Annotated in this window: 33 protein-coding genes; 15 read left to right on the plus strand and 18 right to left on the minus strand. The window is 56.7% G+C overall.

Translation table 11 applies throughout. From position 1 onward, the window contains the following. The 4 genes from FHS18_RS31575 to FHS18_RS31590 form a co-directional block, all read right to left on the minus strand. Positions 1-2,389: cell division protein ZapA (locus FHS18_RS31575; RefSeq protein ID WP_183604384.1), on the minus strand; the 2,389-nt coding region annotated here is incomplete at its 3' end. Between the two features lie 414 nt (positions 2,390-2,803). Beyond that, a complete protein-coding gene (pheT, locus tag FHS18_RS31580; protein ID WP_183604385.1) occupies positions 2,804-5,245 on the minus strand; it encodes a phenylalanine--tRNA ligase subunit beta in 2,442 nt (813 codons plus the stop codon). Positions 5,246-5,270: 25 nt separating this feature from the next. Further along, positions 5,271-6,302 carry a phenylalanine--tRNA ligase subunit alpha gene (pheS, locus tag FHS18_RS31585; protein WP_183604386.1) on the minus strand — a complete coding sequence of 344 codons (1,032 nt, stop codon included), beginning with the start codon at positions 6,300-6,302 and terminating at the stop codon, positions 5,271-5,273. Between the two features lie 400 nt (positions 6,303-6,702). Then, the gene (locus FHS18_RS31590) at positions 6,703-7,008 is read right to left on the minus strand and encodes a hypothetical protein (RefSeq protein WP_183604387.1); all 306 of its coding nucleotides are present in this window, start codon (positions 7,006-7,008) and stop codon (positions 6,703-6,705) included. Between the two features lie 329 nt (positions 7,009-7,337). On the opposite strand from FHS18_RS31590, the gene FHS18_RS31595 reads away from it, so the two are divergent. Together FHS18_RS31595 and FHS18_RS31600 are read left to right on the plus strand one after the other, a co-directional pair. Then, complete coding sequence (locus FHS18_RS31595; RefSeq protein WP_183604388.1) at positions 7,338-8,207, plus strand: hypothetical protein; 870 nt, start codon at positions 7,338-7,340, stop codon at positions 8,205-8,207. Between the two features lie 379 nt (positions 8,208-8,586). Further along, positions 8,587-10,599: a copper amine oxidase gene (locus FHS18_RS31600; RefSeq protein WP_183604389.1), complete on the plus strand. Its 2,013-nt coding sequence runs from the start codon at positions 8,587-8,589 to the stop codon at positions 10,597-10,599. A gap of 112 nt (positions 10,600-10,711) precedes the next feature. On the opposite strand, the gene FHS18_RS31605 is transcribed toward FHS18_RS31600, so the two are convergent. From FHS18_RS31605 to FHS18_RS31640, 8 genes are all read right to left on the minus strand, one after another. Continuing rightward, positions 10,712-12,871 (minus strand): sensor histidine kinase, encoded by a 2,160-nt coding sequence (locus FHS18_RS31605; protein WP_183604390.1) that lies wholly within the window; start codon positions 12,869-12,871, stop codon positions 10,712-10,714. After that, positions 12,864-13,601 carry a response regulator transcription factor gene (locus tag FHS18_RS31610; RefSeq protein ID WP_183604391.1) on the minus strand — a complete coding sequence of 246 codons (738 nt, stop codon included), beginning with the start codon at positions 13,599-13,601 and terminating at the stop codon, positions 12,864-12,866. The genes FHS18_RS31605 and FHS18_RS31610 overlap by 8 nt, the downstream gene beginning before the upstream one ends. 278 nt (positions 13,602-13,879) lie before the next feature. Further along, on the minus strand, positions 13,880-15,109 hold the full coding sequence (locus FHS18_RS31615) for an extracellular solute-binding protein (protein ID WP_183604392.1): 1,230 nt from the start codon (positions 15,107-15,109) through the stop codon (positions 13,880-13,882). Continuing rightward, on the minus strand, positions 15,106-16,437 hold the full coding sequence (locus tag FHS18_RS31620; RefSeq protein WP_183604393.1) for a diguanylate cyclase: 1,332 nt from the start codon (positions 16,435-16,437) through the stop codon (positions 15,106-15,108). The genes FHS18_RS31615 and FHS18_RS31620 overlap by 4 nt, the downstream gene beginning before the upstream one ends. 249 nt (positions 16,438-16,686) lie before the next feature. Next, complete coding sequence (locus tag FHS18_RS31625) at positions 16,687-17,340, minus strand: YcnI family copper-binding membrane protein (protein WP_246428025.1); 654 nt, start codon at positions 17,338-17,340, stop codon at positions 16,687-16,689. 114 nt (positions 17,341-17,454) lie between these two features. Continuing rightward, positions 17,455-18,231, minus strand: coding sequence for a response regulator (locus FHS18_RS31630; protein ID WP_183604394.1), 777 nt, complete (start codon positions 18,229-18,231; stop codon positions 17,455-17,457). Between the two features lies 1 nt (position 18,232). Further along, the gene (locus FHS18_RS31635) at positions 18,233-19,108 is read right to left on the minus strand and encodes a sensor histidine kinase (protein ID WP_183604395.1); all 876 of its coding nucleotides are present in this window, start codon (positions 19,106-19,108) and stop codon (positions 18,233-18,235) included. Positions 19,109-19,142: 34 nt separating this feature from the next. Further along, a complete protein-coding gene (locus FHS18_RS31640) occupies positions 19,143-20,723 on the minus strand; it encodes a copper resistance CopC/CopD family protein (RefSeq protein ID WP_246428026.1) in 1,581 nt (526 codons plus the stop codon). A gap of 246 nt (positions 20,724-20,969) precedes the next feature. On the opposite strand from FHS18_RS31640, the gene FHS18_RS31645 reads away from it, so the two are divergent. Then, a complete protein-coding gene (locus FHS18_RS31645) occupies positions 20,970-21,968 on the plus strand; it encodes a DUF3895 domain-containing protein (RefSeq protein WP_183604396.1) in 999 nt (332 codons plus the stop codon). Here FHS18_RS31645 and FHS18_RS31650 read toward each other — a convergent pair. Then, positions 21,950-22,747, minus strand: a complete 798-nt coding sequence (locus tag FHS18_RS31650) for an SDR family NAD(P)-dependent oxidoreductase (RefSeq protein ID WP_343060767.1) — start codon at positions 22,745-22,747, stop codon at positions 21,950-21,952. The two genes, FHS18_RS31645 and FHS18_RS31650, sit on opposite strands and share 19 nt — an antisense overlap. Positions 22,748-22,949: 202 nt before the next feature. Between FHS18_RS31650 and FHS18_RS31655 the strand changes: the two genes are divergently transcribed. Further along, the gene (locus tag FHS18_RS31655) at positions 22,950-24,212 is read left to right on the plus strand and encodes a hypothetical protein (RefSeq protein ID WP_246428030.1); all 1,263 of its coding nucleotides are present in this window, start codon (positions 22,950-22,952) and stop codon (positions 24,210-24,212) included. A gap of 188 nt (positions 24,213-24,400) precedes the next feature. Here FHS18_RS31655 and FHS18_RS31660 read toward each other — a convergent pair whose 3' ends face one another. Continuing rightward, positions 24,401-24,679, minus strand: a complete 279-nt coding sequence (locus tag FHS18_RS31660) for a hypothetical protein (protein WP_183604398.1) — start codon at positions 24,677-24,679, stop codon at positions 24,401-24,403. A 245-nt stretch (positions 24,680-24,924) separates the two neighbouring features. On the opposite strand from FHS18_RS31660, the gene FHS18_RS31665 reads away from it, so the two are divergent. The 5 genes from FHS18_RS31665 to FHS18_RS31685 all read left to right on the plus strand — a co-directional run bounded on the left by FHS18_RS31665 (position 24,925) and on the right by FHS18_RS31685 (position 30,490). Next, positions 24,925-25,947 carry an LLM class flavin-dependent oxidoreductase gene (locus tag FHS18_RS31665; RefSeq protein ID WP_183604399.1) on the plus strand — a complete coding sequence of 341 codons (1,023 nt, stop codon included), beginning with the start codon at positions 24,925-24,927 and terminating at the stop codon, positions 25,945-25,947. Between the two features lie 123 nt (positions 25,948-26,070). Further along, the gene (locus FHS18_RS31670; protein WP_183604400.1) at positions 26,071-26,868 is read left to right on the plus strand and encodes a hypothetical protein; all 798 of its coding nucleotides are present in this window, start codon (positions 26,071-26,073) and stop codon (positions 26,866-26,868) included. Between the two features lie 122 nt (positions 26,869-26,990). Continuing rightward, a complete protein-coding gene (locus FHS18_RS31675) occupies positions 26,991-27,980 on the plus strand; it encodes an ABC transporter ATP-binding protein (protein ID WP_183604401.1) in 990 nt (329 codons plus the stop codon). A 1-nt stretch (position 27,981) separates the two neighbouring features. Beyond that, positions 27,982-28,677 carry a hypothetical protein gene (locus FHS18_RS31680; protein WP_183604402.1) on the plus strand — a complete coding sequence of 232 codons (696 nt, stop codon included), beginning with the start codon at positions 27,982-27,984 and terminating at the stop codon, positions 28,675-28,677. Positions 28,678-28,807: 130 nt separating this feature from the next. Then, positions 28,808-30,490 carry a DUF2339 domain-containing protein gene (locus FHS18_RS31685; RefSeq protein ID WP_183604403.1) on the plus strand — a complete coding sequence of 561 codons (1,683 nt, stop codon included), beginning with the start codon at positions 28,808-28,810 and terminating at the stop codon, positions 30,488-30,490. A 113-nt stretch (positions 30,491-30,603) separates the two neighbouring features. Here FHS18_RS31685 and FHS18_RS31690 read toward each other — a convergent pair whose 3' ends face one another. From FHS18_RS31690 to FHS18_RS31700, 3 genes are all read right to left on the minus strand, one after another. After that, positions 30,604-30,783, minus strand: coding sequence for a hypothetical protein (locus FHS18_RS31690; protein ID WP_183604404.1), 180 nt, complete (start codon positions 30,781-30,783; stop codon positions 30,604-30,606). 347 nt (positions 30,784-31,130) lie between these two features. Beyond that, positions 31,131-31,538, minus strand: a complete 408-nt coding sequence (locus tag FHS18_RS31695; protein ID WP_183604405.1) for a gamma-glutamylcyclotransferase family protein — start codon at positions 31,536-31,538, stop codon at positions 31,131-31,133. Positions 31,539-31,567: 29 nt separating this feature from the next. Then, the gene (locus tag FHS18_RS31700) at positions 31,568-33,313 is read right to left on the minus strand and encodes a putative bifunctional diguanylate cyclase/phosphodiesterase (RefSeq protein WP_183604406.1); all 1,746 of its coding nucleotides are present in this window, start codon (positions 33,311-33,313) and stop codon (positions 31,568-31,570) included. Positions 33,314-33,538: 225 nt separating this feature from the next. Here FHS18_RS31700 and FHS18_RS31705 point away from each other — a divergent pair, with 225 nt between their 5' ends. From FHS18_RS31705 to FHS18_RS31725, 5 genes are read left to right on the plus strand one after another with little or no spacing between them, the layout of a single operon-like run. Then, positions 33,539-34,414 (plus strand): ATP-binding cassette domain-containing protein, encoded by an 876-nt coding sequence (locus FHS18_RS31705; protein ID WP_183604407.1) that lies wholly within the window; start codon positions 33,539-33,541, stop codon positions 34,412-34,414. Continuing rightward, positions 34,411-36,672 carry an ABC-2 transporter permease gene (locus tag FHS18_RS31710; RefSeq protein WP_183604408.1) on the plus strand — a complete coding sequence of 754 codons (2,262 nt, stop codon included), beginning with the start codon at positions 34,411-34,413 and terminating at the stop codon, positions 36,670-36,672. Before FHS18_RS31705 ends, FHS18_RS31710 begins: the two co-directional genes overlap by 4 nt. After that, the gene (locus tag FHS18_RS31715) at positions 36,662-37,249 is read left to right on the plus strand and encodes an RNA polymerase sigma factor (RefSeq protein ID WP_183604409.1); all 588 of its coding nucleotides are present in this window, start codon (positions 36,662-36,664) and stop codon (positions 37,247-37,249) included. The genes FHS18_RS31710 and FHS18_RS31715 overlap by 11 nt, the downstream gene beginning before the upstream one ends. Continuing rightward, positions 37,233-38,051, plus strand: coding sequence for a hypothetical protein (locus FHS18_RS31720; protein WP_183604410.1), 819 nt, complete (start codon positions 37,233-37,235; stop codon positions 38,049-38,051). The genes FHS18_RS31715 and FHS18_RS31720 overlap by 17 nt, the downstream gene beginning before the upstream one ends. 13 nt (positions 38,052-38,064) lie before the next feature. After that, positions 38,065-38,913 (plus strand): ATP-binding cassette domain-containing protein, encoded by an 849-nt coding sequence (locus FHS18_RS31725; protein ID WP_183604411.1) that lies wholly within the window; start codon positions 38,065-38,067, stop codon positions 38,911-38,913. Here FHS18_RS31725 and FHS18_RS31730 read toward each other — a convergent pair. Next, entirely contained in the window at positions 38,910-40,181 is a 1,272-nt protein-coding gene (locus tag FHS18_RS31730; RefSeq protein ID WP_183604412.1) for a VWA domain-containing protein, read from the minus strand. The two genes, FHS18_RS31725 and FHS18_RS31730, sit on opposite strands and share 4 nt — an antisense overlap. Before the next feature lie 171 nt (positions 40,182-40,352). Between FHS18_RS31730 and FHS18_RS31735 the strand changes: the two genes are divergently transcribed. Beyond that, positions 40,353-40,655 carry a hypothetical protein gene (locus FHS18_RS31735; RefSeq protein WP_183604413.1) on the plus strand — a complete coding sequence of 101 codons (303 nt, stop codon included), beginning with the start codon at positions 40,353-40,355 and terminating at the stop codon, positions 40,653-40,655. Positions 40,656-40,810: the final 155 nt, after the last annotated feature.

The raw sequence follows: 40,810 nt of genomic DNA on the forward strand, positions 1-40,810 counted from the left end.
CCGCTTCTTCGCTGCTTGCGACTTGCTCGCTCAGCTTGCCTTCGAGCTCATTGCGCACTGCCGCTAGGCGGGCTTCCGCCTCTGCTGCCGCTTCTTCGCTGCTTGCGACTTGCTCGCTCAGCTTGCCTTCGAGCTCATTGCGCACTGCCGCTAGGCGGGCTTCCGCCTCTGCTGCCGCTTCTTCACTACTGGCGACTTGTTCGCTCAGCTTGCCTTCGAGCTCTTCACGCACTGCCGCAAGGCGGGCTTCCGCCTCAGCGACCGTAGCTTCGTGAGCCGCCTGTAATGCCGCGACAGCTTCCTCATGCTCCCGCCGAAGATGCTCGCGCAGGTCCTGCTGCTCGCTACGAACCGCTTCGAGTACGGCTTGATGCGCCTCGCGCTCCTGAAGCAACTGGGCTTCCAACTGCTCTCGCACACGATCAAGTTTGCTCGAAGCTGCGGCCTCTGCCTCTTCGAAGGCAGCCAACAGCTGCTCGAGCTCGGCATTGGCCGCTGCCTGCTGCGTGCGCCCTCGTTCCTGCTCGTTGGCCAGCTGCTCCGTCAGCTTGCCAAGCTGAGTCTGCAGATCTGTCAGGCTGCTAGAATGCGCCCCGCGTTCATGTTCCAGCTGCCCTTGCAACTTGCGATGTTCGTCTTCTAGCACGCTGTACAGCTCTTCTACCTCAACCGTTGCCTGCTGCGCGGATGCAAGCTTAGCCTCCAGCTCGGATCGCAACTGTTCCAGCGCTTGCGCGGCGTTCGCCTCAGCCTCAAGCTGCGCGGCGATCGCTTGCTCCTGCTCTTGCTCGAGCTGTCGGCGCAATGCGGCCAGTTCCGACTCGGATTTGGCGAGCGCTTCAGACTGCTCAGCCAGCTTGCCTTCCAGTTCTTCCTGCACTTCCTTAAGCCGGGCAGCCGCTGCTTCTTCGGCATCCAGCTGCGCCGCTATCGTCTGCTCCAGCTGGGATTCTAGCTCTTGGCGAACCCGTGCAAGCGTATCTCCGGCCGCCTCAGCCGCCGCCTTATGGCCAGCTTCGGCTTCCGCAAGACGCTCGTCTAGCTCGAGACGGGCCAGCTGCAGCAGATCCGCTGCTTCCGCTTCCGCTGCAGCCGCTGCCGACAACGCTTGCTCTAGCTCATTATTCTTGCGCGAGAGGAGAGCGCTTGCCGCTTCGCGCTCACGTTCGAGCTCGATCTGCGACTCTTCCCTCGTCTGTTCCAATTCCATACGCAGCAATTCAAGCGCTTCCGCGTGAGACTTCTGCGCCTCTTCAAGCTCTGCTCGCAGCTCCTCGCGCACGCGGGAAAGTTGCTCAGCCGCCGCTTCCTCGGCTTCCATATGCGCGAGAAGCGCTTGCTCCAGCTCGCCTTGAATCCGCGCCAGCTCAAGCCTAGTCTGCTCGCGCTCTTGCGTCAGCTGCGCTTCCTGAGCTTGCAGCTGCTCCATAGCTGCCTTGAGCGCCTCTTCATGGGCGCTCTCGGAGAGCGCAAGCTCTAGCTGCAACTCTTCCTTCACGCGAGCCAGTTCGTCCGCCGCAAGTTGCGTGGCTTGCTCGAATTGAGCGCGCTGTTCGCTAAGCTGCTGCTCCAGCGCCTCCCGGATCGTTGCCGCCTGTGCGGCATGAGCGTCCCGAAGGGCAGCAAGCTCTTGTTCGCGCTCGCCGCGCAACTGGCTAAGTGCCTCTTCCTTTGCGGACAGTTCTTCTTCCTGCGCTTGCCGCAGCTGATTAAGCGCTTCTTCGGATTGGCTCCGCAGCACGCTGACCTCTTCTTCCTTTGCGCGGCGCAGCTCGTTCAATTCTTGTTCCTTCGTTTGGCGAAGCTCATCCAGCTCTAGCTCTTTCATCTCTTGCAGTTCGCTTAACTCTTGCTCCTGCGCTTGACGTAGTTCGTTTAGCTCTCGTTCTTTTGTCTCTTGAAGGGCGGTCAGCTCTTGCGTTCTCGCCTGCTTAAGCTCGCCGAGCTCCCGTTCTTTGGACTGACGAAGCTCGTTTAACTCTTGGTCCTTCGTTTCGCGAAGCGCAGCAAGCTCCGTAGCCGCTTCCTCATAAGCGCGCTCCAGCTCTGCCATCGCTTCACTGCGCACCGATTCGAGCTCGCCGGCAATTGCGGCATGCGCCGCTTGCATCTGCTCGAGCTCCACGCCAAGCACTTTGCAGCGGATTTCCGCTTCATGCAGGCGCTCATTCTCCCGGCCTAGACGATAGACGTCTTCCGCCATATGTACAGCGGCAAGGACCGCAATTTTCGGCAAATCAAGCCTCGGATACCCCTTGGCCAGCTTGTGCATATTCTCATCGACCAGCGCTGCAACGCGCCGGATATATTCCGGGTTCGAATGCCCTGTTAGTTTAAATTGATTACCGTATATATCAACCGTTACCCGTGTTCGTCCGGCAGCATCCATGAAGGCAGTTCCTCCTCGGGAATAAATCCATTTATCCCATCAAACTTGTGACGCTATGAATCTCGTAAAAGACCATTTATGTTGCTATTCAAACTAGCATAACCGATACGCGCAAGATGAATCAAGGTGAAACGGCTGCCGCCACTTATTGTAGCGGGGCGCGTTTCACTCCGGAGAATTCTAAGCCTCGTTTATTACGTGTAACGTATAAATACTTAGAATTCAAGGTGAAACGGCCATCGCCACCTATTGTAGCGAGGCGCGTTGCATTTCGGAGAATTCTTGCGCGGTATGCATCCCCGATCAGGCTGTAAGCCGACTGCCGGCTCGCTCTGACAGCCCAAAAACAATAAAAAAGCCGTAACGAATCGGTTCGCAAGGAACTAATTCGATACGGCTTAAAGCATCTCCTGCCTATTTGCGCAATTCGGCGCCAAAAGATTGTTCGAGGTTCGACACGACTTTACCGTGAAGCTCAGTCACTTCTTCGTCGGTCAGCGTACGCTCTGCGTGACGGTATACGAGCGCAATCGCGACGCTCTTCTTGTCCGCTCCCAGCTTCTCGCCGGTGAATACGTCGAACACGCGCACCGACTCCAGCAGCTCGCCGCCCTGCGCTGTCGCAGCGGCGATCAGCTTGCCGGCCGCCACCTCGCGGTCAAGCACAAGCGCGATATCGCGCTGCATGGCCGGGTAACGCGGGAGCGTCCGGTATTCGATCGCGAAGTCCGCTTCATCATATAGCGGCGCAAGCTCAAGCTCCACCACGTACGTGTCCACGAGGTCATTCGACAGCTGAACGGATGGATGCAGCATGCCGACATAACCGATCGTCTCATGCCCGCGCTCCGTCTCCAGCACGACTGCAGCCGTGCGGCCTGGATGCAGATGCTCGATATCGGCACGTTCGAAGGACAGCTCCTTCGTGACGCCGAGCAATTCGGCAATCGACTCCACAATTCCCTTGGCATCGTAGAAATCGACCGCTTCTGCCTTCCGGTTCCATTGCGAACCGATCCGGTTACCTGTCAGCAATACGGCCAAACGATGCTTCTCCTGCGGCAAGCGCGTCAGCGTCTCTTCATCCGTATGGAATACGCTGCCGATCTCGAAGATCGCCACATCGTCATTCTTCCGGTTCCGGTTGTACGTCGCGGTCTCCATCAGTTGCGGCAGCAAGGATGTGCGCAGCACGCTGCGGTCTTCGCTCATCGGCAGCGCCAGACGCACCGGATGAACGTCGCCGGACAACGCCGGGAACAGCTTCGTCCGCTCTGGATGGGTGAACGAGTAACTGATGACCTCATGCAGACCGGCATGGGTCAGACGCTTGCGCAGCTCGCGGCGGATTGCCTGAGGCTTCGTCAATGCGCCCGGGGAAGTCGCTCCCTCGATCGGCGTCGTCGGAATGTTGTCGTAGCCGTACAAACGGGCCACTTCTTCGATCAGATCGACATCATGCGTAATGTCGCCGCGTCGAGTCGGCACGGTGACAGCGAACACGCCGTCCGTCGACAGTTCGAATGCGAATTGCAGGCGCGTGAAGATCGTCTCCACTTCAAGCTTGGATAGTTCCGTGCCGAGGTAGCCGTTAATCTTCGATAGCGATACCTTGACCACCGCAGGCTCCGGCTGAGCCGAGACCGCCTCGACGACGCCTTCTAGCACAAGGCCGCTAGCCACTTCGGCGATCAGCGCCGCGGCGCGATCCAATGCCGGAATGACGCGGGCCGGGTCGACGCCTTTCTCGAAGCGAGCGCTGGATTCCGAGCGCAGGCCGAGCTGACGGCTTGTTTTGCGAACGCTGGAACCGTCGAAGCGCGCGGACTCGAGCAAGATGTTGACCGTCGAATCCGTTACTTCGGAATTCGCTCCGCCCATGACGCCGGCAAGCGCGATCGGCGCCGTACCGTCCGTAATGACGAGCATATGCGGCTCAAGCTTGCGCACTTGGCCGTCCAGCGTCTCGATCTCTTCGCCTTCTTGAGCCACACGAACGAGGATTTGACCGCCTGCTACTTTATCCGCATCGAAGGCATGAAGCGGTTGGCCGTACTCGAGCATGACGTAGTTGGTCACGTCTACCACATTGTTGATCGGACGAATGCCGGCCGCCATCAGGCGATTCTGCATCCACTGCGGGGACGGGCCGATATGCACGTCTTTAATGTAGCGAGCCGAATAATGCGTGCATTGTTCTTTCGCATCGATGGCAACTTTGATATGGCCGGAAGCCGGCTCGCTGGATCCGTTCAGGTTCGCCTGAGGGAGGTTAACCGGACGGCCTGTCAGTGCCGCAACTTCATAGGCAACGCCCAGCATGCTCAGACAGTCGGAACGGTTCGGCGTCAGGTCGAGCTCGAGCACCTCGTCCTCGATCGCAAGCACGTCAAGGATCGACTTGCCGACCGGCGTACCTTCCGGCAGCACGAGAATACCCTCTTGCTGTTCCTTCGGCAGCAGCTTGTCGTTGAGGCCCAGCTCTTTCGCCGAGCAGATCATGCCTTGCGATTCGACGCCGCGCAGCTTGGCGCGCTTGATCGCGAAGTCGCCCGGCAGCTTCGCGCCGATTGTCGCGACCGGCACGAGTTGGCCAGCGGCCACGTTTTTCGCGCCGCACACGATCTGGAGCAGCTCTTCTTGGCCGACATCCACCTTGCACACCGACAGCTTGTCGGCATCCGGATGCTTCTCGCGTTCCACGACATGGCCGACGACCACGCCGGTCACGCCTTTATTGCGGTTCTCGACGATATCGATCTCGATCCCGCCGCTTGTCATCAGCTCCGCGAGCCGTTCCCCGTTATAACCGTTCAGTTCAATATATTCTCGCAACCATTGATAGGATACGTTCACTGTATTAGCCTCCTTAAGTCTGATCTCACATTCGGACAAACTGGCTTAAGAAGCGCAGATCGTTCGTGTAGAAATGGCGGATATCGTCAATGCCGTATTTGAGCAAAGCGATCCGTTCAACGCCCATGCCGAAAGCGAAGCCCGTGACTTCGTTCGGATCGTAGCCGCCCATCTCGAGGACGCGCGGGTGCACCATGCCGCACCCGAGAATCTCGAGCCATCCGGTATGTTTGCACATCCGGCAGCCGTCGCCGCCGCATTGCGAACAAGTGACGTCAACTTCCGCGCTTGGCTCCGTGAACGGGAAGAAGCTTGGACGAAGGCGGATTTGCGCCTGTTTGCCGAACATCAGCTGCACGAATTGGAGCAATGTTCCCTTAAGGTCGCTCATCCGGATATTCGGGCCGACCACAAGGCCTTCGATCTGATTGAATTGGAAGGAATGCGTCGCGTCGTCATCGTCGCGGCGGTATACTTTGCCTGGGCAAATGATTTTAATCGGTTTGCCGTTGGCTGCTTTCATTGTGCGAACCTGTACCGGGGACGTCTGCGTACGCATCAGAATATCGTCCGTCACATAGAAGGAATCCTGCATATCGCGGGCCGGATGATCCTTCGGCAGATTGAGAGCCTCGAAGTTGTAGTAATCCGTCTCGACTTCCGGACCTTCCGCAACGGTATAACCGAGTCCGACGAAAACATCCTCGATCTCTTGCACGACCTTGTTGAGCGGATGAACCGCGCCCGCGGTCGGCTTTTTGCCCGGCAGCGTCACGTCGATCGTCTCGGCGCGCAGACGGTTCTGCGTCTCCGCTTCCACGAATGCCGCTTGTTTCGTCTCGATGACCTCTTCAATGGCAGCGCGCACATCGTTACCCACTTGCCCGATAACCGGACGCTCCTCCGCGCTTAACGCGCCCATGCCGCGAAGAATCTCCGTCAGCGCGCCTTTCTTGCCCAAATACTTGACGCGCAGCTCATTCAGCTGCTGCGGATCGGTTACGCCCTGCAGTTCCTGCAGCGCTTCGGAGCGTAATGCTTCCAACCGTTCTTTCATTCCTAATCGCCTCCATCGCAAAATAAAAAGATCCTTCCTCCCAAAGACAGGGACGAAAGGATCGTGGTACCACCCATATTCAAACTATCCGCGCGCGCTTCGCCATGTGAGGCAAGACAAACGCATCGGCAGTTTCTTATGCTCCGGATATCGGCCGGATTGCCGGGCACTCCTACTGGCCCGCAGCAATAACGCTCACGGTGTTCAGAAGCCTGCTCGGAAGGGAACTTCGGCAGCCTGATTCACGTGAAGATGCTCTCAATCTTCGGCATCTTCTCCCTGTACGACAGCACTGCGTACTCTTCTTCCTCATCGCATTGACAAATATAGTTCCGATTATATATAAAATGTCGTCCAATAAGCAAGTGTTCCTGCCAAAATCCGTCGGTCTCCCGGCTGACTAAGCTTGTCCGATGTCGTGGAGGCCAAGTATGAGCGTCGCCGGCTTCAGGATGATCGTGCCGCTGATCGGGTTCGTCCGGATATCGTATTCAATGCTCAAAACTTCTACCCGGTCCACTTCCTGCGTGCGCGTATCGTATACAACCTCGAATTCACGTAAGCCGATCCGCGGTACGATGACGGTGCTGCCGATGTGGAAGGCGAAGTCGGATGTCCCATATGTGAAGACGGCCGTAGTAATCGGTTCATTGTTCATATCTTTAATCTCGACCTGCTGAATAACGTTGTATACCTTACTCATCATATGTCCTCCCTTAGTCCCTAGGTCCTATCTCATAGTAACTCATTCCGCTTGCTTGGGCGAGTCCCAATTATCATTGGGGGTCCAAGCAATTATTGCTAATCGTCTAGAGTATGGACAAACGGCCGACTTCTATGCATCGGACGAGCCGAATCGATTGCGCCATGGTCGAATCGTACCGATTACGCCCTTGGTTTAATCGTACCGATTCAACCTGCCATTACCCGATTTTTACCCTTTATTTATCTTCGCTTTATCGATGTCGCCCGGTTGCTTTACGTTACGTGTGTATAATGGCCCTCATACGAGAACGACTTCAAGGAGGGGCTGCAATGAACCGGAGCTGGATTACGATTGCCATTATCGCGACATCCGTCGCAGGCACAAGCCTCTTGCTCGAGCGAATGAGCCGGACGGAGGCGGCCAGCGATCTGTCCGATCCGTATCTCGATCCTTATGCGATGACGATGAGCCATCAACATGCCGGTGCCGAATCCGAGACGGAAGCGGAGAAGCGGATCGGCCTGTCGGTCAATTGGCCGGATGGAACGCCGCAGGCGGGACAACCGCAGCGTCTGAGATTGACCTTCGCCGATCAGAACGCCGGTCCTATCGAGCATTTCGAGATCGTGAATGAAAAACAGCTCCACCTCATCGTAGTCAGCCACGATCTAGCGCAGTTCCAGCATGTGCATCCCGAATATAAGGGTAACGGCGTGTTCGAGCTGCCGATTACGCTCGAGTCCGGCGGCGATTACAAGCTTTTCTCCGATTTCAAGCCAATGGGGTTAAACGAGCTTACCCGCTCCGCAGACTTTACCGTTGCCGGCACACCGGAACCGGCGGTACCGCTCGAAGCGAGCAAGACATTAACCGCGACCGTGGAAGGGATGCGGATCGAGCTTGAGTTCGGCCAGCAGCCGATGGCGCAGATGGCGACGACGATGACGTATTCGCTCTTCGATGCTAGCACGGGCGACCCCATTACGGACCTCGAGCTGTACCTCGGATCTGTCGGACATGTGGTCGCCATCGACGAAACCGCCAGCGATTTCATCCACGTCCATCCGCTCAACTGGGCAGCAACCGGGCCGCAGGCCGTATTCGCCATCACGTTCCCGAAGAGCGGCATGTACAAGTTGTGGGGGCAATTCCAGCGGGATGGCAAAGTATTCGTCGTCCCGTTCACGGTCCAAATTTGATTGTTGACGATCTCGATTGAATCGTCGAGCCTGCCTATGCGGCGGCTGGCTTCCCTTCCGTACTGCTCGATCTTGATTCGTAAGCCTGTTTCCGTTAAGCGCGAAGCCTCCCCGCAGTTTAGTTGGAGCGGCTGGCCCGGCGCTTGGCGGCAGCAGGCTTTTTTTTCTTTTACCAAACGGTGCTGTACTATACGAAAAATTTACCGAACCGTCCCTGAACTTTGATCTCCGCCTTACCTCCCCCTCCCTTTATCTTCACCCTCCTCTGTTAGATTAGTTAACAAGGAACGAATGGGAATGAGGGATGCGATGTAACAAGAGAGTCAGCTTCTTGGCGCAAGGAACTGCAATTATTCCAATATTGATGTGGAGGGTGCCTATGATTAAGAAAAAGATTATCATTCCTGCCATTGCGCTGTCCGTCGCGGTGGCCTCGACAAGCTTCTTCCCCAGCTTGTTCAGCCAGGAGCTGAGCGCGGCGGAGATCGAGAAGATCGTCTACCATCCGCTCAACCCGCTCACGCCGCAAGAAATCGAGAAGACGTCTTCCATTATCCGCGCCTCCCAGTATGGCAGCGAGGATATGTATTTCCCGGAGATTAAGCTAGAGGAACCGGACAAGAAAGCGGTATGGAATTGGGACGACACGGACGGTTCGACGCGGCTGCCGCGTCTAGCCACGTTCACCGCCATCAAAGGGAATACGCCGTACGAAGGAACGGTCAATCTCGACCAGAACAAGATCGTCTATTGGAAGGAAGTTACCGAGGGCTGGCCGTTCTATACGGAATGGGGGCAGTCGGAAGCCATCGTCGAGAAGGACCCTGCAGCGGTCGCTGCGCTCGCCAAGCGGGGTTATACGGACTTAAGCAAAATCAAGTTCGCCGACGGACCGCTTGGGGATTACGGTCCCGAACTGACGCCGAAAGGCTCGAGGCTCGCCATGTCTGTGCCTAGGCCGACAGTCGAAGGAGCCGTAAACAGCTTTGCCCATCCGATGGACGGTCTTGCTTTCCTCGTCGATCTGAACGCCAAGAAAGTGCTCAAAATTTACGATTACGGGACGCCTCCGATTCCGACGGACCCGAACGATTACAGCAAGGTCATCAAGAGCGACCGGACCGACCAGCTCAAGCCGCTCATTATTTCGCAGCCGCAGGGGGCCAGCTTCAACGTCAAGGGCTCGATCGTCGATTGGCAGAACTGGAAGTTTCAATTCCGGCTCGATCCGCGCGTCGGTCCGATCATCTCGACCGTCTCCTACAACGACAACGGCACGAAGCGCAAAGTGATGTATGAAGGTTACATGGGCGGCATGATGGTGCCGTACGGCGATCCGGATCCCGCTTGGCTGTACAAAATCTTCATGGATGCCGGCGAATACGGCGTCGGCCTCTCCACCCGCTCGCTAAATATCGGTTCGGACGTGCCGAAGAACGCGACTTTGTTCGATGCCGCGCTGAATACGACCGAAGGCAAAGCAACGGTCATTAAGAACGCTTTCGCCCTGTTCGAGCGTTACGCCGATCCGGAATGGTCGCATAACGGGGATGCCCGCGAGCGCCGCGAACTTGTCCTTCGCGCGATTGCCACGATCGGCAACTATGACTACGTGCTCGACTGGGTCTTCCTGCAGAACGGCTCGGTCAAGATCATGACAGGCGCCACGGGCCTCGCCCAGATCAAAGCCGTCGAAAGCAAAACGATCCACGACAAAACGGCCGAAGAAGATACGCGCAACGGCGTGCTGGTCGACCAGAACATTGTAGCCCCGACGCACCAGCATATTTTCAGCTACCGCCTGGACCTGGATGTCGATGGCGAGAACAATACCGTGGGCGAGATTCTCCCGAAAGCGGTCACCGTGCCTGAGCCGGAATTCGCGCGCAGCGAGATGATCACGATCGACAAGACGTACAAGACCGAGCAGGAAGCCATTCAAAAATTCGATCCGGACAAAATCGTCCTCGTCACGAGCGAAGACAGCGAGAACAGGCAAGGCTACACGACCGGCTATCAGGTCATGCCGTATGCCGGCGGCACGCATCCGTTCATGGAAGAGCCGCTGTTCACCAAGAACGACTATGTGCTGAAACGCGCCGAATTCATTAACAATCATATTTGGGTAACGCCGTACAAGAAGGATGAGCTGTACGCCGAAGGCAAATACACCACGCATAATACCGATACGGGCCTTGGCTTGTGGACGAAGAAGAACCGCAAGATCGAGAATACCGATACCGTCGTCTGGCTGACGACAGGCACGACCCACGTCATGCGGGCCGAGGAATTCCCGATCATGCCGACCGAATGGGTGACGGCGATGATCAAGCCGTTCAACTTCTTCGACGAAACGCCGACGCTCGACCTGGCAGCGCCGGTAACCGAGTAATAGAATCATTCCCCAGACAACGAAGAAAAGACCGTCAAACATTGCCGCAAGGCAGGTCTGACGGTCTTTTCGGTATGGGAGTTAGGAGCGGCTAGCGGCTTTGTTCTTATGACTACTGCGCCAGGCGCTGCCTGCTGCTCGGCGCCTCCGCGATCGGAAGCACAAGCGTGAACGTGCAGCCGACGCCGCTTGGATTACGCTTCACGGTCAGCTCGCCGCCGTGGATGTCGGCGATTTCTTTGGCGATCGACAAGCCAAGACCGCTGCCGGGAATATGGCTGTTGCGCGACCGGTCCACCCGATAGAACGATTGGAAGATGAGCGGCATTTCCTTCTCCGGAATACCGTTGCCGTTGTCCGTGACATGGTAACGAACCACCCCGCCATCTTGCTCGTAGCGCAGCGTAATCGGAGCGCTTGCGTCCGAATATTTGATCGCGTTCTCCAGCAGATTACCGATGACTCGCTCTATCATGTCTGCATCTCCGCTCAGCCAAGCCGAACCGCCAGATCGCTGGATGTGGAACGGACGGTTCTCGAGCGTCAGATAGGCCTTCCACTTCTCCGCCAGCTGCAGGAAGAAGCGCTCCGCATCCAGCTCGGCCATAACCGCTTTCGTCTGCCTCGTCTCGAGTAAGCTAAGCTCGGTCAGATGCTTGACGAACCGCGTGATCGTCTGAATGCCTTCGTATATGCGCTCTAGGAAAACGCTGGTCGACTGCGGCGGAATCGTCCCGTCTTGAATCGCTTCGATGTATCCGCGAATAAGCGTAATCGGCGTCTTCAGGTCATGGGAGATATTCATGAACAATTCCTTGCGCCAATTCTCGATCCGCAGCAGTTCATCGACGCGCAGCTCAAGCTCCCGGTTCATCGCGCTCAGCTCCTCGGTGCGCAGCTCGACCTTATGCTCGAGCTGCTGGTTATGCTGAACCTGCTGCTCCATCAACTCGCGAATCTGGTCGGTCATCCGGTTAAAAGCGTGGAGCAGGCGATTGAACTCGAGCGATCCGGTATCGTGCAGCTTCTGCGGGAACATCCCGCCGCCGACCTCCGTGAACGCATTCGTGAGCGACTGGACGGGCCGGACGATCTTGGCTCGCAGATAGAAGGCAAGCAAGATGCATATGCAGCTCGCAAGCCCGCCCAAGCCGGCCAGTTGGAAGAAAAGCTTCTTTTTCGTCGTCTCCGCGACCGCGCTTGTGGCGGAATAGACAGGCTCGAGCATTTTTTGCTCCGGCACGATATATCCCAGCACCCAGCTGGTCGCCGGGATCGTGCGGCTGAACACGGCCTGAGGTTTGCCGCCAAGCCGCATGCTGCGGAAGCTGTTGTCATACTGCGGGGCGAACAGGGTAGCAAGATCGAGCGTAGCAAGTTCTTCGCCGCCATGCTTCTGGGCCGCGATCAGTCCGGACTGCTGGTCGAGCAGCAACGCGTAGCCATCACCGCCGTGAAAGGACGTGTCGAGCACATTGCCGACGAATCGCTCGATCGTTACATCCGCCGCGACGACGCCTTTGAGCACACGGCGTTCATCGTATACCGGGGCGGTTGCGGTGAACATCCAGCCGCGCGGCGTAATGTCGTAATACGGCTCCGTCCAGATTACTCGCTCCTCACTAGGGGGCACATTCAGCGCTGCCGTATAGAACGGATACGAGGTGAGCGGCTTGATCCGCGGCTGAACGGGCGCCTCCGGCCCATCATATTCGGGATAAAAGAAAGAGCCGTCGAGCGGATGGATGTAATACATCGCCACGATGGTCGGATTGCGGGAGGTTGCCGACCGGAAAACCGGATAGAGCGATTTGGCCAGCGACAGGTCATATGCCTGCACGGCGGTTGGCCGCTTCCGACCCGATTCGTCCCTGATCCCTACCGTCCCGAGACGCGGATCTGCCTTGTCGCTCGGTTCAACGAATCCCTTCCGCTGCGAATCGTAGACGAATGACAGCGGCTGCACGACCGGTTGATGGTCGGATCGGAAGATCGATTCCGCCATCGCCTTGGCCATGAGTACCGCGTCTTCCACTTTCCGCAGCTCCGCATTAATCGCCTTGGCCTGTTGCTCGATGTTCGTTTCGTACATGCGAATGTAATTCTGCTCCGTAATCGCCGCGCTGCGCGCATTCATCTCGGTCAGCTGCGAACGCACCGTCTGCCCGGCCAGCGTGGAGAGCAGGAGCAGCGGTACCAAGGCCACGATAAGCATGCCCATGAGCAGCTGGAGCGCAAAAGCCCGCGGACGGCCCTTCCTGCTTCTAAACATGCGAAATCGGTTCATTGAATTTGTACCCGATGCCGCGAATCGTCACGATGCGTGTCGGGTTGGCGGCCTCCCGCTCGATTTTTTTGCGCAGATGGCCGATGTGCACCTTCAACGTCTTCGTATCGACGCTGCTCTCATATCCCCACACATGGGTGAGCAGCCGTTCCGTGGTCAACACTTGCTTGCTGTTGCGCATCAGATAGGTGAGCAATTGGAACTCCTTGGCCGATAGATCGACCTTCTTGCCGTCTATGTATAGTTCATGGGCATCGGTATATAGCCGAATATGTTCGGTCGCAATGACAGCGGGGTCTGGCAGGGGCGGGACTGCGGCGCTGGCTTGGCTTACCTTGCTGGTTACGATCCGATTGCGGCGCAGGTGGGCTTTGATGCGGGCAACCAGCTCAATGGGGCTGAACGGCTTGCTCATATAATCATCGGCGCCGACGCTTAAGCCCACGACTTTGTCAATCTCGGAATCCCTGCACGTCAAGAAGACGATCGGGACGTCGGTTCTCTGGCGAAGCGCGGCGCATAGTTCATATCCGTCAATATCAGGCAGGAAGACGTCCAATACGATAAGCGAGGGCTGCTCGCGCTCCAATACCTGGATCGCCTGGTGGCCGCTCGTTACGCTACGGTGCAGGAAGCCGTCCTTGGCCAAATACATCCCTACCAACTCTCCGATACGCGCCTCATCGTCTACGGTCAAGATCAGTTCACCCGGCATAATCCCACACCTTCCATTCCTCGAAATGGGTAATGAAACAGTCGGTCCATGCGGCTGCACGCCAAGTCTTGCGACTTGAAACGAGAAACCGATGACCATGCTCGCGGCAGTCCCGCTGCAAGCTCTTCATTAACTATAAGCTCCGACTCGAGAAACAGGCAATATCTATGTCAGGTAAGTTTACACACCCATAACGCAATCTAGCCCTGCATCCGACGAGGATGAGGGCTAAATAGGCTTTGTCTATTCCCATATATGCGGTTATGGCAGCACAGTGTCTATTCCAACAGGCGAGACCATGACTCTTCAATGTTCGTAACGCCTTGCTGGACCGTTAGCCTCTGAAGGAGCATGGCGTTCAGATTCGGGGTGAAATCCATGAACAGCTTCGCGCCTTCGGGAATCACCGGACGCGCCTTGGCCTTATCCAGCGGTTCCTTGAATCCTTGGACCATCTTATCGTTCGACAGTCTTTCATCTCGGTAGGCAGCCGATTGCGTCGGCAGCGTCTTGAATTTGCGGCTCTGCAGCACCTGCGTCTCGGTATTGGTCAAGTAAGCGATGAGCGTCAAGCTTTCTCGCGGATGCTTGGAGTACTTATTGATGACGAAGCTATGTCCCCCGATCGGCGACCCTTGCCCCTCAGGCCCTTTCGGGATGGGCGCGATGCCCAGGTAATCGGTCTGCTTGAATTCCTTGCCGTTCATGAGGTCTACCATTGCCCAAGGTCCATTGAAGATCATCGCGACTTTACCGTTCACGAAATCACTCATCATGCGATTATACCAGTCCGCGAAATCGGCATACGGCTGGGTCACGCCTTCCTGCCTCAGCCGAACCATAAATGACAAAGCGCGCTGCGATTCCTCGGACGCGATGAGGATCTTGCCGTCCTCGCTCACCATGCCGCCTCCGAATGCCCATAGATAGGGAAGCGCGTAGTAGGAATCATCCGGCATAAACAAGCCGTAATGCCCGTTGCTCGTCAATGCCTTCGCCATGGTCAGCATGTCGTCCATCGTGTCAGGAGGCTTGGTAAAGCCCGCTTCGCTCAGCAGTCTTTTGTTATACAGCAACGCCGGCACTTCGATAACCGAAGGCAGCCCGTACAATTTCCCCTGGTAACGGAGCGGCGTGAGCGTCGAAGGAATATAACCGGATAGCGCGTCTGCGTCAGCCAGTTGATTCAATGGATAAATAATATCCAGTTCCGCATATTCCGGAACCCACGTATTGTCCGCACGGAAGATGTCTACCGATTGATCGCCGAGCACGGCCGTTTTGAATTCGCTTGTGGCAAAAGGAAACGTGTGCTGCTCGACCTTCACTCGAATCGTCGGATTCGCCTTCGAGAAGGCCTCGATCCTTTTCTTCAAGAATTCCGTCTCTTCGCTGGAATTCGTCGTCCAGAACGACAAGAGCACCGGCTCGTCCGCCGAACCCTTGCCCGTACAGGAACTAAGCATAAGCGCAACAAGCAGCAGGATTGCAAGAATACGTATGTTCATCGCGCAGCGTCCCCGTCTTGCGATTGAACGCCGCGTCCGTAGACGCAAATGCGGTCTCTCCCCGTTTCTTTCGCTTCGTATAGCGCTTCATCCGTTTCCTTCAGCAGATCTTTCGGAGTATGGGCTCTGTCTGCCGCGGTCGAAGCAACCCCGATGCTAACGGTGACATAATCGCTCACTTCCGACTTCTCATGCGGGATCGCCCTCTGGGCGAGCGCCTGCTTGAAGCTCGCAGCCATCTGGACCGCCTCGTCCGCCGTCTGATTCGGGAGCAGCACGATGAATTCCTCCCCGCCATAACGAGCGGCCAAGCCATAAGGCCCTACTTGTTCTTGGAGAATTCCTGCTACCTGCCTCAGGCATTCATCCCCTTCTTGATGCCCGTAGAAGTCGTTATAGCGTTTGAAATAGTCGATATCGAACAAAATGAGCGAGATTGGCTTGGCATTGCCTGCCGGCTGGCTCCATTCTCTCTCGATCGTTTCGTCATAACAGCGGCGATTCGGAATGCCCGTAAGGCCATCCCTTGTCGACAGATGCTGAAGGGATTGGTTCGAGTCGATCACGCTCCGCAGCGAGTGCGTCATCCGGTTGAACGCCTGGGCCAAATCTTGCAGTTCGTCGCGCCCATTGAACGCCAGATCCGGCACCTGCAGATCGCCTTCCGCGACCATTTGGGCCGAGCCTTTGAGGCGTTGAATCCGTTCAACCAGGTAGTTGGATAGGAAATAAGCCACCCCCAGCGACAACACAATCGCAAAGGATGCCACCGAGTAGTCCGCCCATTGAATGATTCGGCCGCTGCTTCGGATTTCGCCGTTGTACCGGAGGAGCCTCGCTTGTTCCGTCTTGAAGAACGCATGAAGGGCGAACGCGATCGGATCGAAGCTGTCCTTCGTGTAATTCTCTTGCGCCTGTTCGGTATTGCCTTGTTTCTTAAGCGCCATGATCTGCTGCTTCTTCTTCACGAATGCGGCCCACTTGCGCTTGAAGTTCGCGATCTGAATGCTTCCTTCCGGATCAGTCGTTATCGCGGACAGGAGCGCCAATTCGCTCCCTACGTATTGGACGTTCGAGCGGAACTGGGACTCAAAGTCTTCCTCCACATAGAGCGGCGCGAGCAAATAATGGGCTCCATTGTCATTAGCGGTACGGGCGAACAAATTCAGCCGCTGGATGACTTCCATCCGCTCTTCCGTTGCCGTGCTTTCGATCGTTAATTCGATCATTCGCTGGGATAAGATCGTGGATAACACAACGGTAATCACAAATAGGACGATAATTGCACTAAACCCGATGTAAAGCTTCTTGCGCAGTGTAAAAACCAAATTCGTTAGCCTCCGAATCTTAGATGTCCATGAACCCATTAAATCATCCTGCGCGGATATTGTCGAATCAAGTTCCAGTTTTATGTAATATAACCCAGAGGAGGGTATTTTAACCTTGGGGTCTCGCCTCCCTAAATCGCCTGCTGACTCTCGCTTGACGTCCACTTCGTGTACACACTTACCTTTAAGAACGAGTAAAAAAAGCTATCCCTTCATCTCCGATGACGTGGGATAGCTTTTGAGCCAAACTTATTTTTTCTTCACGAACGATACCACTACCGATACCGCCGCGAGCGCTACTGCGATGATCGACAGAATCAGCGGCATATTAGAGCTGCTCTCTTCGCTTGCAGCGTCCGTAGCTGCGTCTGTCGCAGCCGTGTCTGTCGTTGTCGCGGCGCCGTGGCCATGCCCGTCGCCTTCGCCGGTGCCTGCCGCTACGGACGTTACCGATGCCGGGTAATCCGCGTCAGCCGCGCCGATCCATTCCACGACCGACTTGTCGCTGTAAGTCTGGTACGCTTTCCATACCAGCTCCGATGCATCCTCAGCCACTTTGCCGCTCACGCGGAACTCGGTAAATTCCACCTGCTTCAGGCCTTCGCCTTCCGCCGTCCAAGTGACGGACGTGATCACGCCGTCAGCCGCTTGCTCCAGCGCATACGTCCAGCCCCCCTTCGGTTCGACGCGCGATACGTTCACGCCTTCCGGGATGCGCACTTGTACGCTTGTCGTGGTCACGTTCTCGCTCTCGCTTGGTACGCGTACCGTGAAGACTTCATAGCTATTCTGCGTCGTTTCCTTCGGCCACACGGTCACGTGGGCACTTGCCAGGCCGGCAAACATCATCATGGACATCAAGGCAATGCCGAGTACGACCCATTGTTTCATCCGTTTCATCATTTCATTCCTCCATATCACGCTCGATGTGTATGAGTATACGCCGCTTCGCCGGACTAGGCATGACTCCATCGGGCTATACGTTTGTGTCTAATTTGTGAATGATAGGAGGCGGAATTACATCGTCCGATCGCCGAGCAGCCCCTGCTCGATGGCATAGCGCGTCAGCTGGACGCGATTCTCGAGATGGAGTTTTTGCAAAATATTTTTGAGGTGGTTCTTCACCGTATGCTCCGACAGTCCGAAACCTTCGGCAATCTGCCGGTTGGAATCCCCGGCTGCGACCCGCTGCAAGATATCCCCTTCACGCTGCGTCAATGCCGTCTTGCCTTGCGGTTGCACCCGCTTGGCGGACTCTTGCATCCCCGCCGGCCCTGCGGATGCGTCAAGCTCCGTTGCTGAGCGGCCCGCTGCAGGAGGACGCCCTCCGCCGCTGAATTCCTGCAACAGGCGCAGCGCCAATTCCTTAGACATCGGCGCTTCGTCGACGACGATGCCGCGCAGATATTCGAGCCAAGAGGACGGTGACAGATTCTTGAGCAGATATCCTTGGGCGCCTCGCTTGATCGCCTCGAACAGATTGGTAATATCGTCCGAGACGGTCACCATGACGATTTTGATGCGCGGATCGATCGATTTGATATGCTGAGTAGCCGTCATGCCGTTCATGACCGGCATATTAATATCCATCAGCACCAGATCCGGACCGAATTCTGCGGCCAGCACGACCGCCTGCTCGCCATGCACCGCTTCGCCGACGATGGTGAAGAGCGGATCGCCGCTTAGAATTTCGCGCATCCCTTCCCGTCCATGCGGATGATCGTCGGCGAGCAGTACGCGGACCGGCCGCTGCAGCCCCTGATCGCCTGTTCCATATTCCGGTTCGCGCTGCATGCTAGATCTCCCCCTTCTTCACGAGAATAATCGCCAACCCGCTGCCGGCTGATTGCCCCCCAGTCTCGTCTGGGCTTAACGGGGGCTCGCCGTTCATCATCAGCTGCCAGCCCATCTCATTCGCACGGCCTTGCATCATGCGAATGCCGTAGCGGCCCTTGGCTTCGAGCTTCTCTAGATCAGCGCCGATGCCGTTATCTTGAACGGTGCACCGGAAGCCGCCATGTCCATCGCCCCGCGCCGAGATGTCGAGCCGGTCTGCCTCCGCATGCTTTTGCACGTTCAGCATTGCCTCGCGGATAATCGCGATCAGCTCGATCTTTTCTTTGCTCGTGAGCCCCGTTTCCGACAGCCGCCAATCCATTGCGACGTGAATGCCGGTACGCTCAAGCTCTTCCGCCAATTGGACGATCACTTGCAGCCACTGGTCCTCTGCCGCGGCAGCAGGCTCATGATGCAGATTGGCAATCGATTGCCGGACATCGTCATAGATGCGCCTGACCGTGCCCTTAAGACCGCTGACCGTCTGCGCCGCAGGACCGTCCTTCGTCTCGTTCTCCAATTTATCCAGCTTTACCGCCAGCAGGAATAGCGACTGCGAGATGCCGTCATGCAGTTCGCGGGCCAGCTGCTCGCGTTCGACAAGTCCCGCCTTAACGGCACGTTCCCGCTGCAGCGATTCATGCGCCTGCTCCAGCATCCGCATCAGCTTGCGGACAAGGGTAAGCGTTACGATCAAGACAATGATCGGGGCGAGCAGATTGCCCAGCTCCATCGACAGGTAAGGCAGCAGGAAGGTATGCCGAAGATATTCCCACAGCGCAATGGTAACGGTCGGTATCCATAGAATGAGCCACTTGATTCGTTTATACTGCATCTTCGCGCACCGTCATCCCTTACTGCCCGCCGGCCTAATAATTGCGGAACTCATACCGCTCCACCAATTCGTCGTCGTTCGTGTTGATCACGCGAATCTCCGCTTGCCACTTGCCGGCGAACGGCAGATACGGTCCTTCCGCCTTGAAGGCTTCCTTCACATAGCCGTCAAAGGAGGACAGCTCCTCGTCCGTATAGACGGTAAGCGGAACGTCGATCGCGCCAAGCTCCGGCTTATCGAGCGATTTCAGACGCAGCACGACGGATTTGGCTGGGCCTTTGTCATTCGGCAGCCATATTTTTAAGTTGAACGTATTGTCCACGCTTGGTTTGTTCGGCGAGATCCGGATCGTCATATGCATGTCATTGCCCATTTTGTGATACGAGATCGGCTCATTGGCCGGAAGCGGGCTAATGTACGTGAATATGGCGGCGATCGCGACGATAATGGCCATCAAGCCAAAATCGATGCGCAGCAGCGTGTAGTTCGGCAGATCGCCGCGGCGGACACGCAGTCTCAATAGCGCGCCGATGATGAGAACCAGCACGACAAACGCCGTCTTGGCGATCAGCAATTTGCCCCAAGCCGTATAGAGCAAGTAATCGAGCGAAGGCAGGAACAGGAAGGTCATGCCGACGCCGCTGATTGTCAATACCACCAGCGAGAGCAGCGCGAAGCTGGAGAACACCTCGGCGAATCGCCCGGCTTCCTTGCGGTCGGAGATCCAGATCACGAGCAGCAATACAAGCCCGCCTGCCCACAGCGAGCTTGCCGCCAAGTGGACCAGGTCGAACAGCACCGACATCGCTTTGGGCGAGAATACGATCGCATGACCGCTCCAGCTTTCGAGCGCGAGAATGAGCGCGACCCAGCCAAGACGCACGGCGCGTCCGAGCTTCAGCACCGGGAACCCGATCGCGGCAAGGCCGATCAGAATGATCCAGCCGCGTCCCACATCGGTCTGCCCGAACAGCTTCAAATATTCGCTGGTCGGATACCCTTTCATCGTCTCCGTCGCCTGCACGAAGACATAGAGCAGAACGGCTACCAAGAAGCCGCGCATAACGGGCAATTCCCATTTGCGGCGGATACGCGAGATGGATTCTCCGTCCGCACGATTAATGCTTGACCACAGCAGCAAGCCTGCCGCAAGCAAAAGACCTGCGTAATAGGCAATCCGCACGGCATAGAGAATGAACTGCTTGCCGCCCAACTGCGTATGTACATTGAAGTTCGAGGCATCTACGGCTTCGGGCGGATTGCCGACGATGAATACGTAGGAACCGCTGACCGGATGGCCATCCTCGGAGATGATGCTGTAAGATACGGTATAGACGCCCTCGCCGAGTTCGGGGAGCGCAAGTTTGAGCGTCGTCCGGTCGGTACCGAGCACCGGATCGTTATCCGTCACCGGATTGGAACTGCGGTCTAACACACGAAGAGCGCCGAGCTTGGATTCGATCGGCTCGTTGAAGGTCAGCTCGACGAACGGCGGACTCTCGTCCATTCGTTGGCCCGCTTCCGGCGTCACCGCCTCGAGCGTCGCATGCGCCAGCGCTTGCCCAGGCGACAGCAGCAGCCCGGTCGCCAAGGTCAACAATAGTAACAGCAGCATAGGCCGCGCTGCAGGGTATGATTTTCGGTTGTAAATGGCAGTATGCATATCAGTCAACAATGAAGCTGCACGTCCTTTCCCTTTTCCACTACTAGCCTTAGTGTACTAAACGTAACCGTAAACCTCCAACAATGTAAATCCGAACTTTTTGGGGCATATAGGTTGGGGTAGCTCATTCGGCGAAAAAAGGATTGGGCCTCACGGCTGTCGAATAGCAGCAGCAAACCAACTTAGGAGCGTGATGAAATGAAGGCGGAGCTGACTCTCGAAGAGCGAGACCTGCTGCTCTCCAGCATGACGGCGGAGCAACGCGAATTCCTGCACCACACGCTCGTGCGCGGCAGGCGAACCGTCTTCGCCAAACAGCTGGCCAATCGCAAGAGCCAGTACATTCCGGATGACGCCAGCGTCGACGAGATCGAAGCGTATCTGGAAGAATGGGATTATATCGGCTTTACCGATAGCGGCTCCGTATCCGAGGCAACAAGGTGCGAATGCGGAAGGCCGCTTCGCTACCAGCATCAGGTGCTGCATTTGCCGACGGGCACGACCCGTTACTTCGGCATCGATCATCTGCAGCTGCATACCGGCATCGATGCGGGCATCATCAGCGCAATTCAACGCGGCTTTGACGTACTCGACGCCGAACTTAACGAAGTGTTGATCAAGTATCGGGATGGTTGGGATCTGGGCTATCACTTCTATCAGCCGTTCCCCGCGCAGCTGGACATTCCCCGCGATATCGCCGACCAGCTGGATGCCGGACTGCCTCTGCTTGGCCGTCAGATCGCCCGGCTTAGGACCAAGCTGCGCGAACTGGAGCAGGCTTCGTCATGGGAGCGGATTTCCCAAGGCAGCGAACGCGTCCGGCAGCAGCTGGAATACAAATCTGAGACGGAAACGGTCGTGATCGACACGGCCTCAAGTCAAGGCATGCTGCTATTCGAAGAGACCGATTCCGAGCTGCGCGAGCGCCAAGAGCTGGTAAGGCAAGGCCCGTTCTATCTGCCGCCGGCCGCCGTGCGCGCCATCAATGCTTCCCTATTGCCCAAAACCCGCATTAGCGCCCGCGCATTGAGCGAAGGTCTTATCGAACAGAAATTGATCGGCGCCAAGCGGATGAGCAGCGGAAAGCCGGAAGCGTATATCGCGGTCGCGGCCTATCTGGACACGCTGACCGAACAAGGCAAATGCAGAATGCTCGAGCGAACGTCCGAAGACCGCATTTACTTCGGCTTGGACTGATCCGGGGTGGTCAATATGTTGCCTGCTGCACGCTGCACCCACCGGCGAGGGATGAACCTCAGACCGAATGTCATGAGCCCGTTCGAACCGCCCGGAATGACGACCGCCTTCCGTGCCTTCAGACCGTTATAACCTGCCCGAGCAACGGCTTCCGGCGACATGCTGACCTTATTGAACCATGTCTCAAGCTCACCCATCTGGGCCGCCTTGGCAAAATTCGTCTTGGTCGGTCCCGGACAGAGCGCCGTCACCGTAATATCCCCCCGCCGGCGAAGCTCGCTGCCGAGCGATTCCGAGAACGACAGCACATACGCCTTGGTCGCCGCATACACGCTCATCGAAGGCGTGGCGACGAATGAAGCGACCGAACCCACATTCAGAATTCTGCCATACCGCCCCGCAATCATGTCCTGAGCGAACAAATGCGTCAATTCCGTTAACGCGGCGATATTCAGCTGAATCATCTGCAGCTGCGAGGCGATCGGCAGCTCGGCAAAATGACCGGTGAGCCCAAAACCCGCATTATTCACCAGCACCTGCACCTCGCGCTCTTGCGCCCGCACCTCGCGATAGACTTCTTCGGCCGCTCCCGCCCTAGACAAATCCTTCTCGATTACGGCGATATCCTGCGTCCAATGCAGCAGCTCTTCACGAATTTGTTCCAACCGCTGACGATTCCTCGCAACGAGAATCAGCCGGTAATGATCCTGCGCGAACAACTTGGCAAGCTCGTACCCGATTCCGCTGCTTGCACCGGTAATGAGTACGGTGTGATTCACGATCGATTCCTCCATTCTTATGCGAATGTCCATCTGCTCCTATTGTAGCCGAAACGGTTTAACAAATTAAACCATTTGTAAAAAAGTCGGTTCTCCTACTCGATGTGTTGTATATTTATCCACCTAGGTGTATATTTATAATTATCGAAGCAAGCATCGACCCGTGAAGGTTCATATAGAAGGAGGAAATAACGTGCAAGGAATGATTACGAATCTCGGCTACCCTCGAATGGGGGACCATTGTGAATGGAAGAAAACGCTGGAAGGCTATTGGGCCAGCGAAATTACGCAAGCACAACTGATGCACACGATGAACGAGCTTAGAATTGCCAACTGGCGCAAACAGTCGGAGCTCGGAATCGAGCTGATTCCCGTTGGGGATTTCTCGCTCTACGACCACGTACTCGACCATAGTTTCGCCTTCGGACTCGCGCCGCAGCGGTTCGAGCAGCAGTTCGCCGATCCGCTGGCCCGTTACTTTGCGGCAGCGCAAGGCGCAAGCGGCGTCTCGCCGTCGCAGACATCCGCTTGGTTCGGCACCAACTACCACTACGTCATGCCGGAACTCAATATCGGGATGGAACCGAAGCTGATTCGGAATTACTGGCTCGAGCAGGCGCAAGAAGCTGCATCGGCGCTTGGTCTTCCGATCGGCCAGTTCAAGCCCGTCATTATCGGGCCGTTCACCTATGTGACGCTCGCGCAAGTGAAGGACGACGAACAATTCGCCAGCTATGTGGGCAAGCTGCTTCCCGTATACGGCCAGTTGCTCGCCGACCTTGCGGCAGCCGGCGTGACTTGGGTTCAGATCGACGAGCCTGCGTTCGCGCAAGAGCTGTCCAAGACAGAACTGAAGCTCGTGGAGGAAACGTACGAGGCATTACGCCGACATGCAGCCGGTCTGAAGCTGATGCTGCAAACTTACTTCGGCGCGGTCCCCCAGGCGCAGCATCTGATGGAGCTGCCGGTCGACGGCTTCGGTTTCGATTTCGTACACGACCAAGGCATGAATATCGCCGCCGTAGCGGCCTCCGGTTTCCCGGAAGATAAGCTGCTGTGCGCCGGCATTATCGATGGACGCAATATTTGGCGCACCGACCTGTCCGCTGCATGGCGGACCTTGAGCATCCTGCTCGATTACGTGCCGGCTAACCGTCTCGCGCTGTCCCCGTCGTGCAGCCTGCTGCATGTGCCCGTATCCTTGAAACATGAAGCGAAGCAGCCGCAGCTGGCAAGACTCGCAGCCGCATTCGCCGACGAGAAGCTGCAAGAGCTCGCCACCTTGGCGCGCGGCATTCGTCAAGGCCGCAAGGCTATCGCGCTCGATCTGGCGGACAGCGATATCGCGCTCCATGCATGTGCCGTCAGCCCGCAGCGTAATCTGTTCACCGAAGGGCTGGACGATGTGTTGAAGCAGCATCAAGCATTCGTGAAGCCGAGCTTCAGCTTCTCCATCGCCAATTAATAAGGAGCATAATGAGACAGGCGCGCCGATAACGCCCTGTCTTTTTTCATTCAAGCGGACTTCACTTTACACATGGCGTCGAATCCGGTTGAAACGCAAAAAAGGCCTATTCCCTTACTTGCACCGGGAATAAGCCTTCATGCATCTCATTCGTTAATCGTCAGCGATTAGGGTCGTGCCGTTAAGCGTTAATCGATATAACCGGCCAGACCTTTGTCCATCAAGTAATCCATCTCCGCGTCGAGAATATTCTCCACGACGAGCTCGGTTAATCGCACGTCGGGACGGCTCATGACGTAATCGACCAGCTCGTCGCTATCGATGTCCACTTCGCCTTTGGCACCAGCCTGCGCTTTATTGATGAAAGTCTGTGCATGCTTCAGCACGAGCGCGATGCTCTTCGCATCCGCACCTGTTTTGTTGCCGATATAGGCATGCAGCTCTTGTTCGTTGATCTGTTCACTCATGACGATCTGTTCACTCCTTGTATAATCTTGAGCCATTGTATCACAAATGCGGGTAGGATTGCCTTATCGATCGTTAACATACGGAACGGGACCGGGCGATCCTTGATTTAAAGTATAAAATGTATACTTACTTACATTTGTGTCGCTACTTGCAATTGTTTGAATTCCGTACCATAATGACCACAGGAGGGATGCGAAATCCCTTTCCGCCGATTCACTTTCACTGACCTATTGGAGGTACAACTATGACCGCATTACAAGACGTTACTCTTTCCATATTAGATCTTGCCCCTGTTACCGTCGGCTCAACCCCGGCCGATTCATTCCGCAATACGCTTGATCTCGCGCAGCATGTCGAGCAATGGGGTTACCACCGCTACTGGCTGGCCGAACACCATAACATGAAGGGCGTTGCCAGCTCGGCTACTTCGCTCGTCATCGGTCATGTAGCCGCCGGAACGAAGACTATACGCGTCGGCTCCGGCGGCATTATGCTGCCCAACCACGCGCCGCTCATGATCGCCGAGCAGTTCGGTACGCTCGAATCGATGTATCCGGGCCGCATCGACCTTGGACTTGGCCGGGCTCCTGGCTCGGACCAGCCTGCCGCTCGCGCCTTGCGCCGCGGTCTCAATAGCAATGGCCAAGACTTCCCGGAGCTGCTCGCAGAGCTGCGGGGCTACTTTAATCCGGCAGCGTTCGGCGATCATCTTCCTCCCGGCGTGCGCGCAGTGCCGGGCGAAGGCTTGAATGTCCCGATCTGGCTGCTCGGCTCCAGCGACTTCAGCGCTCGCCTTGCCGGCGAGCTCGGCCTCCCATTCGCGTTCGCCAGCCATTTTGCGCCGGATTATCTGCTCCATGCCCTAGAGTTATACCGCAGCACCTTCCGTCCATCCGACCAGTCGGCGAAGCCGCATGCGATGGTTGGCGTCAATGTTATCGTCGCCGATACGGACGAAGAAGCGCGTAAGCTCGCAACCTCCCATGAGCAGCAATTCCTCAATATTATCCGAGGCAGAACAGGTCAGTTGAACCCGCCGGTGGACAATATGGACGAATTGTGGTCCCAGCAAGAGAAGGCGATCGTACGCCGCCAGCTCAGCTTCTCGGCTATCGGCAGCCCGGAGACGGTGCGCGGCCGCCTGCTGACCATTCTGGAGCAGACCGGTGCCGACGAACTTATCGTCGCCACGCAGGTGTATGACCATGCGGCAAGACTCGCCTCCTACGAGAAGCTCGCCAAGCTTGTCCGCGGTCAATCCGTCTAGATAACGAGCGGAGGCTCAGTCTTAGGTCCAGTGCCTGAACTGGACTTAAGCCGCTTCATTGTTCATTTCCATACCTTGTAAAATAGGGAAAGTGAAAGAGAGAATCTACGGAGGCACTCCCCTATGACTGATACGATCCTATATGCGCAAGCACCTCTTGCGCTTGCCCTTGCAGCCGTCCAGCTGCTGGCCGGTTATGGCGCCGGCATACTCGGACGAAGCCAATCTGCCGCCGAGCTGAAGACGAACGCGCAGCTGACGCTCAGTTTGCTTGCCATGAGCTTGCTGCTGCTTACGCTGCAAGGCGTGACTATGCTCTTCCGCGCGCCGCTTGCGGAGCGTCTGGATGAAACCTTGCTCTATGCGCTGATGATCCTGCTTCCTGCCGGAATCATGAGCATAGCGGCCATGCCGCGTCTAGCCGTGATCGCAGCCCATTCCAATGGTGCTGCTATATTCAGCCGTACCAGGCTGCGCCTCGCCTCCGAGACTTGGCTGGTCGTGCCGGTGCAAGCGTTTGGGCTCGGGGCGCTATTGTACGCCATCATGATCTTGTTCCCGGCGGTTACCGGCTCAGGCGTCCTGCTGTTCGCCGCGCTGCTCTTGCTGCCCGTTCTCATTACGGCGATCGCGGTCAGACAGCATGTTCGGCATAAGCATATCCACCGCATGGCGCCGGCCAAGCTCCTAACCCGATGGAAACGGGCAGCCCTACTGGCAGCAGCCGTATCGACGCTCCCGCTGCTCTTTGCCTATCAGCATCGGGGCGAGATGACCGTCATCTCTCGCGTTTCGGCTCAGAGGCCCGCTTCACTTCATATACATGAGATCCTTTCCTATACGGAAAGGACGGCATCGGCTAAATTTACTACCGATCGCTCCAATCGAATGTCGCCAATACAGGCCGTTAGCGCCGAATAATGGAATCAGCCGCAGAATGAAGCATCTTGGGATGCACGATTCTGCGGCTTTTTGACATTTGACAACCTCTTCCAATCCGGTTCATAGTAACAAGAGAATCTGTGAGGAAAGAAGAGAATAGGATGAACGCCGCGAATCGAGCGCCATTGCTTCGGCTTCACCAAGCTTCGAAGCGCTATCATCGCCATCATGCGGTACGCGATGTCGATCTGACGCTTCATCAGAGCGAGGCCATCGCGCTAACCGGACCGAATGGCTCCGGCAAAAGCACGCTGCTGCGTCTCATCGGCGGCCTGCTGCCGTTAACGGCGGGCCTGCGCGAGCAGCTATCGGACACGCCGCTTACGATCGGCTACGTCCCGGATCGTTTCCCCAAGCTCAAATTCGGTTCGCGCGAGTACTTGGCCCATATGGGGGCTATACAAGGCATGCCGCGATCTCAGCTTCACTCGCGCATCGAAGAACTGCATGCGCTGTTCCGGCTGCAGCCTGATCTGCTGCATCAGGATTTGCGCTACTATTCCAAAGGCATGCTCCAGAAAGTGAACGTGATGCAGGCGCTCCTAACGACTCCCGACATTCTGCTGTTGGACGAGCCGCTGTCCGGCCTGGATGCCGGTACGCAACTGGAGCTCCTCACCGCCTTGCAGCAGTTGCAACGGCAAGGCGTCGCGATCGTCGCCGTGACGCATGAGCCTGCATTTGCCGAGCAGCTGGCCGACCGGATCGTGACAATGGACCAGGGGCGGCTGGTCCGCAGCATTCAAGGGCGTACCGCAGCAACTCTATCGGACAGCCGCGAACTTGGCGCGCCCCGGATGCGTATCAGCTGCCAAGCCGCACCCGAATTGCTGCGGCGATTGTCCCATGCCAGCGGCGGCGTCGTCGCATGCGAGATGGACGAACCGAGCGCGCTGGGCACGCCATGTACCGCCCATTTTGTCCTGCAGCATGGGTACTCCGATGCCTTCCTGTTGGGAGCGCTGAACGTGGGTGTTTCTATCCTCGCGGTACAACAAGATGACAGCCCTAGGGATTTCGAGAATACTGCCGCTGACAGCGGATATGCCATGGCCAGCACCGGCACTATGAAGCCAATGGAGCGTGAATGACATGCGCCTTTTCTCTTTACTCCACTACAATCATACGTTGTATCTGCGATCATTCCGTTATTTTCCGCCGGTGCTCCTGTATTTGGTCATCCTGGTCTGGGTCTATACAGTCGTGCCTAATCCGGTCATGGAGAGCTATGCCTTCTCCGCTACCCTGCTCTTCGCCATTACCGCGTGGCTGGGCTACGGCTTCATCGATGCCGAGCATCCGACCCAGTTGACCGTCACGATGCTGCATGCTCGGAGCCTGGTGCGGACCGTTATCGCCAAGCTGCTCTATCTATGGCTGTTCACGATGCCGCTTGCCCTGTTCGCGGTGCTGTATCCTGCCCTCTTCCATAAATTCGACCGAACGCCCGCCGCGCATGAGCTGCTGCTTGCAACAGCTTCGCATCTTGCGCTCTCGCTGCTGGGCATCGCGGTCTCCGTATTCTTCACCAGTCGCTTCGTTCCCAAATTGTCTACAGCCGTAACCGGGCTGCTGACCGTGGTAGCGGTCTCCGTCGCAGGCGAAGGCATTCGCCATGCGCTTCCGGAAGGCGCCCGATTCCTCGGCTGGCTGCTGCCGCCGGTTCACGCTGTCTACGGGGCGCTCAATGACAATTCAGGCATTGCGCTTTCCTGTCTCTGGTGCGGCGCCTACAGTCTGCTGCTGCTCGCCGTATTCATCCGTTGCTTCCGGCGGCAGGGCTTGTAGGGAGCGGATAATCTCTAACATCGAAGAGGTACCAAGCAAAGTTGGTACTGTTAGGACAACCGTCTTCTCGAATACAATAAGGCTGCACAACTGGTCAGACAATTACGAGTCTCTTCGGAAGACGACGGAGGTGTTAATCCTGAATATATCGGATCGCATCGAAGGATTGGAACGGCGCGTATCGGAGTTAGAACATGAAGTCGCGGAACTGAAGCGATCGCAAGGGTCGGCCGCGCCGGTCTTCAAGCAGGGGCTTGCGGCACCGCTGTCCGCAGCCGCGCCGAACCTGGCAACAAGTCCGCATAAGCTCGAGGAGGCGGCATATCCCGGCGTTCACGCCAAGCCCGCGGCCAAAGATTGGGAACATCTCATTACTCGCGTATGGCTGCCGAGAGTCTTCATGTTCGTTCTCTTGATCGGCATTATATGGGGGTTCAAAGCTGCCTCGGATGGCGGAATATTGACCGAACCGTTCCGCGTCATCCTTGGTTATCTTGCATCTGGCGCGCTGATCTTCTTCGGCTTCCGGCAGCATAAGTCGGATCGCCCGCTCCTGGCGCAAGTGCTGCTCGGCGGTTCCATCGGGGTGCTCATGCTCACCACGTTTGCCGCCCATTACTTATTCGGCTTCGTCGGCGATTCGGCTGCTTTTGCCTTGAATATCGTGTGGGTGGCGCTCGGATTATGGTTCTCGACCCGATTCCATGCCCAAGCTCTCGGCGTGCTGGCAAGCGCGGCAGGCGTGCTGGTTCCTTTTCTTATCCGCACATCGCATGACCAATCAACGCTATTCGTCGCCTATGAAACCCTATTGTTCGTCAGCTTTATGATCGTTGCCCTTCGGCGCCGATTCGTCGCTCTATTCTACGTCGCATTCATCTTGCTCCACCTCGCGCTTGCCATTCACGGCTTAACTTCCGATCAGAGCGGGAGTGCCATCGCTATTGGCGTGCTTATCCAGCAGCTCGTTCTCCTTGGAACGGTGCTAGGCTTCCGTAGGTTGGGCAAACATCAGACAGGGATTCTGCTGGCCAGTTTTGCCGTGACTACACTTTGGTTCAAGATTGAGTTGTCGGACTTCTGGTTCAACCTGTCGCTCATCCTGTTCTTCGCAGGTTATGCAGCCATTGCGTACGTGTCTTGGAAGAAGAAGTCGGATCTGCTGCCCTATGCGCTTACGATCGCCGCTTACTCCCTGTTGTTCTACCTGATGAATACGATCGATTCCGAGTATCTAATCGGCCTTGTACTCATGGAAGGGTTCGTCGCGATCTGGCTTGGGTATGTCATCCGCTCGAATTGGCAGAAGGTGAGCGGACTGATCATCTATATCCTGGGAAGTATTGGCGCAAGCGCGATATTGGCCGAAGGCATGGACGCCTTCTTGTCTAGCTCCTTGTTCATCTGGCTCGCGCTTCTGGGCACGCTGATTGGACTCTCTCAAGTGTCTGCCGTCTATGCAGGGCTGGAGCAGGCCCAACTGCGGAAAGTTGCCTATTACGGCATCGGCCTCCTTTTGCTCGGCTTCTTGTCGGATGCAACGCAGGTTCAGGCGCAGGGATATAACTTGAATATGCAGCACCTGCTGTTATCGGCCGTGTGGGTGATCTACGCGATCGTCTTGATCGTCGCCGGCGTACGGATCGGGAAGAAGCAAGTTCGCATGGCCGGGGTGATCTTGCTGTTCCTGACTTTGCTGAAAGTCATCTTCTTCGACCTTCCGGCAGTCTCGCTGATGATCAAAGCCGTATTGTTCATCGGGCTTGGCGGGGTTGGCGTGCTGTTGTCGCGGCTCATGTATACGAAGAAATAACCGCCCGCGGGGCTTATTGATGCAATATCATTAGGCTCAATGTGCAACACAAAAAAGGCTTTGCCGGCAGTCTTTCATCTGCCTGCAAAGCCTTTTCCATTCGAACGGTGCTGTTACTTGACGTACATCTTCCGTAAAATCTCGATTTCCGTCCCCAATTGCGTCGTAATCTGCTGCTCGATCGAAGCGAGAATGACGTCAACCGAGTGCTGGCGTTCGATCCCTTGAGCTAGACGTTCGTTCCAGATCTCGATGGCCTTCTTATCGAGTGACGTAATCAACGATTCGCTCATGTGCGAGACTAGCCATGTAATGCGTGCACCTGCTGATTGCCCATATACGGGTTAACGGCAGCCAGTTCCGCCGGATTGCCGCGAGCATGGCAACGGAACCCCTTCGGATCGCCTCCGCGCCGCCGGTTGTCTGGCCGCTATCGGCGCGATCATGGACCAGAACAGTGCTTCGCTGACGAACAGCGATCGGTTCTTGTTCCTGCACAGCAGGCTGACGACGATGAATTCAGGCACGTGAATGAATAATAAGGCGGGTTGTTGAAACGCGAAGAAGGGGAGCGTATATACAGCTAATGTACGGAGCAGGACCGTTCGGAGCCGGAGAAATCGGATGTATTCGAAACCGATCAGGCATAACCGCCATCCCGCTCCGCCAGGTAGGCAGGCCAACTGTCCCCGGCGATCTCGGGCAACCCCCTGTCGGTCGGCCACACGTACACCCAGCCGCTGCAGCCGGCCTGCTCCAGGTCGGAAGTCCAGATTCGTTCATAATCGTTGCTTTCTTCGAGTCCGGCGAATTCCTCCAACTGATCGAGCGCGAGCAGCGTTTTGCGATCAATTTCAATCCAGAGACCGGCTACTCGCATGGTTTCTTGAGCCGCACGGCCATCGCGGACAAGCGCCGGGTAAGGTCCGCAATCGACAAGTCTTCCGCTTACATAGCCCGGACGAGCGCTGATTGTCCGGTTACCAATATAATGGTGGTTCTCAAGACCCGGCAACAACGAGCCGTAGATGAATAACATGATCGACATCGCGCTCACCTCATCGCTACATGAAATAGTTAGGCAGATTGCGAATGATGGCGATACCAGCTCTCGAAGAGATTAGCGGGGATCGGCTTCGTAAAATAATACCCTTGCGCCTCCTCGCACTTCCGCTCGCGCAAGAAGCGGAGCTGCTCGTCGTTCTCCACGCCTTCGGCCGTCACCTTCAGCTTCAGTTGATGCGCCATGGAAGTAATCGTCGACACGATCGCCGCATCGCTGCCGCCTTCCGTCAGGTCGGTAACGAAGGAACGGTCAATCTTCAGCTTATCTACCGGGAATCGCTTCAAGTAACCGAGTGAGCTATAGCCGGTGCCGAAGTCGTCGATGCTGATCTGGACGCCCAGCGCCTTCAGCTCGGCCAATGTATGGATGGCAAACTCCACATCGCTCGTCATGCTCTCCGTAATCTCCAGCTCCAGATACTCGGGCGGCATCCCGGTCTGCTCCAGGATCGACTGAATACGATCGGCCAGCCGATGCTGCCGGAACTGGCGCATCGACAGATTCACGGACATGCGAATCGGGGGCATGCCCGCTTCTTGCCACGCTTTGTTCTGCTTGCAGGCGGCTAGCAGCACCCATTCGCCGAGCGGCAGAATCAGCCCGTTCTCCTCGGTAATCGGAATGAACTCGCCAGGCGGCAGCAGCCCGCGCTGCGGATGCTGCCAACGAACGAGCGCTTCGACGCCGACGATCCGCCCGGTCGCCAGATTGACCAGAGGCTGATAGGCCAGCGTGAATTGCTCGGTCTCGAGCGCTTTGCGAAGATCGCTCTCCAGCCGCAGCCGATCCTGGGTCGTGCGCGTCATCTCGGGGCGGTAGCTCTGGTACTCATTGCGGTGAATCTTCGCCGCATACATCGCGGTATCGGCATTCTTGATCAGCAGATCGACGCACTGGCCATCTTCGGGGAAGAAGGATAGGCCGACGCTGATCGTAATATGATATTCCGCGCCGCCGAGCGCGATCGGGGCGTCGAACAACCCCATTAGCCGCTCAGCTTGAAGCTCCGCCGCCTCCGTACTTGCCAGATCCAGTACCAGCAATGCGAATTCATCGCCGCCCATCCGGTATACGAGGTCCGCACGGTTCACGTTGTCTCTGAGCCGCTGGGATACCGCCTGCAGCAGCGAATCACCAAAGCTATGTCCGAGCGCGTCATTAATGGTCTTGAACCGGTCAATATCCATCAGAATTAACGCAAGCGGCTTGTCGAGCTGGGCTGCGCGCGCCATCTCGGCTTGAAGCTGCTCCTGCAACTCCCGTCTGCTCGCGAGACCGGTCAGTTCATCGCGGTCGGGAGCCGTCTTGTGATTGTTCACGTCCACGCTCTCCTGAACGGAAGAAGCTAGATAGAGGCCTCGAATAAGGGAGATATATCCGGTCAGCCTGAAGAAAAACGCAGATAATATGACAAGCGCATTCACGCTGTCATTACCGCCATCCCCGATGGCCAATAGCAGATTAGCCAGTAAGAATAGCAGCATCACTCTGGCGATGCGCGGAGCAAACCAAGGCCGCTTGATACGTCCTCGAATTGCCGAATGTACGGCAATCGCTAGACAAGCTGTCAATAAGACCGCCTCGGCGGCAACGCCTCCGGACTGCATCAAGGCCGCGCCGAATTCCAACGCCTTATGCACCGTGAGCCCATGCCCGTCTGACGGAAGAAGTGTCGTTACAAGCTTGTATCGTAAGAACAGGACGCCGGCGAATAAGCCCAGCGCCGCTGCCAATGTCCATTTGTCCGCCCGGTTCATGCGCGATGTATCCCCCCAGATGTAATGCCCGACATTCAACCAATATTCGTCAACGGTTATCTTATAGGAAAAGAACCGTCAATCGTTTACAATTAATTTATAATCCAAAAGTCCTATACCTCCTAGTTTGTACCAAGTAACTGGCTTTGTCTAGCCTTTGGGACGGGATTCGACGCAAAACTTTTCATCCATTTCTGTCGTCTATGGATCAGGAGGAATTACCGAATGCTAGCTGCGAAACAATTAGGCAAAAAATATAAAGCTTCATGGGCGCTAGAGCCCCTCACGATCGAGCTGGCGGGCGGCATGTACGGCTTGCTCGGCCCTAACGGCGCGGGCAAATCGACCTTCATGAAACTGCTCGGCGGCCTCTTGGCGCCGACGACCGGGGAAGCGTTGCTCGGAGGCGTTCCGGTCCGGGATCTGAAGCGGGCAAGAAGCCGCATCGGCTACGTCCCGCAATCGTTCCGCATGTACCCGCAGCTCACCGCAAGGGAATGGCTGCTGCACGCCGCCAGGCTCAGGAACTTCGGAACGCGCGTCGAACAAGAGCTGCAGGTCCGTTCCTTGCTCGCATCGCTTAATCTGGAGCGCTATGCCGACTTGCCTGCCCGAACCTATTCGAGTGGCATGGTGAAACGGCTTGGCATCGCTCAATCGCTGGTCGGCGATCCGGCGGCCATTATCGTCGATGAACCGACAGCCGGTCTGGACCCGGAGGAACGCCTTAATCTGCGCAATACGTTGGCGGAGCTTGCAATGACGCGCGTCGTGCTGTTCTCCACCCATGTGCTAAGCGATATCGAAGCCTCCTGCCGGGAGGTTATCGTGCTTCAGCAAGGGAAGCTTCGGTACAACGGTCAGCTGTCCGGTCTGGCCCGGTTCGCGCAAGACCGGTTATGGCAATGGGAGGCTTCGGAGCGTGAATGGCGTTCACTCGCTCAGGAAGCGCTCGTCTTCGCCCGCAAAACCGCTGACGGGGTCGTCTGCCGGATGATCAACAGCCGGCAGCCTACGCCTTACGCTGAATTGGTCACGCCAACCATGGAGGAAGGTTATCTCGCCTTAATCGGCAACGAAGAGGACGGGATGGCGGGATGAGAACGTTAATGCTGCAGGTGCAGCTGGAGCTGAGGCTGCTCGCCAAGCTGCGCCTGCTGCTTCTTCTTCCGCCTGCGGCTGGCTTATGGCTATTGTTCCAGTGCGCCGACGTCGGCTTGCCGGCCTCGATGGACGTCAATCTCTATGCGGCGGAAGCGCATGAGCAGTTGATGACCTACTTGACGGTGCTTCCGATCTTCCTCGGCGTATGGCTCATCCGGCATGATACGATGAGCAGCTCTTATGAATGGAGCCTGTCCTTGCCGGTTTCGAACCGGACGATGATCGCCAGCAAATGGATTGCCGGCTTCCTGATCAGCACGCTATTCACGATATGCATTCTGGCCGCTTATATCCTTGTCGCCTTCCGCCATCATGTCAGCTGGACGTCGATCCTTACGGAAGTTGCCCATTACGGCCTGCTGTACGAGCTGTCGTTCGCGCCGGCCGTTGCGCTCGGAATCGTGCTCGGCGCGCTCATGCCTTTTCGATTCGCCCTGCCGATCGCTTTCTGCGGCTGGGTGTTCGGCTCGATCTTCGTGCCGGTCTACCTCATCGAGGTGTTCGGCTGGTATCCGATGAAGGCATTCAGCCTGAATCAGCTGATCGGCGGCTTGAACGCGGATCTGACTGAGGCATGGAGCTATCGTCCGCGCACGGCGGAAACGCTGTTGTCGATGCTGTTCACGGCAGCTTTCACGTTGTGCATGCTGAGCGCTACCGGTGCGATGCTCGCCAAGAGTCGCCCCGTGCTAAGGCCGGCCGTTCCCGTGGCGAGCTTCATACTGTCCTTGCTGCTCGCGGGCGCGGCCTTCACGCCTTACTTGGACTTGTGGACGAACCGCTATGAGCAGTTCGATCGGCTGGCCGCAGCATCCGTCAATAGCGAGCAGGCACGGCCGCATGACCGCTATCGGTTCAAGCTCGACCGGCTGGACATCCATGCCGCCCGTCTTGCCGACAATTCGCTAGAGCTCCAGGCCGAACTCGTCTTGCCTACGGACGGCGGCGCGCTCATTCCGGCTGCACCGGGCGTCAGCGAAGTTACGCCCTATTCGGAAGGGCGAATTACGTTTCTCTTAAATCCGCTCTTTCGGATCGAACGTCTTGCGGTGGACGGACAATCGGTGAACTGGACGCAAGAGAACGATCACCTCTCCTTCGATGCAGGGGCGCTGCGGACGAATACCGACAAGCATACCGTCTCGTTGACCTACACCAGCGGAGGTCCGCTCCAGCAGTGGTCGCACGACGGCAGCGGCGAATATTATCAGCTGTTCGTAGCCGGCGACAGCGTCTTCTTGCCTTCCTATGCAGGCTGGTACCCGATACCGGGAGGCGACCACCTGTTATACCGCTCAGGCGGATTGCAGGTACGCAGCGATGTCGCAAGCCTTTTCCATGCCGATTTCAGCTTGACGATGGAAGGCTTCGGCGAGGAGATGATTGCGACGATCCCGCCGTCAGCTGAGAACGCCTCTTCGGCCATACAGCGCTTCGAACAGCGCGACGCCGAGGCGCCTTCGATTATTAGCGGAGCATTCACGACCGTTCGGATTGAAGGTGAGCCGCTGTCGATCGTGACGACGCCCGGCAATGTCGTGGAGAGCCGGATCTTCCTGGCGAAACTGCATGAGAAACGCGTTTTCTATGAGCAGTGGGCAGGAGCATCGTTCTCCGGCTTAAGGCAAATTATTTATTTTCCGCTTGCAGGCTCGTTCGACCGCGGCTATAGTATGACTGGCACCTTCGCCGTCGGGGACACGCTGTTCATCGGCGAGACGAAGCATAGCAATCTGGATTCCTACCGGCTCGATCAGGTCGTCAACTGGATGCTGTTCGGCGATACGGTCAATTATCAATATTGGGTCAACGAATGGGATGACCAGAATCAGGACATGCTCCGTACCTATTCGATCGTACAAGAGCTGCGCAGAGCCATCTCCTATTACCTGCCGCTCAAAGAGGCGCAGGTAGATACCGATGATCTGCAGTTCGATTTCAATACCGCTTCACCGCTCGGCACTCGCATGAAACAGATGATTGATGGCGCCTATGCCGAAGGCGATGGCGAGCTGGTCAAGCGCGTGCTGCTGCGATTCTGGAAGCAAGGTCTGCATATCGAGGACTACAATGCGGGCAGAAGATACGTCTACATGGGAGACAGCCCGATGTACTTGTTCCCGGTCATTACTTGGGATGAGTGGCTGCAAGCATGGGATGAGGAGAAAGGCAGGTTAATCGACAATGACCGATGAGGAATTGCTGCAACGGATGGCCGACGGCGATCAAGCGAGCTTCGAAGCGCTGATCCATCGTTACCATGCCCCGCTGTCGGGATTTTTGCAGCGGCAGCTTAAAGATACCGGGCGCGCCGAGGATTTCGTGCAAGAGACGTTTCTTCGCTTAGTCCGGCAGCTGCAAGACCGCAAGCCCCCGGACAATGTACAGGCCTGGCTCTATCGGGTCGCTCTGAATTTGTGCCGGGATTATTGGAAGAGCGCGCATTTCCGCCATATTCAAGCTTCATTCGCCGAGACGCCCGAGCAGCAGGATCTTAGTCCGTCCGTTGCCTCGATCGCCGAGCGGCAAGAAACCCGGCGCGAGATCAAGGAGTCGCTCGATACGCTGCCGGAAGTGCAGAAGGAAATTATTATGCTGCGGTTCTTCCAGGACTTGAAGCTGCAGGATATCGCAGATATTGTCTCGCTGCCGCTCGGTTCTGTGAAGACCCATCTCTACAATGGATTACGTAAATTGAAATCTCGTCTTACACCGGATACCGTATCCGAAACAAGGCGAACAGGAGGCGGACGAAATGAGCGTGCCCAATGACCTTGATATGAAGCAACTCGAAGACGAACTGCACGAGCCGCTCTCCCGGCTGCTGGTCAATCCCGTGTCGTCGGGCGATACGGCCAGGCTGATCCGGTCACTCCAGCCTGCCTTCAACGAACTGAAGCAGTTTCGCGAAGCAGAGCGGCTGACGCTGCGCACCGCAGCCGTCTTTCATCAGCCGTCCGTGCTGCGATTGCTCCGTTCCCAGTTAACGTCGTATTCGCGCATGTATTGGCTGACCAGCCTGCTCGTCTTCTTCATGCTGCTGCTCATTCTGCCTACGGGCAGCAACGTCTCGTTCCATACCGTAGGCAATACCTTTACCTTCGTGCTGCCGGCACTTCTGTTGGCTTCGCTTGCCTATAGCTTCCGGTCGTGGAACAAGGAGTTGCGGATGATCGAATCGATTACGCCATATCCGCCCGCGATGCTGCTTATTCTGCGGACGATGATCGTCATCTGCTTGAATCTGCTGTTCGGCCTTGCCGGATCGATCTATATGAATTTGAAGGTGTCTGCATTCCCGATGCTTCCGTTCATGCTGCACTGGCTGTCGCTGCTGCTGCTGATGAGCGGTCTTACGGCCTATCTCATGATGTGGCGCGGCATGAAAGCGGCGTTCGCGATTGCGGCCTTACTGTGGTTCGCCTGGAACGGGCTGATGCAGCGCATCGTGCCGATCTGGGAATTCTCCTATAACGAGTATCTGTCCCATCTTCAGACCGGCGCGCTGGTTGCAGGACTCTTGCTGCTGGCTCTCGCATACAAACGCAGCTTCGCCTCGCGTCTGCTGCCGTGAGGAGAGACTTGCGATGATCGAGCTGCATCAAGTGCTCTTCCGCCATAACGGTTCGGACTTCGAGCTCTATGTGCCGAGTCTTCGCCTTAAGCCCGGCATTACGCTGCTCGTCGGCCGCAACGGCGCCGGCAAGTCTTCCCTGTTGCAACTGCTCGCGACGGCCAAATTCCCGGATAGCGGCGACATCCGCTTCGGCGGTCTTACGGCGCCAAGCGACCTGCCCTCCATCCGTTCCCGAATCGGCTTCGTCCCCTCCGGGGTGGAACTGTACGAGCAGATGACGCCGGTGAAGCTGCTGCGTTACTTCGGCGAACTGAAGGGCATCGTCGACCACGACGAACAGGAACGGCTGCTCGAGGCCTTCCGCCTCAATCGCTGCCGGGAAGCGCGGATCAAGACGCTGCCGCAGGGCGTCAAACAGCGGTTGGCTTTGGCGCAGGCTTGGATTGCCTCGCCAACGTTTTTATTTTTCGATGAGCCGCTCAACGCGCTCGATACGCTCGAACGCGCCCACTTTACCCGCTTCACGGCAGCCAATTCGTCTAATCGCACGATTATCGTTTCGACGCATGAGATGAATGAGTGGGCCGCCTGGGCCGATCATGTGCTCTGGTTCGATGCCGGCCGGCCGCGCTTCTATGGGACCGCCAATGCTTGGACCGAGGAGCTTCCGCTTCGCGTCTGGACCGGCTTCGTCCGCGAAGGTACTTACAGAGAGCTTGATCCGGGCAAGCTGCTGCATGTCCGTCCGGATGCCGGCGGCTTCCACGTGAGGCTAATAGACGAACATCCCCCAGGCGCCGAGTTCGAGCTTGCCGCTACGACGCTGGAGGATGCTTATTTTATCCGCTGCCGGACCTAATTCGTCTTGCCTACTTGCGCGTACCGGTTAATGACGTCGACTAGCAGCTCATTGAGCGGCCTCACCTCATATTCGCCGACCGTCGGCTCATGATGGTCGTTGCCAATTCCGCTGTGGTCGGTCAAGAACAGATAGGTGCCGCCCGTGGCGATCGAGATGAAGCGCATCAAATATTCGGTATCTTCATCCGCGCCGCTGGAGACGACCGGTATAATACGAATTCCCTCAGCAGCTGCCTCTTCGGTAAGCTGCTTGATTTGTTTGATCACTTGGTTGTTCTGGTGCGGCGGCGCGTCCAACACGAGGAACATCAACCTGGCCCGCGCTTCGCCGCTCCACTCGTGCTCTTGTATCGCATCCGCGAGCGCTTCATCGACCGCTTCCGGGAAATTGCCTCCCCCATCGGCCTCTTGTTGCGATAGCTGGTTGACCGCTTTATCAATATCCGTCGTGAACGGGAAAGGCCGAACGACATAATCGTCTCCTTGATCGCGATAGAAATTCGTGCTGACGCGAATGTTCAGCTGGTTGCCATTGTCTTGGCCGACGCGCTGCACGACATCCTTCAGCTCCGTTTGCAGATAATTCAACTCATCGCCCATCGAGCCGGTCGTATCGACGACGAACATGACATCCAAATTCTCCGAGACGTCCACCGCTTCATCCAGATCGACCTTCAGCACATTCGCGCGAGGAATCGGCACATTCTCGAACCGCTTCAGCTGACCGTCTGCTTCTACCTCGACCAGCACCTTCTGCTGTCCGTTCTGATCATCTAGAAGGCCCGGGAATACGACCGCGGTTCCTTGCGCGTCCGTTCGCGCCGTCCATACCGACTGCCCGTTCTCGCCGATAATGCGGACTTCGGCATCTACCGCCGGTTGGCCGCCGCCCGTTACCTTCAGCTCCAGCTTATCGAACCTGTAGAAATGCCAGTCTTCGCGAATCTGGGTCCCCGTGTGCGTATTGGCCAGCTGCTCCCACTCGTTCCAGCTGCGCAGGTCATCCCATTCGCCGGCTGTCAGCATGCCGGCTTGCGGTTCCGGATCATCGTCCGTACGCGGATGGTCCGTCTCGATCTCCGGCGCAGGCTCCTCCGAGCTTGCAGCCTCATTGCCGGAACTGTCGGTCGTTTCCGTATTGCTGCCGGTATTGCTTGCCGCATTATTGCCGTCGTTATTCGAAGAGCAGCCTCCCAGCACGATCATCGCTGCTGCCAGAAGCAGGCCCCATTTGACTAGCTTGCGACGTTTTTTTTGTTGACTCATGCCCCATCCCCCTTTTTGATGTTGCAGACCCTTGTTACTTGTATCCATTTATTAGGCCAATTACGACCTTATTGTCATTAACGCAGCTTAACTTCAAATTGTTGCAATCTTGGCCGCTGCGGCTATACAATCGTAACAGACCAGAATGAGACGCGGGAGGATCTTTTACGCATGGAAACCTATCAAGTAGCCGAACTTAGCATTACGCAGCATGACCAGACGACCAAACTTTTGTTCACCCAAGCCCAGCTCTTCATCGTGACCGATACGGGATACCGGTTATGGTATATCGATATTGACGGCATGCCCCAATCTTCGCTCCTGCACGCCTTTAACGAGAGCTCCGACCTGCGCGTTGAGCTGCAAGGCATTACCGCCGGTGGCCGCAAGATTGAAGGGACAGGCTTCCTTCATCCGAATGTGATGCATCATGCGGCTGCCATTCGCGGGGACGGGGAATTGGCGGGATTTTAGTATAAAGGGCGATGCCCCTTTGGAACCCCTTGTTTATCCTCGCCCCTTCCCCCTCCATTGCAATGTTGTCAGGTTAAGGAGATGGGGTAATAAGTGGAAAAACAGTAAAGTAGGGATGAGTATGAAAAAAAGACAACCTTTGTTTTGGAATGTGT

The sequence above is a fragment of the Paenibacillus phyllosphaerae genome (genome assembly GCF_014192105.1).
In the GTDB taxonomy this organism is placed as follows: Bacteria; Bacillota; Bacilli; order Paenibacillales; family Paenibacillaceae; genus Paenibacillus_Z; species Paenibacillus_Z phyllosphaerae.

What these genes read in the sequence shown, in the direction of transcription:
- FHS18_RS31705 (WP_183604407.1), top strand. Translation starts at nt 33,539, where the DNA reads ATGCTAGCTGCGAAACAATTAGGCAAAAAATATAAAGCTTCATGGGCG.
- FHS18_RS31675 (WP_183604401.1), top strand. Translation starts at nt 26,991, where the DNA reads ATGAACGCCGCGAATCGAGCGCCATTGCTTCGGCTTCACCAAGCTTCG.
- FHS18_RS31695 (WP_183604405.1), bottom strand. Translation starts at nt 31,538, where the DNA reads ATGTCGATCATGTTATTCATCTACGGCTCGTTGTTGCCGGGTCTTGAG.
- FHS18_RS31610 (WP_183604391.1), bottom strand. Translation starts at nt 13,601, where the DNA reads ATGCCGGGTGAACTGATCTTGACCGTAGACGATGAGGCGCGTATCGGA.
- FHS18_RS31680 (WP_183604402.1), top strand. Translation starts at nt 27,982, where the DNA reads ATGCGCCTTTTCTCTTTACTCCACTACAATCATACGTTGTATCTGCGA.
- FHS18_RS31635 (WP_183604395.1), bottom strand. Translation starts at nt 19,108, where the DNA reads ATGCAGTATAAACGAATCAAGTGGCTCATTCTATGGATACCGACCGTT.
- FHS18_RS31625 (WP_246428025.1), bottom strand. Translation starts at nt 17,340, where the DNA reads ATGATGAAACGGATGAAACAATGGGTCGTACTCGGCATTGCCTTGATG.
- pheS (WP_183604386.1), bottom strand. Translation starts at nt 6,302, where the DNA reads ATGAAAGAACGGTTGGAAGCATTACGCTCCGAAGCGCTGCAGGAACTG.
- FHS18_RS31665 (WP_183604399.1), top strand. Translation starts at nt 24,925, where the DNA reads ATGACCGCATTACAAGACGTTACTCTTTCCATATTAGATCTTGCCCCT.
- FHS18_RS31690 (WP_183604404.1), bottom strand. Translation starts at nt 30,783, where the DNA reads ATGAGCGAATCGTTGATTACGTCACTCGATAAGAAGGCCATCGAGATC.
- FHS18_RS31615 (WP_183604392.1), bottom strand. Translation starts at nt 15,109, where the DNA reads ATGAACATACGTATTCTTGCAATCCTGCTGCTTGTTGCGCTTATGCTT.
- FHS18_RS31660 (WP_183604398.1), bottom strand. Translation starts at nt 24,679, where the DNA reads ATGAGTGAACAGATCAACGAACAAGAGCTGCATGCCTATATCGGCAAC.
- FHS18_RS31700 (WP_183604406.1), bottom strand. Translation starts at nt 33,313, where the DNA reads ATGAACCGGGCGGACAAATGGACATTGGCAGCGGCGCTGGGCTTATTC.
- FHS18_RS31640 (WP_246428026.1), bottom strand. Translation starts at nt 20,723, where the DNA reads ATGCTGCTGTTACTATTGTTGACCTTGGCGACCGGGCTGCTGCTGTCG.
- FHS18_RS31725 (WP_183604411.1), top strand. Translation starts at nt 38,065, where the DNA reads ATGATCGAGCTGCATCAAGTGCTCTTCCGCCATAACGGTTCGGACTTC.
- FHS18_RS31715 (WP_183604409.1), top strand. Translation starts at nt 36,662, where the DNA reads ATGACCGATGAGGAATTGCTGCAACGGATGGCCGACGGCGATCAAGCG.
- FHS18_RS31590 (WP_183604387.1), bottom strand. Translation starts at nt 7,008, where the DNA reads ATGATGAGTAAGGTATACAACGTTATTCAGCAGGTCGAGATTAAAGAT.
- FHS18_RS31605 (WP_183604390.1), bottom strand. Translation starts at nt 12,871, where the DNA reads ATGTTTAGAAGCAGGAAGGGCCGTCCGCGGGCTTTTGCGCTCCAGCTG.
- FHS18_RS31645 (WP_183604396.1), top strand. Translation starts at nt 20,970, where the DNA reads ATGAAGGCGGAGCTGACTCTCGAAGAGCGAGACCTGCTGCTCTCCAGC.
- FHS18_RS31595 (WP_183604388.1), top strand. Translation starts at nt 7,338, where the DNA reads ATGAACCGGAGCTGGATTACGATTGCCATTATCGCGACATCCGTCGCA.
- FHS18_RS31655 (WP_246428030.1), top strand. Translation starts at nt 22,950, where the DNA reads ATGATTACGAATCTCGGCTACCCTCGAATGGGGGACCATTGTGAATGG.
- FHS18_RS31710 (WP_183604408.1), top strand. Translation starts at nt 34,411, where the DNA reads ATGAGAACGTTAATGCTGCAGGTGCAGCTGGAGCTGAGGCTGCTCGCC.
- FHS18_RS31735 (WP_183604413.1), top strand. Translation starts at nt 40,353, where the DNA reads ATGGAAACCTATCAAGTAGCCGAACTTAGCATTACGCAGCATGACCAG.
- FHS18_RS31720 (WP_183604410.1), top strand. Translation starts at nt 37,233, where the DNA reads ATGAGCGTGCCCAATGACCTTGATATGAAGCAACTCGAAGACGAACTG.
- FHS18_RS31600 (WP_183604389.1), top strand. Translation starts at nt 8,587, where the DNA reads ATGATTAAGAAAAAGATTATCATTCCTGCCATTGCGCTGTCCGTCGCG.
- FHS18_RS31630 (WP_183604394.1), bottom strand. Translation starts at nt 18,231, where the DNA reads ATGCAGCGCGAACCGGAATATGGAACAGGCGATCAGGGGCTGCAGCGG.
- FHS18_RS31670 (WP_183604400.1), top strand. Translation starts at nt 26,071, where the DNA reads ATGACTGATACGATCCTATATGCGCAAGCACCTCTTGCGCTTGCCCTT.
- FHS18_RS31730 (WP_183604412.1), bottom strand. Translation starts at nt 40,181, where the DNA reads ATGAGTCAACAAAAAAAACGTCGCAAGCTAGTCAAATGGGGCCTGCTT.